Raw genomic sequence first — 57,671 nt, forward strand, 5'->3', positions numbered from 1 at the left:
TGGCCGAAGGCGCTCCGCCGAATTTTCATGGGGCGCCCGGTGCGTCGTTCTCTCGCTTTCTGGTGTCCAGACAGGGACGTCCGACTGAGGGAGCGCACATGGGCGCGACCGCGGCGAGTCCGCGGTGGCCTAGAACCGGGGAGATCCCTGGCGCTGCGGTCGCGGGCAAGCCCGCTCCTTCAATCGCGCCTCGTTGCGAAGCCGATCGCGCTCTCCAGCGGTCACCCCGGCTTGGCCACCATCAGCCAGAAGATCGCCAGCACGCTGATGAAGGCCGGCCAGCCGAGCGCAAACCACCAGCGCATCAGACGGAAGTACTCCGCGGGAAGGGCGCCGCCGGTCTCGACGGCGTGACGGGCTAGACGGGCGGCGCGCCACTGCAGCCAGACCACGGGCAGCCAGCAGGCGCCGACCAGGACGAACAGGACCAGCGCGGCGCGGATCCAGTACGGGTCGAAGCCGATGCCGAGCCGGTGCATCAGCCACAGCCCGGTTCCGAACTGCACGAGCACCGCCGGGGCGGTGAACAGGGCATCGGCCACCACCACCTGTTTCGCCGTCGCGGCAATCACCCGGGCATCCCCGCCGCGGTGCGCCGTCCAGCAGAAGTAGGCGATGCCGAGCCCGGTGCCGAACAGCAGGGTCGAGCTCAGCACGTGGATCCACTTGACCAGCAGGTAGTCCATCAGCGCGCCCCCGACTGCACCCAGAGCACCGCCAGCGCCGGCAATACCAGAAGATTCTTGATCAGGCCGCCCAGCGGATCCAGCCAGAGCGCGGGCAGCAGCAGGCCGAAGCCCAGCGTGTAGCCCAGCACGCTGACGATCATCAGGGCGATGGCCGCGCGTGGTCGCCAGCCGCTGGCCAGCCACAGGGCCAGCAGCAGGTCGAGCAGGCCCGTGGCGCGGGCCAGGGCCACCGGCATCAGCGCGGCCAGGGGAGTGCCCGCCACCAGGCTCTCGATCTGTGCGGCCGGGGTCAGCAGGCCGGCCGCCGCCGAAACGGCCCATAGCAGTATCGTGGCCCAGCGCAGCGGCGTCGCCAGCAGGACAAGGCCGGCGTGCCAGCGGTCCTGGGTCTGCGCCGGCTGATCGGCCAGCCGCTCGGACAGGGCCCATGGGCGGTGGACAAAGGCCGCCTCCGTGCGCGAGGCAGCCTCGGGCGCCAGCGTGTTGCCGCGCTCCAGCATGCGCCAGATCGTCGCGTTCATCGGTCCGCTGCCCCAGCGCTCGGACAGGGTCACCGCTGGCGCCACCAGCCAGCGCGGCACCGACAGGCAGTGCGCCTCGCGGCGTCCCAGCAGCCAGCCGCGCCAGGCGAGCAGGTAGTCGCGAAAGCGCAGCACCTCGGGCCCGCCGCAGTCGAACACGCCGCGCTGGCTGCCGGCCAGGGCCTCGCAGACCAGCTCGGCCAGATCCTCGGCGGCCATCGGCTGCAGCTGCTGCCCACCGCCGGCCGGAAGCAGCAGGCCGCCCGGCAGGGCGGCCAGCGCACGCAGCAGGGAGGTGCCACCGTGGCTGCCGCGGGTGCTGTAGACCACCGACGGCCGCAGCACGGCCACCGACAGCGGCAGGTCGAGCAGGGCGGCGTCACCGCGATGCTTGGAGGCGATGAACTCGCCGTCGGCAGGATCGCCCAGCGCCGAGATCTGAACAAGCCGTTTCACCCCCACCTCGACGCAGGCCTCGCCCAGCGCTTGCACCGCATGCTCGTGGACGATGTCGAAACGGTTGTCGCCACGCTCGCGGAGGATGCCGGCGGTGTTCACCACCGCATCAACGCCGCGCAGCAGGGGTAGCCAGTCGGCCGCTGTGCTCAGCCGGCGCAGGTCGACCTGCCGCTGCGCTTCGAGGGCCGGCGGCCCGCGCCGGCCCTCGATCACCCGCCAGCCGGCGCGGCGCAAACGCGCCGCCACCAGGGCCCCGATGAACCCGTTCGCGCCCAGCAGCAGCACGCTGCCCGGCGCCTCGGCAGCGGCGCGGTTCTCGTTCGACATGCGCCGATAATGCCTGCGCCACGGCCTTCGCCACAGCCCCCGGCGACCAGCGCGCCGAACTCCCGGGCCGCGACCGCGGCGCTGCGGTTCCGCCACCGACCGAGGTGAACGTGCATCCCGGCGGTCGCGGGTGAGACCGCTCCTGCAGAGGATCAGTGGTCGTGTGGATCGGGATGGAAGGCCTGCATCGGGCGCGAAGAAGACGTTCCGCGGATGCCGCATGTAGCCAGCTTGCTGGCGATAGGCGCCCCGGACGGGATGATCGCCAGCAACCTGGCTCCTACACGCAACGGCGCTGACAGGTCCGGTTCGCGCCCGTCTGGCGCGTTTGAACCCCGCCCTCTTCGCCCCCATTCCCGCCATTCAACGAGACCCGACTGTGGGCGCGTCCTTGGGCGCGACCGCAGCGCTACGGATTCACCACAGACTGGATCCAGCGCGGATCCCCGCGGTCGCGCCCAAGGGCACTCCCACAGAAGACGCGGGGGTTCGAGGTACCGAGGTGAAAGCGAACTCTGCGCCGCTGCTTGCCTTCGCGCCACCGATACGACACAGCCCCCGGAGCCACCTCCGGGGGCTGTGCGGTGACACGGTCGACGGGCGCCGCATCAGGTGCCGATGATGCCGCCGTCATCCTTGGTGACCACCACGGTCGCCGAGCGCGGGGGCGCGTTGCCGAAGTCCGGCCAGAACTCGTTGCCGCCGCCTTCGCCCGGGTGCTGGATGTTGACGAAGACGCTGCGCAGGTCCGGGGTCATGGTGATGCCGGTCACCTCGCAGCCCGAGGGGCCGACCAGGAAGCGGCGGATCTCGCCGCTGACCGGGTCCGCCGCCAGCATCTGGTTGTTGCCGAACGGGCCCTCGCGCAGCTGGCCGCCGCTCATGTCGGTCTGGATCCAGAGCAGGCCGCCGCGGTCGAACCACAGGCCGTCCGGGCTGGCGTGGATGCTGTCGGCGCCGAGCTTGCGGCTGCCCCCCTGGCCGGGCAGCACGGCGCTGTCGGTCTCGGTGCCGGAGAGCACGAAGATCTCCCAGCTGAATCCATCGGCGGCGTGATCGTCGTTCTCCGGGCGCCAGCGCAGGATGTGGCCAAAGGCGTTCGGGCCGCGCGGATTGGCCGCGTCCACCGCATTCGCGGCGCGGCGGCTGTTGTTGGTCAGGGTGAAGTAGACCTCACCCGAGACCGGATCCACCGCGCCCCACTCGGGGCGGTCCATCTTCGTCGCCTCGAGCAGGTCGGCGGCCAGGCGCGTGTTGAGGATCACGTCGCCCTGGTCGGCAAAGCTCACGCCGGCCGCGGCAGCGGCGGCCTGCAGGTCCGGGTTGGCGATATCGACCGCCATCCAGCGCCCGGTGCCATCGTCGTTGAACCGCGCGACATACAGGGTGCCGCTGTCCAGCAGGTCACGCGAGTTGCCCGACATCAGCGGCACGTAGGGCTGGCGCGAGACGAAGCGGTAGATGTACTCGTTCTGCGCATCATCGCCCGAGTAGCAGACCACCGGACGGCCGGTGCGCGGCGGGGCGAACCAGCAACCCTCGTGGCCGAAGCGGCCGAGCGCCGTGCGCTTCTTCGGCACCGAGTTCGGATCGAAGGGATCGACCTCGACGATGTAGCCGAAGGTGTTCGGCTCGTTGCGGAAGTCGCCGCTGGCGCTGCTGGCCTTGGCGCGGGCGTCGAAGCGCTCCTGCGCGGTGTCCCAGCCATAGCGGCTGTTGCCGCTGGGGACGCCATAGCGGCTGTGCTCGCGAGGGCGCGTCTCGTCGCGGTTGGAGAAGTAGCCGGCCCAGTTCTCCTCGCAGGTCAGGTAGGTGCCCCAGGGGGTGACGCCGTGGCCGCAGTTGTTCAGCGTGCCGCGGGTCCGGGTGCCGTCGCTGCTGAACTTGGTGCGCACCTTGGCGTGCCCGCGCACCGGTCCGGTCAGCTCCATCAGGGTCTCGCCGGTGATCCTCCGGTTGAAGGCGCTGTCGACCCGCTGCCAGCCGGATTCGCCGCGGGCCACTTCCAGCACCGAGATGCCGTGGGCGGCGATTTCCTTGGCGACCTCGGCCGCCGGACGCTTGCCGTCGACCACGCTGGGGCCGTTCGGGTGCAGGGCGTCATCGTCGATGTACTCATGGTTCATCACCAGCAGGCCGCGCTCGCTGCTGCTCTGGCCGCCGCGCAGGGGGAAGAAATGCATGCCGTCGTGGTGCATGCCGATCTGCTGCGCCTGCTCGGCCGCGCTGTTGCTGCGGTCGATCTTGAACGCCGGGCCGTTGGAGAACAGCGGCTCACCCCAGCGGCAGATCACCTGGGCGGTGTAGCCCGGCGGCACCGTGATGGTGTTGTCGCGGTTGACCGCGATGGCCGGGAACGCGGGGCGCAGCGCCAGCGACTTGATCTCTTCCGCGCTGAAGGCATGCCCACCGTCCAGCGCCGCCGCCACACCTGTCGCCAGCTTCGCGCTGACCGGCGCCGCCACGCCCACCGCGGCCGCCGCGGCCGTACCCTGCAGGAGCTTCCGACGGGTCTGGTTCACCCGCAGCACATCGCTGAAGTGGCGGTTGCGGGAGGGGTTGCAGTCCTCGATCTCGAAATCGGTGGAGGCGTTGTACGGGCTGTCCTGGCGCTCGGTCATGATCCGGTCCGCTGGCTGGGGAAGGGAATCTGCATGCTCGGCAGGATGCATGACCGTGGCATGGAGCACGGATGTCAGGACGGTGACAGCCCGCCCGCCTCCACACATCGATCCGCGCCAGCGCCAGTCACCTCATAGGGTGCGCCTCTGCGCACCGACGTCCGCCACAGAACCACCGACCCGCGGAACCGTTCCGCACGCAGCGATGCCCTGCCTGACCTCTCCCGGTGGCACGTCCGCGCCGCAGCCCCCGCCTGCCTCCTCCCCCTTGCGTGTCCGCAGGGCGCGGAGGGGGAGGCCGGGAGGCGGTTTCGCTCCAACCCCGCGTCCCACACATCATTTCGCCGCAGGGTTGAGGCTGCCGATCGGGAAGGTCTATGACGCACGCACATGCGCTTGGAGCGCCTTGACGACGCTGCTGACAAAGTCGGCTTCATCTTCCCAGACCCCGGCGCGCGCGGTGATGAAGTACAGGGATGCCGCGCCGGCGGGTGCCTGCAGCTCGGGATGTCGGCTGACCAGAGAATCCAGCGTCTGCTGATAGCGCTGACCGCCAAACGCCTCGATCCGCATCAGGTCTCCGCTGCTGGCTGAGCCTGCAGTGACGAAGCCGCCTCGCTGGTCGTACCAACAGCGGATGCCGGAAGCCTGCAGGGCAGCCAGGGCGTCGCGTTCATTCAGGTCGTGGCGACGGTCGAACAACACGAAGGCGCCGGGCAGACGAACCGCGTCGCCGATGGAGTTGATCTGAGAGGACATATCGCCGCCAGACGTTGTGAGAACGACACAAGTATCAGCCAACTGAGGTCCATCGCCGAGGGCGGGGGCGAACCTCCGCAGCGGAAACTGCACTCTGACCCCTGTTTCCGACCCCTGTTTCCCGAGGGTGTAGTATGAGGAAAGGACCGAGCAATGACGGATTCACACGCCGTCCGGCGATCCTCCCCGCGCTTCCTCAGCAGCGCGCTACAGGAAGGCGTCAGCAACATGCCGGATACCATCGAAACATTCATGGCCACAATCCAAGCCCTTCGCGCCGATAGCGTTCGCGTGTCGCGGCGTTTCGCCCTCATGCAGAACGAAATGAGCGACCTGCGGGAGGCCCTCACGCATATGGTGGAAGACCTCAAGCAGGAATCCGTCAATATCGAGGACATCGTGTGCGATTGCCGCTTCCTGCTGGCAAAGGCCAGGCAGGGGGCGGAGTCGTCGGGCGCAGTGGCCTGGGGGCAGTCGCTCCAGTGCGTCGAATCTCGTATCGATGAGATCAGCTATCGTTCGTCGATGATCTACGGATACCTCCTCAGCGTCGAGTCCAGGCTCGACTTCCCGCGCAAGGGCAACGCCCTTTCCCCCGAGAGGGGAGCCTGACGTGGAAGTAGTCAGCAAGCTGAGCCAGCGGCTGGAAGAGGTGGAGCGGGAAATCGGCACCCTCCGAGAAGCGTTCGCCAGCATCAATCGCCAGCACGGACAGGTGATCCACGCCCTGAGCGAGCTCTCCTCGCAGGCACTGGAGGCGGCGAGGCGGGCCAAGGCAGCCTCCATGCAGGCGCTCGAGGGTGCGCGCAGGGCGGCCACCGCGGCCCGGGAGGCCTCCGCGTCTTCCGCCCTCAGCGCGGTCGATGCAGCGGTTGAATCGGCCGAGTTCGCCGCCCTGGCGGCGTCTGAATCTGCCGCCGCAGCGGCTGCTGCTGCGGCGGCGGCTGCCACCGCCGCAGCGCAGAACGCGGAGGCCCGCTCGATGGACGCCTCGACGGAAGCCGCGACGGCGGCGCGACTCGCGAGCGAGGCCGCCGCGGAAGCCGTCGCGATGTCGAACCAAGCCCACCAGTTCAGGAAGCCTCGCCAGAACTAGCGCCGGACGCGAACCAGGGGTCAGATTGAAATAAACAGGGGTCAGAGTGCACTTCGCGCACAAGCGCTCGTCTTCTCCGCCGACCTGCAAAGTCTCCGCTCGCCCTGAGGTATCGAAGGGCGAACCCTCATCGTTGCGTAGGCCGTTCGTGCTTCGATACCTCAGCACGAACGGCCCTGCGGCGTTGCGGATGTCGGGGTTCAGAGCGCACTTCCCCCGCAGGTGCTGGTCCGCTCCGCCACCATGCAGACTGTCCGTTCGCCCTGAGGTATCGGTCGGAAACGGGGCCCAGAGTGCACTTTCCCCGCCGGAGATTGCCTGAAATAAACAGGGGGCAGAGTGCACTTCCCGCACAAGCGCTCGTCTTCTCCGCCGACCTGCAAAGTGTCCGTTCGCCCTGAGGAATCGAAGGGCGAACCCCCATCGTTGCGTAGGCCGTTCGTGCTTCGATACCTCAGCACGAACGGCCCTGCGGCGTTGCGGATGTCGGGGTTCAGAGCGCACTTCCCCCGCAGGTGCTTGTCCGCTCCGCCACCATGCAGACTGTCCGTTCGCCCTGAGGTATCGGTCGGAAACGGGGCCCAGAGTGCACTTTCCCCGCCGGAGATTGCCCGTTCCGCAGTCATGCAAAGCGTCCGTTCGCCCTGAGGTATCGAAGGGCGAACCCTCATCGTTGCGCAGGCCATTCGTGCTTCGATACCTCAGCACGAACGGCTTGGTGGCGTTTGGAGAACAGGGGTTGGAGAAAAGGGGACAGTGCAGTGGTTCGCCCCGGCCGCTAGACCTGGATCGAACCGCTACCCCTCGCCCGGCCGCAGCGTCAGCTGATGCTCCGGCTTCCCGGGCGAAAATCCGCTGGGCCTGCCGTGCACCCAGTCGTCATGCCCGGCGCCCCAGAACGGGGACAGGGGATGGCCGCTCTGTCCGCCCGGCATGTGGATGATGCCGTCGATCTCGCGGCCGGGCGCGACCACCATGCGCTGGCTGGCGCCGAAGCTCGGCGCGGCGACGCGTGGCATGTTGGTGTCGCCGTCCAGCGGCTCGGCCGGCATGCACAGCCAGCGGCGGGCCGGCGAGGGCAGGGCGCGGGCCAGGGGATGGCAGATGTTGGCCGTGTTGCGCTCGCCCCAGGTGCGCTCTGCAAGCGGTCCGCGCTCTGAGAGTTGGCGTTCGATATCGGTGGCCGCGTCAATCAGCAGCGCGTTCCAGCTATCGAAGCGTCGGGGCAGCAGGTGCGGCGGGCGCTGTTCGATGAGCTGCCAGGCCACGCCTTCCAGCTGCGGCAGGCTCGGCATGATGAAGTCATCTCCGAGCGCTGCCCGGGCCGGCGCGGTCAGGCCGTCGTTGATGCGGTCGATGACCGCGATGCGCCAGGCGCGAACGATGCGGTAGCTGACGGCCTCGGCGCTGGCGCGCTCGTCCCACTGACGGGTCGCCGCCTCCAGACGCCGCAGGGCCGGCGCCTCCGCGGATTCGACCAGGTTCCGGAAGGCCTTGTACCAGCGCTCAAGAAACAAGGTCCGGTCATCGAGCTGGATGGCCAGCAGATCCTGCTCGTCGAACCGGTCGCGGGCGAACAGCGCATCGCGAATCTGCCGCGCGCGGGCGCCCAGCGCATAGCCGCCGTCGCCGATCAGCGCCAAGGCCTCGCCATCGGCCACCCGAGCGTTGGCGGTCCACAGGCGACCCTCACCCAGATCCAGCAGGCCAGGATTCTCGCCGCCGTGCTTCCAGCCCGACCACTGGCAGGGCGACCCGTTGCGCACCGGCACCGCCGCATCGCAGCCGCCGGCGCGGTCGGGGATGCGGCCGACCAGCCGCCAGGCGATCGCGCCGGAGGAATCACCGATCAGCAGGTTCTGGTGCGGAATGCCCGCATCGCCGATGCGGGTGACGGCATCTTCCCAGTCGCGGGAACGGGCCAGTTCTGCCAGGCCAAGGTCGAGTGAGCCGGGTTGATGGGTGACCCAGCGCAGGGCCAGCGCCGGCTGCGCTCCATCGGCCTCGTGGACGATCGGCCCCCAGGCGGTCTCGCGCACGCTAATCGCGATCGATTCCGCCCCGGCGACCTCGATGGTTTCCTGATGGCTGGTGATCGGATCGTTGGCATCCACCTCGCGCCAGTCGGCCCAGTCGCCGTAGCTGTTGGTGAAGGCCCAGGCGATGTGGCCATTGCTGCCGACAATGATCGCCGGAATGCCGGGCAGCGAGAACCCGCCGACATCGACCCGTCCGTCCGGCGCATCGGGGTCGGCATAGCGCAGCTGTGCGCGAAACCATATGTTCGGTGCGCGCAGGCCCAGATGCATGTCGTCGGCGACGATGGCGCGGCCGTCCTTGCTCAGCCGGCCGTCGACGGCGAAGTTGTTGCTGCCCAGTACCGCCGGCGTCGCCGCCCCCTCGATGTTGCCCTCCGGCATCGGCAGCTGGCGCAGATCCAGCGTGGCCGCGTCCGGCAGCGGCACGTTGCCGCGTGCCTCGCCTAGCAGCGGCGCGTCCCACTCGGTGCCATCGAAGCTCAGCAGCGCATACAGCGCGGGCGGCACCACCTCGCGGATCCGCCACAGGGCCAGCTCGCGCTGGTTCAGCTCGTCCTGCAGGTCGAAGAACATCGCGTAACCGACCAGCATCGAATCGGACATCTGCCAGGGCTGCGGCGACTGCCGCAGCAGCAGGTAGGGCCAGGGACGCACCGAGAGCGCCTCGAGCCCCGCGTTGACGCCCTCGGTGTAGCTGCGCAGCACCTCCGCCTTGGCACCCAGCAGCGCCGGCAGCTGCTGTTCGACGCGGCTGCGCAGTCGATGGATGCGAAGCCTGCGGTCGGCCTCGATCGCCGCCGGGCCGAACAGCGCCGACAGCTCACCCGCCGCCGAGCGGCGCAGCAGATCCATCTCGAAGAAGCGCTCCTGCGCATGCACATAGCCCAGAGCCCGCGCCATATCGGCCTCGTTCGCGGCCTCGACCGTCACCACGCCCAGCCGGTCGCGATACACGCGGGCCTCAGCCGACAGCCCGGGCAGGGCCAGCTCGCCATCAAGCCGCGCCAGCGACCCGCGCAGGGAAAGCATCGCCACCAACGCGGCAAGCACCAGCGCCAACAAGGCGAACAACACAATCCGGATCGTCCAGCGGCGCAGCATAGGGTCTACCTCGGTAAGCAGCCGCCAGCCTAGCCGATGCAGCCCATAGGGTGCGCCTAGGCGCACCGCGCCCCCACAACCCCACCGCACCGCCCCAGCCGTGGCCGCTACAACGCCTCCCCTTGCACGCCCGCAGGGCGCGGAGGGACAGGCCAGGAGGGTGGTGCGGCAACCCCTAGCCCCCTCGCATCAACCCGCTTCAGCGAAATGCATCCCGATGAGTGCCCGTCGGCAACCCGACTTCCTGCGCAGAACCGACGCGCAGCGGCATTCCCTCGCACGCGGCCACACTCCGCTTGAGCGCTCCCAGGTGCAAGACCGTGCTCTTCTGTCTCGCCTTCTGCGCTACTTGGCGCACCACACGCCGCCCGCAGATCAAGAGCAGCCTCCTCCCGAGCTCCCCCTTCGCCGCCATGCGGCGCAAGGGGAGGAGCCACGCCTGGGCTGCGGTCCGTGCGCACCGAACCGAAGCTCGGGCTGTAGGGCCAAGCTGGCTGATCCGGCGACAGGGGCGTTGAGGGCCTCCGCGACGGATATCGCACTCTGCCCCCTGTTTTCTCCTACCGGTCGCTTCCTTCGAAGCTGCCGTAGAACACGCCGGACGTCGTCAGAGCCGGATTCAGTTCGACATTGTTAGGAGCGGTGAGGATGACGGTGCCCGGTGCCAGATTCTGCGGCGGGGTAAGGGTGTAACGGGTGGTGAGGAACGGCGAGCTGTCGTAGCTGCCGGAGTAGACGATCACGGCGCTCTCGCCGGCATCGACATTGATCAGCGCGTCGACCGCTCCGCTGCCCGAAGCCGGCGTACAGCCGCCCGAGGGTGCACTGCAGGTCCAGGTGGGAGAATTGATGCCGCGCGGCGCGCTCAACTGCAGGCGCGCGCCCTCCACAAGGAAGCTGCCGCGATTGGTGAGTTCGAACGCCAGCACCGGCGGGGCCGCAGAACCCTTGCTGTCAACAAGATTGAAAAGGGGGTTGGGGCCCTGGCCCAACAGCAACGCGAAGATCTGTTCTTCCTTCTCGACAATCGACAACCGGTAGGACCGGCAGGAGCCGTGTTCAACACTCTCATTCGTATCCAGATTGGGACAGTTCGGATTTCCGCCACCGTCGTCGCGCAGCTGAATATCAACCAAGCAGAGACCGAAGTTTCCGGCGCCCGGACTCTCCCAATACAGGTCGCCCGTCACCATATCGATGGTTGGCAGGGAAGTATTGCAAGCCACAGGTACTACTGAGACCGATACCGATTGCCCCGCCTCGTCCGCAGGCCCGGGCGAGACCGATGCCAGGAATCCGGGAACGCTCAGGGGCATCGAGGCCTGCTCCGGCGTGAGGGAGAAATGCGTGATGCCGGATCCCAACCCGTCTGCACCAGGACGATGGAACGTCGCGGTGGGAGCATCGTTGACCGGGGTAACCGTGATGGGCACCTCAACGCTGTGCGTGCCGCCTGCGTTGCGCGCCGTGAAGGTCAGCGTTGCCTGGCCATTGGCGTCCCCCTTCGCAAAATAGCGGAACTCGTATCGTGTGCCGGAGGAACCGGTGGTCTCCAACTCGATGTCCTCCGCACCCACCAGCGACTCGTTGGTGCTGGAGGTGAATTCCACCGCCTCCGTGTTGGCGGATGCCTGGAAAACCAGCGTGCCCGTAGCTCTGAGGTATTCGATCACCACGAACGACGGGAGACCGCGGATGGACGCCGGAAGCCTCTCGTCCTCAATCAGCGTTGTCACGGACCCCGACGCCACCAGCGCCAGGGTCGGCGGCGTCGGAACCGCCGTGATGGGCGCCAGGTTGACCGAGGTCAGGCCGGGGGCGGAGGCCTGGACCTGCAAGTTGCTGGTCTGGGCATTCACGCTGCATCCGGAGAACGTGGCCACGCCCCCCACGGCAGCCACCGGGTTGGAGGAGCAGGAAAGTGTGCCTGTGCCGCTGAGGTAGGTGAGGGTGACGCTTTGGGTTGCGGAGGTGACGGTCGCCCCGGAGGCGTCCTGAATCGCAATCCGTGGCTGGGACGAGCAGGCCGATCCCAGCACGCACCCGGAGACCTCCTGAATGACACCGAGCTTCGTTGCTCTCGGCCCAGGGAGGATCACGATGTCTGCAGTCGAAGAGACCGGAATCGTGTCCTTGGAGGTGGCCACCGTGAGGCCTGCCTTCGCGAGCGTGCCGGCCGCCGGGTTGGTCGCCGAAATACCGAGGGTGGCAGCGCTGCCCGCGACCGTGCCGCCGGCGCCCACCGTCACCACCACCGTGTCCGTCGCCCCCGCCGCAACCGTGCCGGACAGGCTGGTCCCCGGGGCGAGGCCGGCCCCGGCTGTGACATTCGTTGTGCCAACCGGAAAGCTGTAACCGGTCAGCTTCACGGTGATCGTGTCGCCCGCCGAGAGCGCCCGCGTCGAAGTAAAGGTCACCCCGACCGTGGCGGCCTGGCCCGCGGTCTGCGGGCTGGTCGAAATCGTGACGTTGCTGACCGCCGTGGCCGTGGCCGTCGAGTAAGCATTGGCGAGGATGGTCGCACCGTAATCGGTGGCAACGAGCAGGTCGTAGGAGCCCTCCGCGAGCGCGGGCGCGGTGACCAAAATTTCGGTGTCGGTCTTTGAACCGATGGTGGCAGCGTTCGAGGGGTTGCAGAGCGGCCCGAACAGCTCGTCCACCGTACAGGTGCCGAACTCAACCGAATAGGCGGTCGCGAGGTTGCTGCCCTGGATGGTCAGCGTCTCACCCCCCGCTGGTGAACCGATGGCGGGAGAGACCCCGCTCAGGGCAGGCGGATCGACATAGGTGAATGCGGCGGTCTTGGTGGCGACGCCCCCGGTGAGGGTGACGACCACGTCTACCGTGCCCGCCGGGTGCGCCGGCGTCACGACCCCGATCTGGGTGCCGGGCTCGGCGATGGTCAGCAGCTCGAATGACTGGACCTCCACCCCGCCGAACGTGACGCTGAGGATGTCACTCTGCTGCGGTCCGAACTCGGAACCGTTGATCGTGACGAAGTTGCCTCCCACGGTCGAGCCGCTGGCAGGGTCAAGGAAGTCGATGGACGGCGCAGCCACGCTGGTCTGCATGCTGGCAAGCAACAGCAGTGCGCAGGATGCGATCACCGCCAAGGCGCGACGCCACGCAGGCATCGCACGACGCGAGGGAGGCAGCGAGGTGCCGGGAAGCGGTTGAACGGAATATCGCGACCAGAAGCTGTGGCAATCCGCGCTTGTCTGCATGTCCCGCTTCCCTCGATTCGTTGTCCGTAAAGGCGACCATCCGCGGCTGCCAGGTGCGTGGGAGCGTAGCATCCAGAAGCGGACCGGAACTGACGAGTCGGTAGGGGATTCCACCCTGGCGGGCTGCGAGGGAGGGGGCCAAGGTTGGACGCGTTCTTCCCCTGTTTCGAGGGGTGGATTCCCGCCATCCCGTCAAGCGCTCAAGACGTATGCATGGGGCCCGTCCCGGATGCGCCGACCCGATGCCTCACAGCCCAGTCGGCACAACGAACGCGGGTCGCGCGTTCCCTGGTTCGCGATTCGACCGGTCAAGTGGCGCCGGAGGGCAGGCGGGTGCCGCCGGGGGACGCCGGGAGGGGCGCAGCCACCCAAGCCCCCTCACATCCATCCGCTTCAGCGAAATGCCCCATAGGGTGCGCCTAGGCGCACCGACGCCCCCCACACCCCCACCGAGCCGCCTCAACCCTCCCAGCTTCCAACTCCTCCCCTTGCGCGCCCGCAGGGCGCGGAGGGGGAGGCCGGGAGGGGGTGGCCCCCGCACACCTCAGTCCCTCAACGCTCCCCGACGCCCCCTCAGGGGATTCCCCATCCCCCACCCAGCGTGTAGATTCCCAACAAATCAGGCTACTAAGTCCGTTCTAGCCGACCATGCCCCAAGCGATGCTCCTCCCATCGCCAGCCCGTCGCCCCGCCCCGCCGCGTCGGTCGACGGCGCTGTTTGAAGGCTGCGCATGGCCACCCTGATCCCCTCCCGAAACCAGTGCCTGCCGCGGATGACCTCCGGCGAGCGGCGCACCGCGCTGCGGCTGGAGGAGCAGCTGGATGAGGACTACCTCGCCTGGTTCGACGTGCCCATCGGCCCCAAGCAGCGCCAGCCGGACTTCGTCGTCCTGCATCCCAACCGCGGCCTGCTGGTGCTCGAGGTCAAGGACTGGAAGCTCGACACCGTCGTCTCCATCGACAAGACCCGCGCCGTGCTGCGCACCGGGCGCGGCGACGTCACCGTGGTCAACCCGCTGCTGCAGGCCCGCGCCTACGCGCTGGAACTCAACACCGTGCTTCAGCGCGACCCGGCCCTGGTCTTTCCTGCCGGCCACCTCCTGCAGGGCAAGTCCATGGTGCCCTGGGGGCACGGCGTGGTGCTGGCCAATGTCACCCGCGCCCAGTTCGAGGCCCACGAACTGGGCCATGTGCTGCCCGAGCATCTGGTCCTGCTGCGCGATGACCTCGCCGAGAGCGTCGACCGCGAGGCCTTCGAGCAGCGCCTGTGGGACCTGTTCAATGCCCACACCGGTCACCCGCTCAGCCTGCCGCAGATCGACCGCATCCGCTGGCACCTGTTTCCCGAAGTACGCGTCGTTTCACCGATGCAGCCCGACCTGTGGGCCGACGACCAGAGCCAGAACGATACCGCCGCCATCGAGCAGACCCTGCCCGACCTGATCCGCGTGATGGACCTGCAGCAGGAGCAGCTGGCCCGCTCGCTGGGCGAGGGCCACCGCGTCATCCACGGCGTGGCCGGCTCCGGCAAGACGATGATCCTCGGCTACCGCTGCCTGCATCTGGCCCGCAGCCTGAGCCGGCCGATCCTCGTGCTCTGCTACAACGTCACCCTGGCCGCGCGGCTGGAACAGCTGATCGCCGCGCGTGGCCTGCAGGCCCAGGTCAGCATCCGCAACTTCCACGGCTGGTGCCACGACATGCTGCGCACCTACCGCCTGCCCAAGCCGGAGCAAGGGCGCGACAAGTCGGCCTTCTTCGAGGCCATGGTCGAGGCGGTGATCGCCGGCGTCGAAGGCAATGCGATTCCCCGCGGCCAGTACGGCGCCGTGCTGATCGACGAAGGCCACGACTTCGAACCGCGCTGGCTGCAGCTGATCACCCAGATGGTCGACCCCAGCACCAACTCCCTGCTGCTGCTCTACGACGATGCCCAAGCGATCTACGGCGGGCCCAAACGCCGGCGCTTCAGCTTCAAGAGCGTCGGCATCCAGGCCCAGGGCCGCACCACCATCCTGCGCCTCAACTACCGCAACACCTACGAGATCCTCGCCCTGGCCAAGGCCTTCGCCGGCGACCTGCTCGATGGCGACGACGGCGACGACGACACGCCCCACGTCATCGCCCCGGAAAGCGCCGGCCGCCACGGCCCCGCGCCCCAGGTGATCGACTGCGACAGCCCGCAACACGAAGCCGAGCTGATCGCCAGCCAGGTCGCCGACCTCATCGCCAACGGCCACGACCCCAACCAGATCGGCGTCATCTGGCGCGACTACGCCCACGCCACCCGCATCGAAAAGGCCCTGCGCCGGGCAGGCGTGCCTTTGCGCTGCGCCACCACCAGCCGCGACAAGAAGTCCCTGTTCCAGGGCCCACCCAGCGTCAAGCTGGTCAGCGCCCACTCCAGCAAGGGGCTGGAGTTCGAAAGCGTGTTTGTCTCCGGGCTCGGAAGGCAGACCAAGGCCGAAGAGGATCCGGTAACCGAGGCGCGGTTGATGTATGTGGCGATGACGCGGGCGATGACGCGGCTTTGGGTGCTGCGGGTGGGGGGAGGGGAGGGTGTTCGATCCGCCGCTGCGGAAAGTGCACTCTGACCCCTGTTTCGGCACTGTTCCGCAGACCCCTGTTCCGCAGTTGTGGTTTGTCACAATCGGACCTTTCCTCTGTCTACAGTCCAACTGGCAACATGCCCGCATAGGGATATGATGCAAGTTGTCGTTTGGAGAGTTCGGACGGATGATACTGGTGCGTTCGGGCGGATGGTTTGGGTGTGATGAGCCGCCTACTTATGAGGATTTTGACCAAGAACGCTTGGCGCTGCGATGTCGGGATCAAATCATGTCCAGAAAGCGAAACAACAAATCGAGAAGACGAAGCGCGTCTCACGTCCTTGTAGCAGCAACAGATTCAGTGAATACGAAAGAGCGAAAGAATCCCTTTGATCGATGGCATCTTATTCTTGCCGTTGCCGCCCTTGCAGTGGGAATTCCTTCAGGGTTTCCCGTCCTTAGAGAATTGTTCCCAACCCCTTGGGAGTCACACCGTGAGAGCGCACAAGAAGTCAACTCCCGCCTTTTCGAAACGAGCGTAGAAGCGCTGATCTTGATTGAACCGAGCAACGCGACTTACTTCTCGCGAGGTACCTTCGAGGCTTTCAGACGAGTCGCGGACGTCCAACTAGTTCCGATGGGACTGCTCCGAGTTCATTCAGCAGAGGAAGTGGAGGAAGCGCGGAAGTCATTTCCTGGGTTTGGCCGCGCCGGCTCAGCGACCGAGAGCGCAGCAATAGAAGGATTGGTATTCGGCGGAGTCTCGCTGACAGAAAAGGGCAGAGCTGTGCGCGAGTACGTTCTGGCCAACCGACCTCTCAAGCCAGGAAGGCTCGTTCTCTCAGAGAACGGTCTCCGTCGCGAACAAGGGCCAGACCAGTGAGCGTTGTGAGTTTGCATCACGAGCGTGGCTAAGTGGTAAGTGCACTCTGACCCGAATGGCACTGACCTAGGGGCTAAGTGATTGAATAAACTGAAGCGTCTACCTCCTACGTAGGCCGCTTGACCCAGCATTCGCCATGGCAGGCGACGAAGGTTTCAGCCATTCCTCGCCTCGAATGGCGAGGGATCGCTACGGTCGCGACGAAGTGGACGGAATGCAAGGTGTTGAAGTTCAAAGGAACTGGTCGCTAAGTCAGTGCCATTCCACACTGACCCCTGTTTCCAACCAGGCAGCCTTCCCGCAGCCTCGCACGCAGAAGCCCGGGCTCGGCTTTCCGCAGTGTCGCCTCCTTGCCCTGATGTGCCTGTCGAGCGGCGCCGTGCTTGATACTGCCACGGGCGCTACCCAAGGAAATGGCAGCGACGAAAACAGCCTGCTGAGATCTCTGCTCGACCACTTGGAGGCCGGCGACATTCTGCTTGGCGATGCATTCTTCTCGACGTGCTTCCTACTCGCCGACCTCAAGGGTCGCGGCATCGCCGGAGTTTTCGAGCAGTTTGGTGCACGGCGACGGAGCACAGACTTCCGCCGAGGCCGACGACTGGGTGAGCGAGACCATGTGATCGAACTGCGAAAGCCACCCAAACGCCCTGACTGGATGACCCAGTCACAGTAAGACGCTGCCCCGGATATGCTCCTGGTTCGCGAACTTCGCACTGGTGGCAAGCTTCCCGTCACCACCATGCTGTGTCCGCGCCAAGCGCCCAAGCACGATCTCAAGGCGCTGTATCGCCAGCGTTGGCAAGCGGAACTGGACCTTCGCTGCATCAAGACCACCTTGGGCATGGAGACGCTGAGCTGTCGCACGCCGGAGATGGCGATGAAAGAGCTGCGCGTCTACCTGATTGCCTACAACCTCGTCCGAGGCCTCATGCTGCGTGCTGCGCTCCACGCTGAGATCGCGCCGAGAAGCTTGAGCTTCAAGCACACCGTTCAACTCTGGCTCGCCTGGCGAGGTACTCATCGCCGAATGATCAGCAACGAGGTCGAGCTGTTGGCGCTGGTGGCGCAGCGACGCGTGGGTCGAAGACCCGGGAGAACTGAACCTCGAGCGGTCAAGCGGCGACCCAAAGCCTACCGCCTAATGACGCAGCCCCGCGCTGCAGCGCGCGAACAGGTGCGCAGATACGGGCACCCTCAGTGGGTTAAGTAAGTTCCATTCCACTCTGACCCCTGTTTCGGACCCCTGTTTCGTGCCATTCCACTATGACACCTGTTTCGCTGGAAGAGTGGCCATCCAGAGCAGTCATGTGTGCAAAGTCCACTCCGTCCCCAGCTTCTCCTAACCCCTTCTTCTCCCAGCTACTCTCCTGCTCATCTATGTCCCTTGCCCAAGTTCAAGAGCCGACAACACCCACTGGCGTTCGAAAGGGGTCAGCTCGGCTGATCGGCTGCGCGCAAGTTCGGCAAGTTTGGCCGTCAGCTCAATCTTCGTCTCGCCACCATGAAATCGCTCCGAAACCTGAATAGGTATCCCTTCTTCGTCAAGATCCTTCAACGCCTCGGCCTTGAACCAGCGGCTCATCTCAACGATGAACAAGCTGTAGTCGGCGTGCCCACCAGAGCCCCGTACAAACGCTTGTACCAATGCGAACCATTGGGGTAACCCGTACTCGCACGCGCGAAGGAAGCGAAAGACGTGGTCGTATGCATCCGCCGTACCTCGGTAGGTGGCGTCATACTTCGTAAGAAATGCCTGCATGCTGGGCGCTTGGCGCAGGGCATTGATCTGATATGTCAGCATCTTGTCGGTGAAGGCACCGAACTCACTTGCCCGCCGAACCCCGCATATCAAACTGACAACCGCGGCGATCTGTTCATAGCGGGGGAATCCTGTCCATTGAAGTGAGGCAGACTGGGACTTTTCTACGGCGCTCTTGAGAATGGCTGCATTCTCAAGGCCCACAGACGCTGCCAAACGCACATCCTCACCCTCCAGGCCAAGCGTTGCCTTGATCGCCGTTACGCGTGTGTCGGGCGACCTGCGCGTCGGCTGGTCGTCGAGTTGCACTACGTAGTCCAGCGGCGCAGTGTCTTCGTCGGCAAACAGTGTTGGTGCAACCTCCATCTCTTCCTGATCGGGCGCTTCATTGAAGAGGTAGACGCGGCCAACATGGTGTTGACCCAAACGGCCAGCGCGACCCTTGATGTTGGAGTACGTGAAGAAATCGTAGGGCGCCTTGTTGATGTCCTTGTCGTAGATGAAGACTGTCTTCGCGGCGGTGTTGACGCCTTCAATCAGGGTCGATGTGCAGAAGAGTACGGGCAAGGTTCCTTCGTTAAACAGTCTAACCATGTGTGAGGCGATGGCGCGAGGTAGTCGCCCATGATGCACGCCGAAACCGTATCGAACTGAGTTCACCACCGACCACTTTTCTCCAACGTTTGCCCTCAGCCATTCAGCGAACGGCGAGGCCGTATCGGAGACGGCCATCTCTTCAGCAGCTCGCGACGCCATGCGGTTCGCTCGATCGGGTGACGATAGGAACACCAAGGCGGGCCAATTGGCTTCTTCACCGACCTCTTCAAGCAGTCTGGCTTCCTTCTCTGCAACCTTGCGCAAGTCGTAGGTGTCGACGGCAACGGTCGAGAACCGCGTACGCAAGAACTCAAACTTCCAGCGGCCGCCCTGGTCAAAGCGAACGCCGTCAATGTTGGGTCCAAGAAAGAAAAACTGTTTAGAACGGTTCAGAAGTTTGTAGACGGCCGCATTCAGCGTGACGCTTCTTTCATCCTTGCGTGTCGGATCGAGCTTGTAGAACTCATCGACCACCGTGAGGTCAAGCGTTCCAAGGTCCGTTCGGTGAATCAGGCGCTCTTGGGTGCCCAAGAAGATCGTCGGTGTGTCCTCATCGGCCGAATCCGACGGGTGCATGACAACGGCAAATCGATCTGGAAAGCGACGACGCAGGCGGCGGCGAAACTCATCGAGCAGGGCGATAGTTGGAAGTACTATCGCAACGCGGCGGTACTTGCTCGACGCCAATAGCGCATCGATAAGCAAACTCTTGCCGAAGCTTGTGGGGGCGCTCAGGATCAAATTCCGGCCGGCAAGCAAGTCGTTGAGAGCCTCGACCTGCTCGCGATGCAGTGTTACTCCGTCTAATTCGGGGAGCGTGACGGATTCCGCCAATAGCACATCAGCTTCTGTCGCAGCCTCCTTGTCGATGTAGTTCCAAAGTCCAGACAATCTGGCCAGTGCGCTTAGTGGTTCTCTATACGAGGCAAGCTCAGGTCGCTTTGGAACAATTTCGGCGAGCCGCGGAATGACTTCAAGCGTCTCGGGCGTATTGAAGGCATCAGTATGGAAAGCGTGAGAAGCTTCTTGGAGCAGCTCGAAGATGCGCGCCTTTAGCGCTGGGCCGCTCAGTTCAGCAATCTGCGTCCATTCATCGCGCGTGATGTTCATTTCTTAGCCCTGTATCACCAGACCTTTCAGACGTTTGTCGAAGGCTGCAGCCAGAGAATCCTTTGATCCGAGAGGGATATAAACGAGCAGCATTCTGATCTGGTTCGGGAGGCCAGACTCACTGAGTCTGTCCCGGTAGCTGACCAGTTCCTTGAGAACTGCTGACAGGTACTCCTCCGTATGGGCTTTGTGGGTTCCGATCGCACCGCTGTCGCATGCAATGCAGACTGGAAAGACCGCGTTGCTGAACAGCGCATCGAGCGAAGTCTGGCTGGCGAGCAATTTGCGTATCGCATCGGCGTGCGGTAGGTGCTTCGATACCTGAGGCCCGAGAAGCAGCTTTTCATGGCGCAGGAATCCTGCGTCGATGTGCTGCTTGACAGACTGAATGGCGGAGGCGACTGCCTCCAGGCCGCTCTTGTAGAACTTAGATTCGCCCAGCCAGATTTCGAACTGATCCTTTTGCAGGTACCGAACATGAACCATATCAAACGACTTCACGACGTCGTTCGATGACGTCTTGTAGAAGACGCGTGGGGCGAGCGGGATGGTGTCAAAGAAGGAGCGGCAGATCGCATGAAGCACGATCTCTCCGAACTCTCCACGCTTCGCATATTTGTCGGTCGAGTACACGCGGACCGCAGCCTCTTTCAGGCGGACATACATGTTCCCATGGTTGATGTCGAGTTCGTCTTCGCGTAGTGCGTAGTCCGCGATCCACTCGATCATGTGATCGGCGAAGGCAGCGCATCGCCATTGCTCAACTTCAAATCCTGCGCAGTAGCTCTCGTGCGACCAGGGCTTGTCTGTGGAGCTCAGGCGCACGAGCAGCGGCTCGGGAAGACGTGCGGCCGGAGAAGGGTGCAGAGAGTGTCTGCTCATGGCGCCCCACACCCCTCCACCGTCATCGAATACGGCACATACAGCAGCAGCTCCAACGGCCCCACCCGCTCCCATTCAATCCGGCTGTTCAGCCCCTCCAGCGCCACCTCGCAGCCTTCGCCCATGGTCTTGCGCAGGCGCTGGGAGTCGGCGGCGATGGCGTCGATCAGTTCGTAGCGGTAGCGCTCGGGGCGGCGCATGCCGAGGGCGGTGTCGGGTTCGAGCTCGATCTCGGTTCGGCCGACCATCGGGGTCTCGCGCAGGAAGTCGCGCAGGCGTTCGATCTGGGCCGTCTCGTCGCCGTCGATATCGACGCGCACGCGCAGCTGGACGCGGCCGGTGTCGGGGCGCTTGGGGTCTTCGACCAGGTTCAGGGCCGGGGAGTCGGGCTTGAGGGTCTGGGCGTAGCCGTCGTCATGGATCACGGCATAGCGCTTGCCGGCGCGGGTGATCAGCTTGCGCACGGTGGCGTCGACCTCGCTGCGCCGGCCTGCCTCGCTGCGGGTGTCGTTGACCAGGGTGAAACCCTGTGAGAGGTAGTCGCCGCGCTTGGTGATGGCAACGGCCGGCACGTCGAGCAGGTCGCGGTAGCTGATCCGGCTGCCGGTGACCTCGATGCGATCAAGCGAGAAGCCTTCGTCCTCGGCCTGCGCCGGCCCGAAAGCTAGCCATGCCGCGCACACCAGGCACCACAGGGCGTTGCGCGGCATCGGGCGGGGTCCTTAAGTGGCGATTGGGCGGAGGATTGCCGTGGTTGCGATCAGATGTCAACGGTTTGGGAATTTGGGGTGGGGTGCTAAGGGGTTTGGCTGTGGCCTTGGGGGGGGCTACCCCCTCCCGGCCTCCCCCTGCGCGCCCTGCGGGCGCGGAAGGGGAGGAGTTGGGGGGTGGGCTTGAAGGGGGACTGAGGTGAGGTGGGATCCTGCGGTCGCGGGCGAGCCCGCTCCTACAGGGAAGCGGTGTCGAAGGCTTGGGTGAAGTGGTCGACGACAAGTTGGCTGAAGCGGTCGGGGAATTCCTCGTGGACGAAGAGTTTGCCGCCTTCGATTTCGATCAGCTCGGTGGGGCCGGCAAACTGGGTGACCATGCGTTGGGCGGCGTCGAGCTTGAACCAGGGATCCTTCGTGCCCCAGATCAGCCGGACCGGGGCGCTGATCTTCTGGTGGGCTTCGTAGCAGCCGTCGAAGTCTTCTGCGCGCAGCTTGTCGGCGAGGACGAAGATGCCGGCGAAGCGTCGGCCGTCGCGGGCCAGCGGGCGCAGGAAGAGATCTGCGAGTTCCCTTCGGAGGGCTGGATCGGTGGCGCTGCTCAGCCAGGCCTTCTCGCGGACGGAGGCGAACTGCAGGCCGAGGCGCATGATCGTCCTCGCGCCGAACTGGCGGCCCTTGCGCAGCGCGGCGTGGAACAGGCGGGAGTAGTCCTTCGGCGTTTCGGTGTTGCCCAGGGCGAGGCCGGCGATGCGCTGGGGCATCTCGGCGGCGACCTTGCGCGCAAAGCCGCCGCCGCTGTCAAAGGCGACGAAGCCGAAGCGCTCGGCGAGGTCCATCCTCTGCAGCGCCTGCCTGAGGCAGGTCGTCAGGCCATCGCAGCCGCGTGGGGTGTCCTCGCTCCACGTGCTGCGCCCGGAGCCGGGCAGGTCGATGACATGGCAGGTGAAGTGTTGGGCGAGCACCGGCACGATGCGCCGCCAGGTGCGGCCATCCACCGGCCATCCGTGCACCAGCACCAGATCGGGCCCGCGGCCGATGACCCAGTAGGGCAGGCGGCTGTGGCCCAGGTCGATCCAGCGCCCGGGCTCGGCCATCAGCTGATGGGCGATGTCCATGCCCGCCACCCGCTCGGTGAAGCTGTTCATGGGCGCTCCTGGGTCGACCGTTGCGGCACGTTACCGGACGGGGCGGGTGGGGCGAGGGCGGGGGCGCGTTCTAAACGCGCGCTGCGCGGCGCCGGGTGCCGGGATGCGGGGATGACTCAGCCTGGCGCCGGGCGCTGCATCAGGAACTCGTGGTCGTCCTCGCCAACGGTCTCGAATCCAAGTTTGGCGTAGAGAAACCGTGCCGGGTTGGCCTTGAGCACCTTGAGGGTCAGCGCGACCCCTTGAGATTCGGCCTCGGCGATCAGCTGCTGCAGGAGACGGCTGCCCGCGCCCTGGCCCTGCATGCGGGGGCCAAGCTGCAGCTGGATGATCTCCCAGCTGTCGGTGCCGCGCGCCAGCTTGAGCAGGCCGATCGGTTCGCCCCCATCGCACAGCACTTCCGCGCAGTCGAAGCGATGCATCACCCGGGCGAGGTTGTCCTCCGCGGTGCAGCGGATGCCGCTGGCTTCCAGATGCGCATCCATCGTCGCGCTGCGCAGTGCAAGCAGGAAGGGGATGTCCGCTTCAGCGGCTGGGCGTCGTGTCAGTGGGGAGGCAGGTGGCATGGGGTGGTTGGGGGTGTCGGTGGGGCGCATATTGGACGCGAGCGCAGGGTGTCGTCATGCCATAGAGCGAGGTGAATCCGAAGCCCTGCGGTCGCGGGCGAGCCCACTCCCACAGACAAGCCGAAGTGCCCCGCGCCACCGTAGCGCCGCGGCCCTGCGAATGTAGGAGCGCACATGGGCGCGACCGCAGGGTGCCGTCGTGCCACAAACCGGAGCAGATCCGGAGCGCCGCGGTCGCGGCCGTGTCCGCTCTTACAAAGAAGCCCGGCTCGCCGAACGGCCAGGAGTGCCGCTGCTCTGTGGGAGTGCCCTTGGGCGCGACCGCGGGGTGTCGTCATGCCACAGACCGGGGTGGATCCGCAGCGTCGCGGTCGCGGCCGTGTCCGCTCCTACAACAGAGCCCGGTCCGCCGAACGGCCAGGCGCGCCGCTGCTCTGTGGGAGTGCCCTTGGGCGCGACCGCGGGGTGTCGCTGTGCCACAGACCGAAGCAAATCCGCAGCCTCGCGGTCGCGGGCAAGCCCGCTCCTACAGGGAAGCGGAAAGGCTTGGGCCCAGGGAGGAGTGGAGGCGCGTTTGGGATGCGGCCTACTTGGCGCGGTGCCAGATCATGCGGGCTTCGAGCTTGCCGGCCCAGTCGGGCTTGCTGCCGTCGGGGTAGGTTTCGTCGTGGAGGGTCAGGGTCAGCACGTCGCCGTCGAGGTGCAGGCGAAAGAACTGCTGGCCGCCTTCGAAGCCCGGCACCTTGGCGATCCGGGCTCGGGTGCTGAGGGTGGTGGCGTCGCGGGTGTAGGTGCCGGCGTTGAAGGCGATCGAGCGGAAGGCCGACAGCGCCTCGGCGTCGCTGGGCCCCGCCAGCACCTTGAACGGCTCGCGCGGGGTCGCGGCGGTGATCCAGCTGATCGAGTAGTGCGCCTCGCCCAGCAGCAGAAATCCGCCCGGCGCCGGGGCCAGCTTGTGGGTCTTCCCGTTTTGCTGCCAATGCAGCTCGCGCAGTTCCCAGCCGCCGAGCAGCGGGTTTGTCTTAACGGGTGGTTGCGTGGATGCGGCGGCGGAGGAGGCGATGGCCATACCGAGCAGGCAGAGCGTCAGCAGGCGGATAAGGTTCATGGGCGGGGCTCGAAGCGGATGGGAGGGCGCAAGGCTGCCCGTTGATCCGCTTGTCGATCAATCGATGGGTGGGCGGTTCGTCGGCGCGAGGGCTCAGCTGGGCGCAGGGGTTGGGAAGTCGCCAGAGTCGGCACAGTGTCGCGCCCATCCGGAACAAGCCGCCGATGCACGCGAGGCGCCCGGGGGGCAGCGCGTCACGACGGCGGGCGCTCGCAATGTGTGTGGCGTTGACTCGGGCTGGCGTTGTGGCTGGATGGAAATGTACAAGGCTGGGCAGCAGGACGGATTCGCGCGAGACGGCGCGCTCGATGCCATGTGGCCAGGGGCTCAACGTCCGAGCCCGCTACGCGTAGGGTGGAATCGCCCTGCGCCCCCGGGCATTCAGGACGCGCGCAATGGGCCCGGGTTTACGTATCCTTGAACAGGAGCATGGGTCCGAAACCAGGGTGGAACGGCATGAGGTCATCGCAGTCGGCCTGCGCGCAAGCTGTCTTCATCGTGGTGCTGGCGCTGTGCGCGCTTCATCCGAGCTGCGGGCATGCGCAGGTCAGCTATTACGTCGACCCGGTCAACGGCGATGATGCGCAGTCGGGCTCGCTGGCAGCGCCCTGGAGATCCTTCCGCAATATCATCTCCTACTACCATCCCAGCTTCCGCCCCCCACAATGGGTGCGCGTTCAACCGGGGGATACGCTGTTCCTCATGGAGGGCGTGCACGACACCATCCTCCATCCCGGTGGTGATGGCGGCGCAGCGGACGGCGGTGCGTACCTGATCTACTTCCGCGGTGAGCAAGGGAGCCCGGACCGGCCGATCCGGATCAGTGCGTTCGCCAACGCCCGCCCGATCCTCGACCCGGGTGGGGCTGGACACGGAGTCCACATTCAGCAGGGCAGCCATTTCGACATCTCGGGAATCTCGGTTCGCAATGCCTATTCGCCAGGCGAGGGCGGGGGCATCACCCTGGCGGATGTCTCAGGCGTGCGGGTGCATGGTGTCGAGGTCCACTCCACCGACGGCGTCGACAACAACAATGTGTCGGGCCTGCACTGCAATGGGTGCCGTGACATCGAGATCTTCGGAAGTCGCTTCTACGACAACTACGACCGCACCAATGCGGACACCGGCGGGCAGAGCACGCCGAATAGCTCCAACATGGTGTTCTTCCGCGGCGAAAACGTGAGCGTCCACGACAACGAGTTCTTCAATTCGGTGCCGATCACGGCGTCAAGATCGGGTATGTGCCTGAAGTACAAACACGCGAGCGGCAACCCCGCTGGATACTTCCGTGTCTATAACAATGTCTTCAGAAACTGCAAGCACGCCGCCCTGCAGACCGGAACCGCAAATACCCACTTCCACGATAACGTTGTCATCGACTCGGGGCCGGTGCAGTCGATGGATCTTGGAGGGCCCACGCATCAGACCAACCAGCTGTTCGAGTTCAACACGATCTATCGATCGGGCGGCATCCAGGTCGATCCGACAGTCGATTGGCGGGATGCGGATTTCCCGGATGACCCCAGCAATATCGTCATCCGCCACAACATCGTGTACGACACGGCGCCTGCCTACCATCAGGAGAACGGACTGATCAATATCGGGACGTATATGAGCGATGCGCTCTATGCCGAGATCGAGCCGGAGTTGACGCTGGAAGCAAACTGCTACTTCAATCCGGGTCGTGCGGTGCAGTTGAACATCGGTGCGGCCAATGGGGGTGGCTTTGGCATTCTCGGCGGCCAGTACACGCTAGCCGAATGGCAGCAGGGGCTGGGGTTCGATCTCGACTCCCGGGAAGCTGACCCCCTGTTCGCGGACGCGGATACCGGCGACTTCCGGCCCGCCCCGTCCGGTCCCTGTGCCGGCATGGGGGTGTTTGCCCGCGACACAGGCCGCATCTTCGCAGACGGTTTCGAGCTGCCGGGCTAGTGAGACGCGGAGACGCGGGGGTCAGAGTGCACTTTCCGGGGCAGGGTTCGGCGCACTGTTCGGACGCATGACCCGGTTTTCGCAGCCGTGGTTGCCCCACGCGTTGAGATCTCTCCGTGCAGGCGTGGGAGCAAAGCTGGCTGCCGCATTGAGGAATGCCGTGCGCCGACAGGAGTCTGCCGTCGCCGGAGGCGGTGTTGATCCAGGTGCCGACTCTGACGAATTTGCGGCTGGCGGCTACCGTCAGAGCAGAAGAAGCGCATCTAAGCATGTGACTTCACGGTCAGCGCCCGGCCTTTCCGCAAGTGCCCGCGGAGACACTGGCATCCGCCCCACGCACACCTGGTGCAAGAGCTGCCCTGTGCGATCTCGCGACGGGGAACTGCGCCTTGCTCCCCGCCTTCTTACACCTGCTTCCCGCTCGCTGCTGTAAAGCCCATCAGTACAGTCGCACAGCCTCTGATCGCCAGCCCCACAACAGGCGTGCCATCGTCGGAGAGATGTCGTGGTGACTGAATTCGTCGACAACCAGCCCGAACTGTCCGCCGAGCATGAATGCTCGCCTTTCCACGAAGGGGCGGTAGGTGTGGGCGAGGTCCCCAGAGAAGCAGCACGGGTCATGTCGTATCAGCACTTGAAACTGCTCCCGCCCTTCTGACGCGGCCATCAGATAAAGCTCGATGTAGCCGACACTCAATCCGGGCAGGGACTGCTCGTAGTCCCACATGGAGTTCGGCACCACGCGCGTCAGGTAGTCCGGCAGCGATCCTGCTATCGGGTAGCTCCGCGCGATGCGCGTGTCCATGGCAGCGTACAGAACAGTCGCCCAGCCCCCACCCGATAGCCCGGTCATGATGATCTCGTCGTACTCCTTCAGGCTGGTGGCATAGTTCAGGCCAAGCGCCACCGGCTCAAGAAACGGCCGCAACGGGTACTTCTCTTCGGCGAAGCGGGAGTGGTCGCCGCCCGGCATGTTGACCGCGAGTACGTCAAAGCCTACGTCTCGTAGCGCCGTGACACCGAAGGCCTTCTCTGCGACCTCGTCATGTCCGCCGTGGTAGATCGCGAGCGAACGCGTAGGTTTGGCGGCACTGAGCATGGTCGCGCGTACCAGCTTTCGCTCCTGTGGAAGCGGGCCGCCGAAGACGTCCTGAATCAACCCCGCCCGTAGCCTTTGCACATCATCAACCGTGCGAACCTTTGTCTTGAGCTCAAAATTCGGTACCACCAGTGGCGCTGGCACGAAAGGTTCCGGTTGCGAACAGGTCCAGTAGGGTTGTAGCTGTCGGAAGTTCCACCCCCATGCAGCAAGCGCGACCACCACGAGGATCGCGACGATGACTTTGTCTCTCCGCACAGCGTTCTCCGAACGGCGTCGATTGACTACTGCAGGCAGGTTTCAGGTCTGCGTCCACGTTTGCCTGCTGTCCTGCAGCCTGCCATGGTCATCAAGTACAGCACATACAGCAACAGTTTCGACGGCCTCGCTCTCTCAAAGCCGTGCCGCCCGTTTGCCTGCTTTGGCGCTGCCTCGCAGCCCCCACTGAAGCGCCGCGCGCCGTAGCTGTTTGTCAGGCTCTTGCGGGGCGGCGGCTGGCGAGGACGGCGAGGAGTTCGTGGGCGACGCTGGCGGCGGCCAGCGCGGTGATGTCGGACTGGTCGTAGGCGGGGGCGACCTCGACGACGTCCATGCCGGTGACGTTGAGGCCGGTCAGGCCGCGGATCAGGGTCAGGGCGTCGTGGGTGGAGAAACCGCCGCAGACCGGGGTGCCGGTGCCGGGGGCGAAGGCGGGGTCGAGGAAGTCGACGTCGAAGGTCACATAACAGGGATGTTCGACGACGCGGGCGCGGATCAGCTCGATGGCATGGACCAGTCCGTGGCGGTGGATCCAGTCGGCGCTGAGCACCTGGAAGCCGTGGTCCTCGGCGTTGTGGGTGCGCATGCCGAGCTGGATCGAGCGCGCCGGATCGACGTAGCCCAGGCGCGCCGCGTGGAAGAACATGGTTCCGTGGTCGATGCGACCGTCTTCGTCGCGCCAGGTGTCGCTATGGGCGTCGAAATGGATCAGCGAGAGCGGGCCGTGGCGCTCGTGCAGGGCGCGCAGCACGGGGAAGCTGATGAAGTGGTCGCCGCCCAGGGCCAGCGGCACAACATCGGCGGCGACCAGCTCGCGGACCTGCTCGTAGAGCCGCTCGGGCGCCTCGTCCGGCCGGCCCGGGTCGAAGTACAGGTCGCCGTAGTCGAGCAGGTTGAGCCGGTCGAGCGGGTCGAAGTCCCAGAGATACGGTTTGCACCAGGCCAGCGAGGCTGAGGCCGCGCGGATCGCCCGCGGGCCGAGGCGGGCGCCTGGGCGGTTGGTGGTGGCCAGATCAAACGGGGCGCCGAAGACCGCCACGTCAACGCCGTTCAGATCCTTGCCGTAGCGCCGGCGCAGGAAGCTGGTGATGCCGGAATAGGTCGGTTCGGCCTGGGTGCCGTAGGGCGAGGCGCGGGTGATCGCGGTGTCGGTGGAACGCGGAGTGGCGGGGCTGGGGGGCTGCTTGTTGCTGCTCATGGCGGACGTCTCGATGGATTGAGTCGTCGTTTCGCCAGCGGCGCCGGGACGAGGGGACCGGGGGATGATTCCGTGATTGGCGATTCAGGAGCCGTGATTGGTGATTCGTGATTCGTGATTCGTGATTCGTGATTCGTGATTCGTGATTCGTCAGGAGCAGTAGCCGGCAGGGTGAGGGGCGGGCTGGGTCGGGCCGAAGAGTGAACTGCTGGGCGCGTGTCGCGGGCAAGCCCGCTCCTACAGAAGAGCGGCGTTCTTCGCGCTCTTGCGAATCACCCATCACGAATCACGAATCACGTCTCTTACCCCATCGTTGGCATCACGAACTCGGCACGCACCTCCTCGGGCCAGCGGGCGGTGATGGTCTTCATCCGCGTGTAGAAGCGGACGCCGTCCGGGCCGTGCATGTGCAGGGGGCCGAACAGGGAGCGCTTCCAGCCGCCGAAGCTGTGGAAGGCCATGGGCACCGGGATCGGGACATTGATGCCGACCATGCCGCACTGCACGCGGTGGGCGAATTCGCGGGCGGCGCCGCCGTCGCGGGTGAACAGGGCGCAGCCGTTGCCGTATTCGTGCGCGTCGATCAGGGCCGTCGCGGCGGCGAGGTCGGGCACGCGGACGATGCACAGCACCGGACCGAAGATCTCCTCGCGGTAGATGCGCATGTCGGGCGTCACGCGGTCGAACAGGCAGCCGCCGAGATAGAAGCCCTCGGGATGCGCCTCGACGCGGTGGCCGCGGCCGTCGACGACCAGTTCGGCACCTTCCTCGATGCCGAGGTCGACATAGCCGCGCACCCTGTCGAGATGGGCGCGGGTGACCAGCGGGCCCATGTCCGGGTTGTTCTCTGCGCCGTGGCCGATGCGCAGGGCGCGCACCTTCGGCGCCAGGGTGGCGACCAGGCGGTCGGCCAGCTCGTCGCCGACGCAGGCCGCGACCGAGATCGCCATGCAGCGTTCGCCGGCCGAGCCGTAGGCGGCGCCGAGAAGGGCTTCGGCGACCTGGTCGACATCGGCATCGGGCAGGGCGACCAGATGGTTCTTGGCCCCGCCGAGCGCCTGCACGCGCTTGCCGCTGCGTGCGCCGCGCTCGTAGAGGTACTCGGCGATCGGCGTCGAGCCGACAAAGCTCACCGCCTGCACGCGCGGATCATCGAGCAGGGTGTCGACGGCTTCCTTGTCGCCGTGGACGACGTTGAACACGCCGTCGGGCAGGCCGGCCTCCTTGAGCAGGCTGGCCAGCAGGTTCGGCGCGGACGGGTCGCGCTCGCTGGGCTTGAGGATGAAGGTGTTGCCGCAGGCAATCGCGATGGGAAACATCCACATCGGGACCATGGCCGGAAAGTTGAACGGGGTGATTCCGGCGACCACGCCGAGCGGCGCCTTCTCGCTCCAGCTGTCGACATCGCGGCCGACATTGATCGACTTCTCGCCCTTGAGCAGGTGCGGGATGCCGCAGGCGAACTCGACCACCTCCAGCCCGCGGGTCAGCTCGCCGCGCGCATCGCTGAGCACCTTGCCGTGCTCGGCGCTGATGGTGCGGGCGATCAGGTCGGCGTTGGCTTCCAGCAGCGCCTTGAACCTGAACATCACCCGCGCCCGGTTCAGCGGCGTGGTGGCCGCCCAGGCGGGGAAGGCGGCCTCCGCCGCGGCGATGGCGGACTCGACCTCGGCCTTTGAGGCCAGCGGCACGCGGGCGCTGACCGCGCCCGTGGCCGGGTTGTACACATCGCTCCAGCGGCCGCTGGTTCCGCTGACCTCCTTGCCTGCGATCAGGTGGGGGAGGTCGGGGACGTTCTGCGGCTTGGGCTGGGCGTTCATGCAGGGTAATCCTCGTTGGAACCCCCCGCGCACTCAGGCGCGAGGGGCGCTCGGCTCAGCCGAGGGCTTTCGCCGCCGGCACATAGGTGTAGCCGAGGTCGCGCGCGACGGCTTCATAGGTGATCTGCCCGGCGTGCACGTTGAGGCCGTTGAGCAGGTGGATGTCCTCGAACATCGCGCGCTTGGCGCCCTTGTTGGCCAGCTGCACGGCAAACGGCAGGGTGGCGTTGGTCAGGGCGAAGGTCGAGGTGCGGGCGACGCCACCCGGCATGTTGGCCACGCAGTAGTGGACGATGCCGTCGACGTCATAGGTCGGGTGCTGGTGGGTGGTGGCCTTGGAGGTCTCGAAGCAGCCGCCCTGGTCGATGGCGACGTCGACCAGCACCGAGCCGGGCTTCATCAGGCCGAGCTGCGCGCGGGTCACCAGCTTGGGCGCGGCGGCACCCGGGATCAGCACGGCGCCGATCACGAGGTCGGCATAGCGCAGGCATTCCTCGATAGCGTCGGCGGTGGAATAGAGCGTGGTGATGCGGTCGCCGTACAGCTCGTCGAGGTACTTCAGGCGCTCAAGCGATCGGTCGAGGATGGTCACGCGGGCGTTCAGGCCCATGGCCATGCGCGCGGCATTGATGCCGACCACGCCGCCGCCGATGACCAGCACGTTGGCCGGCTTCACGCCCGGCACGCCGCCCAGCAGCACGCCCGAGCCACCCTGGGCCTTCTCCAGCGCATGCGCGCCGGCCTGGATCGACATGCGGCCGGCGACTTCGCTCATCGGGGCCAGCAGCGGCAGGCCGCCTCGCTTGTCGGTGACGGTCTCGTAGGCGATGGCGGTGCAGCCGGACTCGACCAGGCCCCTGGTCTGCTCCGGATCCGGGGCCAGGTGAAGGTAGGTGTAGAGTACCTGGCCTTCGCGCAGCATCTTGCACTCGACGGGCTGCGGCTCCTTGACCTTGATGATCATATCGGCCTTGGCAAAGATCTCCTCGGCAGTGTCGATGATCTGCGCCCCGGCCCGCTCGTACAGCTCGTCGGTCAGACCGATGGCGGTGCCGCCGTCCTTCTGCACGATGACCTGGTGGCCGTGGTCGATCAGCTCACGCGCCCCGGCCGGCGTCAGGCCGATGCGGTATTCGTGGTTCTTGATTTCCTTGGGTACGCCGATAAGCATTGCTTTCCCTCCCGGGGAGCTTGATGTTTTTGGTTTCTTAGAGGCTAGAGACTAGGGGCCAGGGCTCAGAGAAGCGGGTTGACGCAGGCTTGCAGGCCTGATGCTCTTTCCTGAGCCCTGAGCCCTGAGCCCTGAGCCCTGAGCCCTGAGCCCTGAGCCCTGAGCCCTGAGCCCTGAGCCCTGAGCCCTGAGCCCTAAGCCCTAAGCCGCCGCGCGTATGGTATCGGCCAGCGTGCTGAAAATCCTTTCTATCTGCGCCGGTTCGATGATCAGGGGCGGTGACAGGGCGATGACGTCGCCGGTGACCCGGATCAGCAGGTCGCGCTCGTGGAAGCAGCGGCGGAAGACCTCGTAGGCCCGGGCGCCGGGGGATCCCTCGCGTGGGGCCAGCTCGATGGCGGCAATCAGGCCGTGGTTGCGGATGTCGATCACGTTGGGCAGGCCGCGCAGGGCGTGGGCGGCGTCCTCCCAAGCCTGGCCCAGCTCGAAGGCGCGGTTGAACAGGCCCTCTTCCTCATAGGTGTCTAGGGTGGCCAGGGCCGCCGCCGCGGCCACCGGGTGGCCGGAGTAGGTGTAGCCGTGGAACAGCTCGATGGCGTTCTCCGGGCCGTGCATGAAGGCGTCATGCACCTGGCGCGAGGCCAGCACCGCGCCCATCGGCACGGCGCCGTTGCTGAGGCCCTTGGCGCAGGTGATGAGATCCGGGGTGACGCCGAAGCGCTCGGCGCCGAAGGCCCCGCCGATGCGGCCGAAGCCGGTGATCACCTCGTCGAAGATCAGCAGGATCCCGTGCCGGTCGCAGATCGCCCGCAGGCGCTCCAGATAACCTCTCGGCGGCAGGACCACGCCGGCGCTGCCGGAGATCGGCTCGACGATGACCGCGGCGATGGTTGAGGCGTCGTGCAGCTGGACCAGGCGCTCGAGGTCGTCGGCCAGCTCGGCGCCGTGCTCGGGCAGGCCGCGGGAGAAGGCGTTGCGCGACAGGTCCAGGGTGTGGCGCAGGTGGTCGACGCCGGGCAGCATCGCGCCGAAGAACTTGCGGTTGTTGACCATGCCACCGACCGAAATGCCGCCGAAGCCGACCCCGTGGTAGCCCTTCTCGCGCCCGATCAGCCGGGTGCGCTGGCCTTCGCCGCGGACGCGGTGATAGGCGAGGGCGATCTTCAGTGCGGTGTCGACCGCCTCCGAGCCCGAGCAGGTAAAGAACACGTGCCGGAGGGGATCAGGCGCGAGGTCGGCCAGACGCTCGGCCAGCACGAAAGGCAGCGGATGACCCATCTGGAAGGTCGGCGCGTAGTCGAGGGTGGCGATCTGCCTCGACACCGCCTCGACGATCTTCGGTCGCGCATGGCCGGCATTGCAGCACCACAGGCCGGCGGTGGCATCGAGGATCTGCCGGCCGTCCACCGAGCGGTAGTACATGCCCTCAGCCGAGGCCAGCAGGCGCGGTTCGGCCTTGAACTGACGGTTGGCGGTGAAGGGCATCCAGAACGCCGAAGTCTCGCTCGGCGCGGCGGTGGGATCGAAGCGCATGGAGGGGCTCCGGGGGTGTTGCGCGCACGCTAACAGTGTTGAAAAAACTTTACAATTGAGGGGGCGCTGGGGAGCGGAAGCAGGCTGGGGCGGACAGCATGGGGTTATCGCCAGCAAGCTGGCTCCTACAGTTAAATCAATGTCTTGTAGGAGCCAGCTTGCTGGCGATCAGGGTACTCAACGTCCTCGCCGCCACCCTGCCAGCCCCTGTCCCCTGTCAAGTTTATTGACCCACCCTGGGCGGGCTGCTACACGTTGCGCCTGTCCCGCCTTTGACCGGAGATCGCCCCATGGATATCGGCGCCCGCCTGCAGGCGGTCCGCAAGGCCAAGCAGCTCAGCCAGCGCGAACTGGCCAAGCGCGTCGGGGTCACCAACAGCACGATCTCGCTGATCGAACAGAACAAGGTCAGCCCCTCGGTCAGCTCGCTGAAGAAGGTGCTGGACGGCATCCCGATCTCGCTGGCCGACTTCTTCACCCATGACTTCGACGACGGCGCGATGGACAGCCCTTTCTACCGCGCGGCCGAGCTGCCGGATGTGGGCAACAACGAGATCCACTATTTCCTGATCGGCCAGCACCGTCCCGGCCGTCAGATGTGCCTGCTGCGCGAGGTCATGCCGCCCGGCAGTGACACCGGCGATACCATGCTCCAGCACGAAGGCGAGGAGGGCGGCGTGGTGATCGCGGGCCAGGTCGAGGTCACGGTGGGCGAGCAGGTGCGCGTGCTGGGCCCGGGCGACGGCTATTACTTCGAAAGCCGCATCCCGCACCGCTTCCGCAATGTCGGTGAGGGCGAGGCGGTGATCGTCAGCGCGAATACCCCGGCGACGTTCTGATGGCCGTGCTGGCATTGCCGCGATCTCACCCGCCGCGGGCCGCGTTTCGGAGCCGTCGTAGAGCGCAGCTTGCTGTGCTGCGAGCTACCACGCACCCCTGTAGGAGCGGGCTTGCCCGCGACCGCAGGGTTTCGTCGTGGCCGCGCGGCGAGGAAGGACGAGGCGCCGCGGTCGCGCCCAAGGGCACTCCCACAGTGGGCGTTTCGAAGCGCCTCGGCGGGGCCGCAGCTTTCCCGCTCTTCTGTAGGAGCGGGCTTGCCCGCGACCGAAGGGTTTCGTCTTTCCCGCGCCGTGAGGAAGGTCCCAGCGCCGCGGTCGCGCCCATGTGCGCTCCTACAACCGCAGGGGCGCAGCGTTTCTGCAGGGCTGGGGTTTCCGCGCTCTTCTGTAGGAGCGGACACGGCCGCGACCGGGGCGTGTGGGCTCATCCACGCGGCGAAGAAGATCGCGGCGCCGCGGTCGCGCCCATGTGCGCTCCTACAACCGCAGGGGCGCAGCGTTTCTGCAGGGCTGGGGTTTCCGCGCTCTTCTGTAGGAGCGGACACGGCCGCGACCGGGGCGTGTCGTCTCACCCGCGCGGCGAGGAAGAACGAGGCGCCGCGGTCGCGCCCATGTGCGCTCCCACAATTGCGGGGGCGCGGCGTCGAACACAACGCTTCACCCATACGCACCCATGATCCAAGGAATCCACCAATGAGCCGACCCGATACCCAGGAGGCCTGGCAGGCCCGTGCCGAGGCGCTGAGCCTGCGCGGCCAGGCCTTTGTCGACGGTCGCTTCGTCGACGCCGCCAGCGGCAAGACCTTCGACAACCTGTCGCCGATCGACGGCCGCCGGCTCTGCGCCGTGGCCGAGTGCGAGGCCGAAGACGTCGAGCGTGCAGTAACGGCGGCGCGGCGCAGCTTCGAGGCTGGGCGCTGGTCGGCGAGCGCGCCGCGGCATCGCAAGAAGGTGCTGCTCAAACTGGCCTCGCTGGTCGAGCAGCACGCCCCTGAGCTGGCCCTGCTGGAAACCCTCGACATGGGCAAGCCGGTGAGCGACGCGCTGAACGTCGACGTGGCAGCCAGCGTGCGCTGCCTGTCCTGGACCGCCGAGGCCATCGACAAGGTCTACGACGAGATCGCGCCGACCGGACAGGACGAACTGGGCCTGGTCACCCGCGAGCCGCTGGGCGTGGTCGGCGCCATCGTGCCCTGGAACTTCCCGCTGTTGATGGCGACCTGGAAGCTGGCCCCGGCGCTGGCCATGGGCAACTCGGTGGTGCTCAAGCCGAGCGAGAAGTCGCCGCTGTCCGCCCTGCGCCTGGCCGAGCTGGCGATGGAGGCCGGCCTGCCCGAGGGTGTGCTCAATGTTCTGCCCGGCTTCGGCCGCGGCGCCGGCGAGCCGCTGGCCCTGCATATGGACGTCGACGGTCTGGTGTTCACCGGCTCGACCGCGGTCGGCAAGCACCTGCTGCAGTGCGCCGGGCGCTCGAACATGAAGCGCGCCTACATGGAGTGCGGCGGCAAGAGCCCGAACCTGGTCTTTGCCGACGCGCCCGACCTGCGCGCCGCGGCCAAGGCGGCGGCCTCGGGCATCTTCTACAACCAGGGCGAGGTCTGCACCGCGGCCTCGCGCCTGCTGGTGGAGCGCTCGATCAAGGACGAGTTCGTGTCGCTCGTCGCCGAGTACGGCGCGCGCATGCAGCCGCGTCATCCGCTCGACCCCGGCGCGCCGATGGGCGCCCTGGTCGACGAGGCGCAGACCCAGCGGGTGATGGACTACATCGCCAAGGGCGAGGAGGGCGGCGCGCGTCGCGTGCTTGGCGGCTCGCGCATCGAGCCGGTAGCCGGTGGCTGCTATGTCGAACCGACCATCTTCGACGACGTGCCGCACACCGCCACCATCGCCCGCGAGGAGATCTTCGGCCCGGTGCTGGCGGTGACCGCCTTCGAGGACGAGGCCGGGGCCCTGCGCATCGCCAACGACACGCCCTATGGCCTGGCCGCCGGCCTCTGGACCCGCGACCTCTCCCGCGCCCACCGCGTTGCCCGCGCGCTGCGTGCCGGAAGCGTCTGGGTCAACTACTGGGACGGCGGCGACATGACCGCCCCCTTCGGCGGCTACAAGCAGAGCGGCAACGGCCGCGACAAGTCGCTGCACGCCTTCGACAAGTACACCGAGCTGAAGGCGACCTGGATCAATTTGGGGTGAGGGGTGGGGCTCAGGGGCTAGGATCAGGGCTCAGGGCTCAGGGTTCGGCCGCTTCGCGGCCGGCGGCACGCCGCCTGCGCCTTCGCTTCGCTCGGTCGGGGCTCGGGAGCGTTCCTTGCTCCTCCCCTTGCGGCGCGCAGCGCGGGAGTGGGTGAGGATGCATGCTTGCGAGCCGAGGGGGCGCGCGCCGTGGAACGCCCGTCGGCTGTGCCGAAGGGCTGGGCGGTTGGGAGGGGTTGGATCCGCTCCGGTCCGTCGGTTGATCGACATGTGGTGATAGCATGCCGCGTCGTTCATAGGCAGGCGGATTCGGCATGTTCAGGAGAGTTTCGCGGACCGTTTGGGCCCTGGCCTTGCTCTGCGCGGGGTGGCTGCCGGCGCGGGCGGAGCTGCTGCAGGCGGTGCCGGATTCGGCCCTGCTCGACGACCGCATCGGGGTGCCGATCATTGCGCCGCGCGGAGCCGACGCCCGGTTCGCCTTTGTCACCGGGGTCCAGCCAGTCCTGCGTCAGGTGGCGGTGGCCGTGCCGCCGGGCCCTGACAACGGCCAGCATGGGGTTTTCGAGCACGAGCTGGTCTACGCCCTGGCACCCGACAACGGTCCGACCGGCACCGAGCCTCCGTTCTTCGTGCGGCTTGTCGATGTCGGGCCGATGCCGCGAGGCACCCATCACATCCGCCTGATCGGTCAGGTCGACGGGGTCACCGTGGTCGAACGGCAGGTGCTGGGCTTCAGCGTGACCGAGCGCAGCGTCGGGCGAGAGGACCTGTCGGGCTGGTGGTACGCGCCCGAACAGGACGGCCGCGGCCTGTTCGTCAGCACCCATGAGCTGGTCGGCGATGCGTCTGGCCAGCCCGGCTATGCGTTTCTCTGGGCCACCCACGACGGAGACGGCGAGGCAGCCTGGGTGCTGATGGTCGCCGATGAAGTCGCGGCCAGCGCGGCGGGCACTGTATTCAGCGGCGAGGCCTTCTTCACCCGCGGCGCGCCGCCGGCGTCGGGAGCCGCGCAGCTGGCCGAGCAGCGCTGGGGCCGCCTCCGATTCACCTACGCGGCCTGCGGCCGGGCGACCCTGGCCTGGGAGGCCGAGGACCCGCGCATCGTCGACGGCGAGATCGAGATGGGCCAGCTGGTCATGACCCGCGGCGCACGCTCCTGCGCGCCCCGTGGCGAAGTCGTCGCCGGGCGGCGCGAGTAGCAAGACGCGCATGCGTGGGCCCGCGCATTCCGTGCAGGCGTTCCTGAACCGACGGTTTGGGCGAGAAGAAGACATTCATAGGGTGCGGCTGGCCGCACCGGGCATACCGTCCGAACGCCCGTATCGGTGCGTCCAAGACGCACCCTATGGGGTCGCTGACGCCCAACGAAGCCCGACTGTGGGAGCGTCCTTGGGCGCGACCGCGGAGATCCTCTCTGGCCGCGGTCTGAGGTGAATCCTCCGCGCCGCGGTCGTGCCCAAGGGCACTCCCACAATCTGACTGCGGCAAGGCCTGCTTGGCGGCGCAAAGCGGACCTTGCAGCACCGTTCCATGTAGGAGCCAGCTTGCTGGCGATCGTCCCGTCCGGGGCGCCTATCGCCAGCAAGCTGGCTCCTACTTTCGGGTTTTCGGAAGGTCTTCTTCGCGCCCATTCCGGGCGTCGTCCTCCCCTCGCCGACGGCGCCCGGCCGCTTGGTCAGGAACACGCAAACGCGAAGCGCGCGGTCTCCATGCCGTCCTTGAACAGGGCATCGCGGATCGACCAGATCGTGGTCGTGCCGCTGATCTCGTTGGCCACCGCGATCGCCGGGCGTCCGTCCGGGCTGTCCTCGGCGGGAATGAAGACGATCCCTTCGGGCCCGAAGTCACCGGCGCCGGCAAAGCTGGCCGGATCGGCAATATCCACCGGCGCGCTGAAGTCGCGGTTGTTCTCGTAGGCCACGGCGAAGGCGTTGGCCGGGTCGGTCACGTCGTAGACCGCCACGCCGCCGATGCGCTCAAGGCCAACGAACACATAGGTGCGCTGTTCCAGCGAGGTACCGGCGGCTATCGCTTCGGGCTCGGGGCCCTTGTTGTCCGAGCGCGAGTCGGCGCTGCCGTTTTCCTCATTGTCGCTGTTGAAGTCTCCCGGCAGCAGGGAGCCGGTCATGCATTCCAGCTCATCGCCGCTGTCGAACACCTGGTTGCCGCTGGCATCGAAGAGGCTGAAGGAGCGGGTGCCCAGCACCTGCAGGCGGTCGAGATCGCCGTCGCCATCAAGGTCGCCATCGATGTGCGAGGCATTGAGCCGGCCCAGCGCCGCATTGGCCTTGAGCGCGGCGGCGTTCGGGAAGGCGATCGGATCCAGCACGATGCTGCTGCTGCCGATGCGCGACACCTCGCCGCGGTCGTCGCCCTCGCCGGCGCTGGCGAAGAAGGCCATGCCCGCGGAGGCCCCGGTGGCCGGCGAGAAGGCGGCGATGGAGTCCGGCATGTGCATGCCGAACACCGGCCAGTTGTCGAGACGGAAGGCGGGGCCGCCGCCCGTGCCATCGCGATCGGAGGGGTCGAGACGGTTGCCGTGGGCGGCGTGGTTCTTCAGCGGGATCGGGATGATCGGGTTCGATGCGCTCAGCGCGCGGGTATTGAGATCGATCACCGCGAAGGCGTTGGCCTCCTGCAGGGTCACGAAGGCCACGCTCTTGTCGGGGGCAATGGCGATGTACTCGGGCTCGAGGTCGCGACTCGCCGGGCGCGGCGGATTGCCGGGGCCTACCGGCTCGGTGAGTGTCTCGCCCATGATGCGCACACCCTGCGCGCGCAGGGCCAACTCCTGGCCGTCCAGCGACTCGAAGCCGATCTGGGTGGTGGTCGCCAACGCGAGGCCCTGGCTGAGATCGATGAGAGTGACCGAGCCCGGCGGATCATCGGCCACATCGAGGTCGCCGACCTCGCCTTCGTTGGCCGCCATCAGCAGGGTGCCGTCGCTGCTGAACACCACGTTGTCAGGCAGGACGCCAGCAGGAAAGACGCGCCGGAACGCGCCGGTGGCGGCATCGAACACCACCACGGAGCCGGGCGTCACCGCATCGAAGCCGGCCACCGCGACGGCGAGCAGGCCGTTGGCCACCGCCACGCTCTGCAGGCTCGGGCCATAGGGCGTGATATCGATGCTGCGCACCAGGATCGGTGTGTCGAGGTCGCTCACATCCAGCACATCGACGCGGTTCTGCGCGCCATGGGTGACGAACAGCTGCTGGCTGCCGGCGTCATAGGCGACGATTTCCGCCGCGGCCTCGCCGCCGCCGGAGAAGCTCCCACGCTGCACCAGATCGAACGAGCCACCGGGGCGCGACTGGGTCACCTGCGGCGTGCTGGCCTGTCCGGTGGTGACGGCCAGCGTGGCCAGGGCGGAGAGCAGGGCGGCGGTGAGCAGGCGGGTGCGCGGCATCGTGGGGCTCCGTTTCGTGAAGCCCGCAGTTAAACGGCTGGATATGGCAGGCAGGTGACAGCGCCATGGACCGCAGTGTCTCCGTGACATCTGGTCTGCGGTTCCAAGTCTGTCTGCGACGCGCAAGGGGCGTGGACCATCCCGCATCATCGCCTACACTGCGGCTGGCGAGCCGCATCCGGCTCGAGGGGGAAGTTCATGCTTCGATGCCGGTCCGCCGCGCTTGGCCTGTTGGCCCTTGTACTGACACTCGCTGCCGGCAATGCCTGGTCGCAGTGGATCCATCGCTACGCCAAGCTGTCGGACTTCGGGCATCACATCTATCTCGAGCAGCACGAGCTGCCCTTCGTTGCCCACGGTCCGATCGATCCGGCGGCCTCGCCCCTGGGCGGTGAACTGGCCCTCGCGGCCCAGGGCTGGATCTGGATCCTGGATCTCGAATCGGGAGTGGCGCGACGGATCACGTCGGGCGCCGCGGTGGACAGCCGCCCTCGCTGGTCGCCCGATGGCCAGCGTCTCGCCTTCATCCGGGACGATGGCGCCGATACGGCGATCGTGGTGAGGGATCTCGCCAGCGGCAGCGAGTCGGTGGTCAATACGCCGGCGATCGAGCTCGACCCCGAGTTCTCCGCCGACGGCGTGCATCTCTACTACAGCTCCGGGCGTGGCGAGGTGCTCAGCCTGTGGCGCCGGCACCTTGCCGCGGGCACAGACGAGCGCCTGACCGACCTGCCGCAGGTCGAGCGCAATGCGCGGCGGCTGCCCGATGGCAGCGGCCTGCTGTATCTGCACGGTGACGGTCCGACCCGCGCGCTGCGGCTGCGCGATTTCCTGACCGGCACCGACCTGCCCGTGCGGGTGAACAGCCTGACCTATCACCTGACCGCCGACGTGCATCCGTCCGAGCGGGTCATCGTGTTCAGCTCGCCGACCGACAACGACTATCACCTCTACACCATGGACCTCGACCGCCCCGGGCCGGCGGCGCGCCTCACCGACGGCACGGGCTATGCGCTGACCCCGGCGTTCAGCGCCGATGGCAGCCGGATCTACTACGTCGAGCCCGATGCCCGGCAGCAGTTCCAGCTGAAGCAGATCCCGACCTTCGGCGGCACGCCGCAGCCCGTGGAGATCCGCCGTTGGGACCATGGCGTCGAGCTGGGCACCCTGGTGGTCGAGACGCGCGACGTCGGGGGCGAGCTGCAGCCCGCACGCCTGGCCATCCGCGAGGCCGGCGGACATCCGGTTGCCACGTCGCACGGGCCCACCTTTTTCGACTCGCAGACCGGTCGGCACTATTTCTACAGCCCCGGAAGGGTTGAACTGCAGGTGCCGGTCGGCGGGTACGAGATCATCGCCGCCCGCGGCCCCATGACCCTGACGGCCAGCGCGCAGGCGCGCGTGTCGGTCAAGTCCCCGGCCCAGGCATCGCTGGTCCTGCGCACGCTGTGGTCGGCCACGGAGGCGGGCTATGTGTCGGTGGATCAGCATGTTCACCTCAATGGCGACGGCCAACACCGCGCGACGCACGAGGACATGCTGAGGCTGCTGGCAGGCGAGGATCTCGACCAGATCAATCCGATGTCCTGGAACCGCTGGGAGCGCGGCATCGACATCCCGCTGATCGGCAAGCAGTCGGAGCGCGATGGGCACGTGGTCGACCAGTCGCAGGAGGTGCGTTCGCACTTTCACGGCCATGTCGGGCTGGCGCGCACCGACGAGGTCTACCGGCCGTGGTTCTGGGGCCCGACCAATCCGCGCTTCGGCAGCGTGGACCAGAGCAATGGCAGCGCCATCGCCTTCGCCGAACGGCAAGGCGGCTTTGCGACCTATGTCCATCCGCTGACCGGTGACGGCGACCCGTTCATCGATCCGGCGACCAGCGGCATCCCGCTCGAACTCGTGGCCGATGGCGTGCTGACCGAGCGCCTGGGACTCGAGATTGTCTGCGCCTGGACCAGCCCGCTCGGCAACTCCGAGCTCTGGTATCGCTTCCTCAACATCGGGCGTCCGATGGCGGCGATGTCCGGGACGGATGCCTGGGCCGATTTCCACCGCACGCCGGCGATGGGCACCGCCCGCACCTACGTGCGCCGGCCGGCCGCGGGGGAGGGCTACGACGCCGTGCTGGACGCCTCCATCGCCGGCCGCAGTTTCGTCACCACGGGCCCGGCCCTCGAATTCGAACTGGGCGACGGCGCGCAGCCCGGCGACGTGGTGGCCGCCGGCGAGCAGCGCTGGCGGGCGAAGCTGGCCAGTGCGACGGCGGTCGACCGCTTCGAGATCGTGGTAAACGGCGAGGTCGTGCACACCGCGGCGGGCGTTGAAGCGGGCAAGACCCGCACGCTGGAAGGCAGCGTGCGTCTGCCGGCCGGGGGCTGGGTGGCGGCGCGCGTCTATGCCAGCGAGGTGGTCGATGACCCCTGGCCGTCGATGGCCAAGCGGCCCTTCGCACACAGTTCCCCCATCTGGATCGGCGAGGTCGGGAGCGTGGACCCCAGCGCACGCGCACGCGCCTCCGCCGACCTGCTGCGCGCCCTCGACGCCGCCGGGGCGCGCTACAAGGCGGCCTATGGCGATACGCCGATGCCGACCATGCAAACGCGGTTCGATGCGGCCCGGGCGAAGCTTGCCGAGCTGGCCACGGTCCCCGGGGCGGACCGCTAGGCCGACTCCCGGTCCGCGCGGAGGACCCCGTCCTCCGCGCCGGCGGGTCAGCGAGGCTCAGTAGACGTCGCAGGTCTCGATGTTCTGCGTGGGCTGGTAGGTCAGGCCGGGCTTGCTGAGGGCATCCACGCAGACCTTGAAGGCGGCGGTGCTGTTCTTGACGGTGGTGCTCAGGTGGGCGATCCCGCTGGCGTCGGTGGCGCCGCTGACGACCTCGTTATGGGATCCGCTGAAGCTGGCGGTGAGGCTGGCGCCGCTGACCGGCGCGCCCAGTTCGTCGCGCACCGTGATCGCCGCCACCGCCCGCTTGTTGGGTCCGCCGCCGCTGACCGAGGGGGTGATGGCGCTGATATGGGCACTGCTGCTGCCCCCGCCGCTGACTGCCGAGCCACCAAGCACGGTATGGCCGTTGTCGATCACCCGGATGTAGTCGATGCGGTACTCGGCGGGGAACGGGGCGGTGATCTCGTTTGCGCGATACAGGCCGGTGAAACTGCCGCCGACCGCCATGTTGAGCAGGAGGAAGTGCGGCTGGTGGAACTCCTCGCAGTCGGTACAGGCGCTCGGCCGGATGTCCATCGTCCAGATCCACTGGCCGTCGATGTAGGTGGACAGGCTGTCCGGCGTCCACTCGAGCCGGTAGACGTGGAACCCGCCATTCAGGTCGGTCGGCATGTCCCGATGCAGGCCATAGCCGGCGTAGCCGTTGTTGTGCTCCCAGTGGGCGGTGGACTGAACACGCCGGTTGGTGAGCCCGGCGGCGATGGCCGCGGCCGAGCCCATCTCCAGAACGTCGATCTCGCCGCAGTCCGGCCAGCCGACCTGGGAAAAGTTGTTGCCGAGCGTCCAGAAGGCCGGCCACAGGCCGTCCCGCAGGTTAGGGACCTGGATCCGCGCCTCGATCGTGGCGTACTTGAAGGTCAGTTTGTCCTGGGTCTTGATGCGCGCCGAGGTAAAGCTGCGCCGGCCGCCGCGGCTGACCGTCTCGCGGGCGGTGATGATCAGCTGCCCGCCCTCGACACGCGCGTTCTCGGGGGCGTCGGTATAGGTCTGCAGCTCGCTGTTGCCCCATCCGCCGGCGCCAAGATCGTGGGTCCAGATGACCGGGTCGGGTGCCGAGCCGGTGTTGAACTCCTCGCTCCACAGCACCTGGCCGAAGACGCTGCCGGACAGCATCGCCAGCGCCGGCCCCAGCGCTGTCGCGCGCCACCCCGCCGCGCGCCGCGGAGCGCCCGATCGATCAGTGTTCCCGTTCATGCATGCCCCTCCCAGAGCCTGGATGCGTCGACCCGGAGCCGGCCCCTCCGGACTCCGATGACAGCGCTGTCACCCTGCGATATGGCCGACCCGCTGTCAAGGCCGCATGGCGGGCTACGAGTCGGAGGGCGCTACGTCAAGACCATCGATTCACATCGCTCCATGCACATGGATCGACTCGGTCTCCACGATGTTGCATCGCTGGTCCTCTACGCAGTCCGTGTCGGTTTGGTCGACGCGCATGAGCTGGCAGGCCAGCATTGAGCAGCGCCGCCCCCCTCTGATGCCGCTTGGCGGCGCGGATTTCGCTCGGCCGGGAGCGCCGGTTCGCTTCGGGGTGCTGGCGAGGTTGATATCGAAACGACCTCGAACACTCGTGGATTGTCGGGGCATGCTGCGCCGGGCACGCTGATCCACTCGGCGCCGAATTCGGTGCAGCAGGAGGCTGCAATGCTGCAGTGGCTATCGGACTATCTTCATTAGTCGGGGTTTGTTCCCCACGGCGTCTGCCTGCTGTGGCGGCCAGAGTTGCTGTGGACGCACATGATTGCCGATGGAGTGATTGCGCTCGCCTATTTCCTGATTCCGGCTCGGCTGGCGACGCTGATGGCGAGACGTCCCGATTTCGGCTGTCGCGGCACCCTCTGGCTGTTCATCGCCTTCATATAGCTTTGCGGTGCCACCGATGTGGTCGGACTGGTTGCCGTGTGGGAGCCGGTCTACGGCATCGAGGCCGTGATCAAGACGCTTACCGCCGTGGTGTCGATCGCCACCGCCGTCTGGCTGATTCCTCTGGTTCCGCGTTTGATCGAATTGCCGAGTCCTGCGCAGCTGCGCGAGCGCAAGCAAGCATTGGCCAGCGCAGTGGCCGACTGCGATGCGCTGCTCGAGGAGTTGCGGGGCCACCGGGATTGGAGGGGGTAGCACAGTTCGAGTATGGCGAGTAGCTCAACCTTGGTAGAAGCCGGGGCCATTGCGCTTCTGCACAGGGTTATTCCGTCATGGCTTGGCGTTCGGCCCGCCAGTGAGCCGCCTGCCCGGCCTGGCGCGGCGTGGGTTGCAGCCGGTTCCACTCCGTGTAGAGCGCCTCGAGTGCGAGCAGGTTGTCGGCCGTCGAGCGCGGTGACTCCGCGGCCAGGGGCTCGAGAATCTGCCTGGCCTTGAGCAGGGCTGCCTCGGCAGCGCTGAAACGACCTGCAGCCAGGTCGGCGCGCGCGGTCTCGGTCAGCCATTGGCCGATGCGGGTAGCGTCGAGCTCGGCGAAGTGATCCCGGAGGGCGTCCTCCAAGGGGCCGAGCAGGGCTTGCGCTTCCGCGCTGCGCCCGGCGTCGTTCAGCGCACGGGAATAGTTCAATGCCGCGACCAGGGCGTCCGGGTCAGCGGCTCCGTGCAGCGCCCGGCGTCGCTCCCACGCTTCCTGCAGATACGCGATGGCTGGCCCCAGCTGGTCCAGCTCATGGTGCAGGCCGCCGACGTCGCCGATCAGGCTCAGGGTGCTCGGGTGCGCGTTGCCGTAGAGGCTGCGGCTGATCCGGAGTGCCTGCGCGGCCAGGGGCAGGGCAACCGCCGGCCGGCCACGGTCGTGTTCGATGATGGCCAGGTTGGACAAGGTGTTCAGCGTGGCAGGATGCTGGCTGCCGAGTATCCGCTTCTGGTTCTCCAGCGTGCTGGACAGCATGCGCACCGCCTCCTCGTCCTTGCCGCGCTCATGCAGCAGGATGGCCAGGTTGTTGAGCGAGGTCAGCGTGTCAGGATGCTGCTCGCCGAGCAGGCGGCGTTCGTTCTCGAGCTGTTTGCGGAACATCGTTTCGGCCTCATCCAACTGCCCCATGTCCTGCAAGACGCCGGCCAGATTGCCAAGCAGGGCCAGCACGTTGGGGTCCTCGTCGTCGAATCGCTCCCGGTAGTCTTGGAGCGCCTGACGCAAACGCTGCTCGGCCTCTTCCAGCTGTCCGTCGGCCTGCAGCAGGAGTGCCAGGTCGTTCAGGGACTGCAGGGTGTCTGGATCGCTGGGGCCCAGGTGCTCGTGGCGCAGGGCGTGGGCGCGGCGGATCAGCCGCTCGGCTTCCCCATGCTGGCCGCGCTCTTGGAGCACGCTGCCGAGGTCGGCGAGGACAGAGAGCGTTTCCCGGTCGTGCTCGCCAAGCAGGCGGCGGAATCCGGCCAGGACGCTGCGCAGCGTGCGCTCGGCAGTGGCCAGTCGACCGGTTTGGAATTGCAGGCGCCCAAGATCAGCGCGTGCGCTGAGGGTTTCGGAGTGGTCCTCGCCGAGGGCTTCGCGACGGGCGGTCAGCGCGTCGCGGACCAGCTCCAGCGAGGTTTCCTGTTGTCCAAAGGCGGCGTAGCGTTCGGCCAGGGTCAGCAGCAGGTCGGCCTTGAGCGCCGGGCGTCCGCCGAAGCGCTCCTCGCTGGCGGCCACGGCTGGCTGCAGGATGGTGCTGTCGATCAGCCGGCGTGCGCGGTCGGTGGCATTGATCGACTGCCAGGCCTCCTCGAAGGCCGCCAACGCGGCGGCACGCTGTTCCGGGCTGTGCGGCATGCTGTCCTGCAGCGTCTCGGCATAGGCGGTGAGCACGTCCTGGCTGAGCTGGCCGCCAGCCGAAGCGGGGTCGATGCGACTGAATATTTCCTGGTCGAAGGCGACCATCTCGGCAAGCTGAGCGGCGCGTTCGCCAGCAATCCGTGCCTGCCAGGCGATTCCGGCCACACCGCCCGTCAGGGCGAGCAGCAGCAACGCCGCCGCGCCGACTGCAATGGCGTGCCGACGCATGAACTTGCGCAGCCGGTAGCCCGCGCTCGGGGGGGCGGCCAGGACTGGTCGCCCCGCGAGAAAGCGGCGGATATCGGCGGCGAACTCGCTGGCGGTCTCGTAGCGGCGCGTACGGTCCTTGTCGATCGCCTTCATCACGATCCAGTCGAGCTCCCCGCGCAACAGGCGGCGCAGCTGATCCGGGGCCAGACGACCGTGGCCGGAGATCCCTGCAAGGGAGTCGTGGTCGCCGCTCAGCCGGTTACTCGGGCTCAGCGGCTCGACCTCGCTGATGATCCGCTGGATCTCGAAGACGTTTGCATCGCGCAGGGTTTCGACATCCAGGGGCGTGTTGTAGGTGAGGAGCTCATAGAGCATCACGCCGAGCGCGTAGATGTCGGAGCGGGTATCGATGTCGCGCGAGCCGGCAGCCTGCTCCGGACTCATGTAGGCCGGAGTGCCGATCAGCATCCCGATCGCGGTCTGCGCGCCATCGGCAGCGCTGCGCGCTCCCAGCGCCTTGGCGATGCCGAAGTCGATGACCTTGGCGAACGGCCGGCCGTCCTGCAGGCTCACCAGCACGTTGTTGGGCTTGAGGTCGCGATGGATGATGCCCTTGCCGTGGGCATGCTGGATCGCCTCGCAGACCTGCACGAACAGACTCAGGCGCGCATGCACGTCGAGCCGCTGCTGGTCGCAGAACTCGGTGATCGCGCTGCCTTCGACCAGCTCCATGACCAGGAACGGCCGGCCGTCCTCACTGCTGCCCGCGTCGAGCACGCGAGCAATGTGCGGATGATCCATCAGGGCGAGGGTCTGTCGCTCGGCCTCGAAGCGCTGCACGAACTCATGCGCGCCCATGCCGCGTTTGATCAGCTTGAGCGCCACGCGCCGCTGGATCGGCTTGCTCTGCTCGGCCTCGAAGACCACGCCAAAGCCCCCTTCGCCGAGGACGCTGAGCAGCAGGTAGCCGCCAACGCTGCTGCCGGGAAGGTCCTGGAAGCGTGACGGTTCCGGGATCTTGTCGCTGACCTGGGTGATGTCCTGCATGCGGTCTGGCCTAGGTGGACACGGCGCCTGCCCGAGGGAGCGGATCGACGCCGCCATGGATCGAGGGAGACTCTGAACAAGTCCAGCGCCTCGCGCCGGAGGTTGTGCAGCCGGCCAGCAAGGCCCGCGCCGCAGGGCGTGGTGGTGCCACGGCCAGGACACGCAACGCAGCTGGATGGCTGCACAATCCCGGCCCGAAGAGTTGCCACGGTGTGCGCCCGCAACTGCGTTGGCCGCCTTGAACGTGGCACCACCACGTCCTACGGCGTCCGCCCTGGTGCGAACCCACATCGTAGCAACGCGGGGCACTGGACGTGTTCAGAGGCTCCCTAGTGTCCTGTCCCGGGAATACATCGCAGAACTCGCTCGGTCTGCGCCGCCGATTCTGCGTTGTTCGGCCGCTGCGCAGCAGCGCGGGCTTTGCCCGCTACGCCTTCGCTGCGCTCGGTCGGCGTCGCCATAGCGCTGCTATGCCTCCTTCTCGCGCCTTGCCTCGACGACGCATCCGCGTCGCGACTTCAACAACGTACTTCCGGGACAGGACACTAGGCTAGCCCGGATGGCCAGCGGGCTGCACCAACCGATGAGCCTTCGGTGCGGGCGGCAGGCTGCGGACGCCATCAGTCCGCGGCGTAGCCGGTCAGCTCAAGATAGCCCTCGCCGCTGAGCGGTGCGCCGCGGGTCTGGCCGGTCGCCTCCACGCTGCCCTCCCAGTAGCGAACCTGTGTGTTCAGTTCCTGGTCGTCCATGCGGGCGCGCAGGCTGAGGTCGATGGCGTGGGCGGGCAGGGTGATGCGCCAGTCGAGGGGATAGCGGGCGCCGCTGTGCGGGCTGGTCCACCAGCGCTCGGGCTGCATGTCGGCGTCGCCGTCGCCGAGCTTGGTGAGCGTGCCGTCTGCCTCGATCAGGCTGCCGCGCACGCCGGCATTGCCGCCCTGGCCGTCGTGCAGGCGGAAGAGCATCAGGGCGCGGCCGTCGTCGAGCTGCAGGGAGAGCCAGTCCCAGCCGCGCTGGCCGCCCTTGAGCAGACCCGGGCTCCATTCGTGGTCGAACCAGCCGCGGCCCGCGACCGTGACCGGCGCCGCGCCGGGGTACCGCAGCGTGCCGCGCGCGGTGAGCCAGGGCTGGCTGTAGTAGAAGCTGGCATTGCCGGCGCCGGATTTCTCGCTGTAGCCGTCCATGCCGTGCAGCACGGGCGGGCCCTCGGCCACCACCTCCAGCTGCAGCGAGAGGCCGTCCAGGTCGCAGTCGATGCGTCGCTGCATGGGCGGCTCGGGGCGGGTGGCCTCGAGCCGGCAGGTTTCCACCCACACCGCCAGCGGTGAATCCCGCACGCCGGCCAGCCCGACGACGGGACGGGACAGGCGTTCGCGGTAGGCAAAGCGTCCACCGCCGAGGTCGCTGATGGCGACATGGGCCATGAACAGATGCCGCGCGTCCCAGCCTTCGAGATCCGGCGCATGGGGCTCCAGGGCCAGTCGGAACAGGGCCAGCTGGGCGCCCCACCGATGTCCGTCGGCGTCGCGCAGGTTGAAGGTGGCGTACCACCACTCCACGCGCTGCTCGGGGTGGGCGCCGAAGTCGCGCGGGAACTGCGGTACGTAGTCGGGATCAAGCGGCGGAAAGGCGCTGCCCTCGGCGCCCAGCCACTGCGCCAGCGGCGCTTCCGGCGGCGGGCCCGGATCGCAGCCAGCCAGCAACAGGCACAGCAGGGTGGCGATCAGTCGGAGCATCAGCCTGGCCCACGCAGCAGGTTGGGCAGGGGCACGCGGGCGATGCGCCGCGCAGGCCACCACGCCGCGAGCAGGGCGCAGGCAGCGGCCAGCGCCGCGGTGCCCAGCAGCGGCCCCGGGCCGATGCGCAGCCGCATGCTCCAGCCGAAGGCGCGCTGCTGGATGACTTCGGTCAGCAGGGCCGCCAGGAGCGCGCCGAGCGGCAGGGCGAAGAGCGCTGCGAGCAGGCCCAGCAGCAGGCCCTGTCCCAGCTGCAGGCGGGTCAGGGCCGATGGCGGATAGCCGAGGCAGCGCAGCAGGGCCAGCTCGCGCTGGCGCTCCAGCTGCAGGGCGGACAATGCGCCGAATACCGCCACCGCGGCGATCAGGCCGGCCAGCGCGCGCAGCACGTCGGTGACGGCGAAGGTGCGCGCGAAGACCTCGAGGCTGCGCTCGCGGATCTCGCTGGCGCGGCTCGCCCGCACGCCCGGTGTCCGCGCCAGCAGGCCGGGCAGGGCGGCGTCGAGAGCGGGCAGCGCCTCCGGCTCGGCGAAGAGCGCTGCGCCACTGATCGAGGGGTCGTCGAACAGCGCGGCGTAGTGCGTCCGGTGGATGGCCAGCGTGCCCTGCGGCGAGGCGTAGTCGCGGTAGACCGCCGCCACCGGCAGGTCGTGTGGCCCATTGCCGGTGGGCAGGCGCAGCACATCCCCGGGCGCGAGGTCGAGGCGGCGCGCCAGCGGCTCGCTGATCAGCGCCTCGCCGCGCTGGAACCGTGGGTAAAGGTCGTCGCTGTCGCCCGCAAGGAATTCGAATCCGGCAAAGCCGCGCGGAGGCAGGTCATAGGCCACCAGCCAGACCGGGCCACTGTCGAGGGTCAGCTGGCGACGCAGGGTGGTGGCCACCGCGGCCACGCCGTCGACGCGGGCGAGGCGCTCCGGGAGGCCCTGGGGCAGCCGCTCGCCCTCGGCCGGGCTGAGGTAGACGTCGGCGGTGAGGCTATGGTCGATCCAGCGCATCACGCTGCCGCGAAAGCTGTCGATCATCGCGCTCATGCCGACCAGGGTGGCCATGGCGAGGGTCAGTGCCGCAAGCGCCGTGCCGGTGCGCGACAGGCCACCCTGCACGCTGGCCAGCAGCAGTTCCACGCGCACCGGCGCATGCTGCCCGAGCAGGCGGCGCAGGGCGGCGACGAGGGCGGCGGCGAGCGGAGGCAGGAGGCCCAGCAGGGCGATCAGCAGGCCGAACAGCGCGGCGAAGGCCACCAGAAGATGTTCGGGTCCGAGGGCGAGCAGGGCCAGCGAGCCTGCGGCCAGGACCAGGGCGGGCCAGCGCCGGGCACGCTGCGTGTCGGCGGCCCTCGCCTCCAACGTGGCGTCCCGCATCCCTTCCAGCGGCTCCACCGACAGCGCCTCACGCAGCGGTCGCCAGGCGGCGGCCAGGGCGCCGCCCAGGCCAAGCAGCAGGGCCTTGCCCGCGGTCAGCGCGTCAAGCCGCGCGGCCACCGATCCGACGTCGAAGAACAGGGCGTCATAGCTGCGCGCGATGCCCTGCTGCAGAGGCAGGGCCAGCAGCATTCCGAGCAGCAGGCCGATCAGCGCGGCGGCGAGGCCGATCAGCGCAGCCTCGACCAGCAGCCAGCGGGCGAGCGCGGGTCGCGCCACGCCCAGCGCGCGCAGCCGGGCGATCAGCGGCCGCCGGCGCAGGCCGAGGAATCCCAGCGACTGGAACACCAGAAAGACGCCGACCAGCAGGGCAAGCAGGGACAGGGCCTGCAGGTTGATCTCGAAGGCGCGGCTCATGCCGAGCACCTTGCCGTCGGCCTCGGCGCTGGCCACCAGCGCCGTGCCGGGCGGCAGTCGCGTGATCAGTGGATCGACCTGTTCGGGGTCGAGGCGCAGGTCGATGCGGCTGAGCAGGCCCTCGGCATCGAGCAGCGTCTGCGCCAGTCCGATATCCGCGAGCGCGGTCTCCGGACTGCCGGCATCGCCCAGCACGGCGACCACCTCGAGCGGCGGCTGCGTTGCCGGCAGGTCCAGACTCTGGCCTGCGTCGAGTCCGAGGCGTCGGGCCAGCGGCAGGCTGAGCGCAATGCCGCGCGGCGCGAGCAGGTTGGGGGCGTCGCTGCTGCCCTGCTGGCGGAGCAGGTCGGGACGCAGCTGCCACTCGGCCAGCGGGTCGATGCCGAGCACGGCCAGCGGCCCCGCCGCGGTCCTCACCCGACCTTCGAGCACCGGCGCGGCGCGCAGGCCGTCCAGCCGCAGTTCGGCGTAAAGCCTTTGGTCCAGCCTTCCGCTCACGGCCACGACCCGGTGCGAGACGTCGCCGGACAGGCTTCGCCGGGCCTCGCTGAAAGCCTCGCGCGCGCTGCCGATGGAGATGTCGATGGCCACCACCACGGCAATCGACAGGGCGAGGCCGCCCAGCATCAGCAGCGCCTGCAGGGGCTGCTGGCGATGGATGCCGGCCAGGGCGCGGAGCAGCAGCATCAGGCGTCAACCAGCTGGCCGCGTTCAAGGCGCAGCAGACGGTCCGCGCGGCCCATCACCTCCTGGGCATGCGTGGCCATCACCAGGCTCGCGCCGCGCTCGCGGCAGGCGCGCTGCAGCAGGTCGAGCACGCCCTGTGCGTTGTCGGCATCAAGCGCCGCCGTGGGCTCGTCGGCCAGGACCAGGGCCGGCTCGTGGACCAGGGCCCGGCCGATCGCCACGCGCTGCTGTTCGCCTCCCGACAGGGCGGAGACTTCGCGGGCGGACAGCGCTGCAAGGCCCAGGGCGTCGAGCATGGCCTGCGCCCGGCGACGCGACTCGGCGGCGGCCACCCCATTGAGTTCCAGCGGCAGTCGCAGGTTGTCCAGCACGCCCAGCGTCGGCACCAGATTGCCGGACTGGAACACCAGGCCGATGTGCTTCCGGCGCAGGGCGCAGCGCGCGTTCTCGTCGAGCGTGGCGATGTCGACGCCATCCAGAATGATCCTTCCGGCGTCAGGGCGGTCGATGCCGGCCAGGAGGTGGAGCAGGGTGGATTTCCCGCTGCCCGAGCGGCCGACCACGGCGACAAACTCGCCGGGTCCGACGCCGAAGCTGAGGTCGACCAGGACCGCCTGCCCGCCCCAGCCCTTGTGCAGTGATTCGACTTCCAGTCCCACGCCGCGCCGCTCCCGAGTATCGTCGTGCATCGATACCACGCCGGGCGTGAAACGGGGGCTGGGAGCGGCCGCCGCCAGTGTCTGCCATGGCGCTGTCATCTTGCCCCTGCAGCATCCGCCGGATGCGCCTGCTCATGCTGTCCGACGTGTACTTTCCGCGGGTCAACGGGGTGTCGACCTCGATCCGCACCTTTGCCGACTGGCTTGTTCGGCGCGGGCACGAAGTGGCGCTGGTGGCGCCCGACTACGGGCCCGGCAGCGGACAGGAGGTAGTGGACGCCGCGGCCGGCTTCCGCATCATCAGGGTGCCCGCACGGGTCATTCCATTCGATCCGGAGGATCGCTTCATGCGACGCCGCCCGGTCGACCGGCTGGTGGCCGAGCTGGGCACCGAGGGCTGGGATGCGGTGCACTGCCACACGCCCTTCCGCGCCCATCGTCTGGCGGTCGGCCTGCGCCGACGGCATCGGCTGCGCGTGGTCGAGAGCTACCACACCTATTTCGAGGAGTACGTCGCCCACTACCTGCCGTTAGCGCCGGCAGGCCTGCTGCGCTGGTTTGCCCGCTACGCCTCAAGGCGCCTGTGCGCCGAGGTCGACCATCTGATCGTGCCGAGCCGGCAGATGGTTTCGGTCCTTCGCCGCTACGGCATCGACATGCCGCACAGCGTACTGCCCACCGGCATCGAGCTGTCCGAGTTCCGCAGCGGCGATGGAGCGGCCTTCCGGGCCCGGCACGGCATCCCGGCGGACGCTCCGGTCATGGTCACGGTCAGCCGGCTCGCGGTGGAGAAGAACATCGGCTTTCTGCTCGAGGTGGCGCGCCGGGTGCGCGAGCGTTTTCCCGATCTGCGCTTCCTGATCGCCGGCGAGGGGCCGGACGGACCTCGCCTGAGGCGGCGGGCCAGCGAGCTCGGTCTCGACGGCTGCGTGCATTTCTTCGGGAATCTCGAGCGGCGCACGAGCCTGCTTGACGCCTATCGGGCCGGCGATGCCTTCGTCTTCGCCTCGCCTACCGAAACCCAGGGGCTGGTGCTGATCGAGGCCATGGCGCTGGGCGTTCCGATTGTCTCCACCGCGGTGATGGGCACCGCGACGGTACTGGAGGGTGCCGGCAGTGCACTCGTGGCGGAGGCCAACGTCGATGATTTCAGCGCCAAGCTGGCTACGCTTCTGGCAGATCCGGCCCTGCGCGGCCGGCTGTCCGCGGCGGGCGCGGCGGACGCCGAGCGCTGGGGCAGCGACCGGCTGATGGGTGAGGCCGAGGCCCTGTACCGCGAGCTGGTTGCGCGCGGACCGTACCCGCTTCAGGTGGCACGGGTGTAGCCTGCCGGCACGCCGCGTTCACTGCGGCCGACGTATCCCTTGCATCCTTCTGTTTGCGCGAGGAGCCCGTGGCGCGACTCGACCGCCTGCTTGCCGTGCTGATCACCCTGGTCCCGACCGTGGCCCTGGCGTCGGGGGAGTGGTGGCGATTCGAGATCGACGGTGAATCGCGCCGGGCGCTGGTACATCCGCCGCGCAGCCTGGCGGAGGAGCCGCCCACCCTGGTCGTGGTCTATCACGGCCGCGGCGACGACGCGGCGGCGTTTGCCCGCGCCGTGGCGCTGCACGAGGACTGGCCCGAAGCACTGGTCATCTATCCCCGGGGCGAGGTGCACGCAGGCAGGCCGGTGCGTGGCTGGCAGTACCGCGCCGGACAGTACGCCGACCGCGACCTGAAGCTCACCGATGCATTGCTGGCCCGTGCCGCGGAGCGCTATGGCAGCAGGTCGGAGGACAGCCTGGCCGCGGGATTCTCCAACGGCGGGCACTTCGTCTTCCTGCTGATGGCGGAACGGCCCGAGGCCTTCGCGGCGCATGCGGTGATCGGCTCCGTGCGCCCCGAGTTCGCGCTTGAGCGGGCGCCGCGGCCGCTGCTTTATCTGTTCGGTCGTAGCGAGCCGCGCCGCTATCAGGACGACTGGCGGGCCACGGTCGAGGCGCTCTCCCGCCACCAGCGGGGCGCGGGCGGCCTGTTCGACTGGTCCGGCTGCTGCAAGCGACAGGCGCCGGCGGCCGGGGGCGCCGAGTTCATCTTCGGGCTGTATCCGGCCGGCCATATCTGGCCCGAAGAGGGAAACGCCTGGCTCAGGGCATTCGCCGGCCGGGTGCTGGCGCCGGCGGCCGCGACCGGCTCAGGCGAGGCTGTCCAGCAGCATGGCGAAGGCCAGCATTGAGATCGCGGTCACCCAGACCAGGCGCGCGCCGCGCTTCGGGATCGGAAAGCCGGAAGCGGTCCGCTGCCCTGCACGGGCTGCTCGTTCCAGGGTGCGGGCAAGCCGCGTTTCCTCGCGGTGCTCGCTTTCGATGTCGGCGCGGGCCTGTCCGGTGATGCGCTGGTAGTCCTCCGCCGGGAGCTCCATCGCCCGTCGCAGCGCGGCGGCCAGCGCTTCGACATCGCCGGCTGGCACGACCATCGCGTTCTCGCCGTCGCGCAGGTAGAGGCGGGTCGACACCGAGTCGGTGGCGACCACCAGCGTGCCCAGCGAAAGGGCGTTGAGCAGGGTCTGGTCGGCCGAACAGCGGTTCAGCCCCGGGGTCAGGGCCATGGCGAAGACCCGCGCATCGGCAACGGCCTGCCAGTAACCCTGCATGCTCCAGTCTTCGACGATGCGGATGCCCGGGTAGTCTGCCGCGAGCTGCCGGGCGGACTCGCTCTGCGGGCTGCGCGGCAGTCCCACGTCGAGCGTCAGGCCAGCGCGGCGCACGGCTTCGAACAGCGTCGCGTAGTCGCGGTAGGAGAAGCCCCCCGAGACCACGTCCCGACCGCCCTTGCGGCCGATTTCCAGGCGGTAGCCGGTCAGCGAGGTCGACCAGGGAACGGGGTGCACCTTGTCGCGGGGGATGCCGAACTCGCGGTGGTAGACCTCGATCTCCTCCGCCGAGTGCGGCTGCACCTCGTGCAGCACCGGCTCACCCAGTTCGAGAAGCCAGCGCTGCAGCCGGCCGCGCCAGCCGCCATGGGCCTGCCAGTGCGCGTCGACCACGATATGCGGGGCGCGGATCCAGGGCGCCAGCCCGGCCAGGGCGAGGTAGACCAGGTCCACGCGCTCGCCCCCATTGAGCAGGACCACATCGGCACGCCGCGCATGCCAGAGCAGGCGGGGAACCAGGACCGGGTCGGTGATGCCGGTCCAGCGCCAGAGGAACGACAACACCCGGCGCTTCGCCGGCAGCGTGCGGACTGCGGCGTTCCAGTCGGTAGAGCGGTGGAAGGGCAGGGTGGATAGGATCGCAAGGCCGGCGCAGCGGCGTCGGGCCTGCTGGAGTTCGGGGCTGGCCGGCTGGCCGGGCTCAGCGCGGTCGGCGGTCTCGGTCACTTCCTGAAATCCGTAGGGCGAGCGTGAAGGGCCGCTCATGTTTCCCAAACCAACGTGAAGACCAGGTCGGCCCGGCCCGGCCCGGCTCCCGCTCAGGGCCGCGGGCTCATCCGGTGCTCGCCGCCCTGTCGCTCGACCCGGTACACGACCTCGCTGCCGTCCTTGCGGGTGACCGTGCAATCGAGGTGCCCGCCGTCGCGGGCGACGCGGCCGGGGCACTGCACGGTGCTCTCGGGTCGGCCCGACTGCACCTCGTGGCGGGCGACCATCCAGGGCACGTCGAGGATGCTGAAGCGGTAGTCCAGCGGTTCATAGTCGAAGGCCGTGCCGACCCGGGTGACCAGGACGGCGATGCGCTGGCCGTCGCCATACTCGGCGGCCGCGACCTCGGCGTCCCCGGCTCGCTGCAGGCGTTCGAGGTCGACGTTCAGGGCATTGATCGGCGCGCCGATCAGTGGGGTAAGGGCCTCGGTCGCCTGCTCCTGCAGCATGGCGGCGGCCAGCCGGGTGCCATCCTCGGGGACGATCAGGTAACCACTGACCCCGGTGTTGCCACCCTCACGGCGCAGCTGGATGCGTGCCAGCAGGGGGCCCCGTTCGCTGTCGAGCCGGTACTCGAGGGCATAGGTGCCGGGCCCGGGCTGGGAGAACAGCATGGCGCGGCGGGCCTCGATCCGGCCGCTGCCCTCGCGCAGCGCGCCGAGCGCTGCGGCCAGGTCAGCCTCGCTCTGGCTTTCGGCCAGCCGCGGATGACGCGCCGCGGCGGTGGCCGGCCAGTCGGCCGTAGCGAAGCCTTCGAGGAATCGGTCAGCCGCCTCGGTGAGCGGGGCCAGCACCGTGGGCGGTACCTGCTCCAGCGGCTGCCACTGGCTGACCATGCTCTCGCCGCTGTCCTGGTCGCGCCACAGGCGGTAGGTGAAACGGTCACCCTCCTCGTCCGTGGCATGGCAGCTGAACTCGACAAGACCAGGCTGCTCGATGTCCTGCGGCAGGTCGCAGTCGAACCGGCTGAAGGCGAGGCCGGTCTGCTCGCGGAACGGGGTCTCCAGCGCCTCGCGCACCGTGTCGACCGCCGGGTTGCCGGGCGGCGCGGCCTGGGCGATTGCAGCGGAGGTGGAGAGCGTGCAGAGGGCGGCGAATAGCAGGCGCATCGTGGCTGACCGTGTGGCTCAGGGGCGAGTATAGGCAGCCCGCGCGCAGCCGGTGCCTTCGGCCGGCAGGCGGGACAGCCAGCCGATCAGCGGCGAGCGCGCGGCAAGTTCGGGTTCGCGGCGCGCGGCATCCGAGCGCTGCCCCAAGGCCGCCGCAGCCAGAACCTCCAGTTCCATCGCCTGGCTGCGCAGCAGCGGCGAGATCAGATTGGGATCGGCTTCCAGCAGCTCACCCGCCCACCGGCGCAGGGCGGGCGGATCGCGGCGAGCGGCGGCATCGAGCATGGACAGGGCCAGCGCGGCCTCGGCCGGGCGCAGATCGGCATCGTCAGGGTCGAGCCAGTCCGGGCCGATCAGGGCGCCCTGCAGGGTCGATGGGGGCAGCGGTCCGAGCGCGGCGCCGGCTACCACCGCCAGCTCGTAGGTCCATAGCGGCAGGCTGGCGCGGTCCAGGCGTCGGCTCAGCGCCAGCAGCGACTCAAGCGAGGCGGCATAGGCCGGCAGCTCGCGCAGCAGGGCGGGGGAGGCGGCGCCGCCGCGCAGGCCCGCGGCCAGCTCGGCAGCCAGCCAGTGGCGCTGACGCTGGGCGCTGCCGAGCCCGTCCCATCGCCATGCCGGTAGCGCCTGCGGCGGCCGGCAGCCGAGCAGGTCGAGTACCGGAAGGCCGTGGCCGATCAGGCTCTGCAGCAGCTCCGAGCTGCGCCCGGCAAAGCGGGCGCGGGGTGCTTCAAGCGCCACCCGCGGCAGGAAGTCGCTGTGCGCTGGCTGCGCCTGCCAGGCGACGAAGGCGCGCAGCAGTCGCGCGTCGCCGATGCGGTGGAACAGTAGGTTTCGGGGCGTATCGAGCCCGACGCGCGACAGTTGGGCGACCAGGGCCGGCTCGCCCCAGGCCGCGGGCAGGACCGCGGGCAGCGGGCCGGTCGGCGCCAGCAGGATCAGGTCACCGTCGCCGGCGGCGTAGGCCTCGACCTCGGAGAAG

Annotated in this window: 38 protein-coding genes and 1 pseudogene (1 of these 39 running past the window's edge); 13 read left to right on the forward strand and 26 right to left on the reverse strand. The window is 67.8% G+C overall.

Annotated features, from left to right (window positions below; all coding sequences use genetic code 11):
- Positions 1–221 precede the first annotated feature (221 nt).
- From M0G41_RS08445 to M0G41_RS08460, 4 genes are all read right to left on the reverse strand, one after another.
- A complete protein-coding gene (locus tag M0G41_RS08445; protein ID WP_343226471.1) occupies positions 222–686 on the reverse strand; it encodes a DUF2269 family protein in 465 nt (154 codons plus the stop codon).
- Positions 686–1,996 carry an SDR family oxidoreductase gene (locus M0G41_RS08450; RefSeq protein WP_248207787.1) on the reverse strand — a complete coding sequence of 437 codons (1,311 nt, stop codon included), beginning with the start codon at positions 1,994–1,996 and terminating at the stop codon, positions 686–688. Before M0G41_RS08450 ends, M0G41_RS08445 begins: the two co-directional genes overlap by 1 nt.
- A gap of 608 nt (positions 1,997–2,604) precedes the next feature.
- Positions 2,605–4,617: a PhoX family protein gene (locus tag M0G41_RS08455; protein WP_248207789.1), complete on the reverse strand. Its 2,013-nt coding sequence runs from the start codon at positions 4,615–4,617 to the stop codon at positions 2,605–2,607.
- Positions 4,618–4,992: 375 nt separating this feature from the next.
- A complete protein-coding gene (locus M0G41_RS08460) occupies positions 4,993–5,469 on the reverse strand; it encodes a hypothetical protein (protein ID WP_248207794.1) in 477 nt (158 codons plus the stop codon).
- Between the two features lie 60 nt (positions 5,470–5,529).
- Between M0G41_RS08460 and M0G41_RS08465 the strand changes: the two genes are divergently transcribed.
- Positions 5,530–5,988 carry a hypothetical protein gene (locus M0G41_RS08465; RefSeq protein ID WP_248207797.1) on the forward strand — a complete coding sequence of 153 codons (459 nt, stop codon included), beginning with the start codon at positions 5,530–5,532 and terminating at the stop codon, positions 5,986–5,988.
- Between the two features lies 1 nt (position 5,989).
- Complete coding sequence (locus M0G41_RS08470) at positions 5,990–6,472, forward strand: hypothetical protein (protein ID WP_248207800.1); 483 nt, start codon at positions 5,990–5,992, stop codon at positions 6,470–6,472.
- Between the two features lie 797 nt (positions 6,473–7,269).
- Here the strand turns inward: M0G41_RS08470 and M0G41_RS08475 are convergent.
- The gene (locus M0G41_RS08475; RefSeq protein WP_248207804.1) at positions 7,270–9,612 is read right to left on the reverse strand and encodes a penicillin acylase family protein; all 2,343 of its coding nucleotides are present in this window, start codon (positions 9,610–9,612) and stop codon (positions 7,270–7,272) included.
- Between the two features lie 560 nt (positions 9,613–10,172).
- Positions 10,173–12,719 (reverse strand): IPT/TIG domain-containing protein, encoded by a 2,547-nt coding sequence (locus M0G41_RS08480; protein ID WP_248208254.1) that lies wholly within the window; start codon positions 12,717–12,719, stop codon positions 10,173–10,175.
- Positions 12,720–13,567: 848 nt separating this feature from the next.
- On the opposite strand from M0G41_RS08480, the gene M0G41_RS08485 reads away from it, so the two are divergent.
- The 3 genes from M0G41_RS08485 (at position 13,568) to M0G41_RS08495 (ending at position 17,481) form a co-directional block, all read left to right on the forward strand.
- On the forward strand, positions 13,568–15,430 hold the full coding sequence (locus M0G41_RS08485) for a DEAD/DEAH box helicase (protein WP_248207806.1): 1,863 nt from the start codon (positions 13,568–13,570) through the stop codon (positions 15,428–15,430).
- Between the two features lie 974 nt (positions 15,431–16,404).
- Positions 16,405–16,944, forward strand: a complete 540-nt coding sequence (locus M0G41_RS08490) for a hypothetical protein (RefSeq protein WP_248207816.1) — start codon at positions 16,405–16,407, stop codon at positions 16,942–16,944.
- Positions 16,945–16,959: 15 nt separating this feature from the next.
- A complete protein-coding gene (locus M0G41_RS08495) occupies positions 16,960–17,481 on the forward strand; it encodes a transposase (RefSeq protein ID WP_248207824.1) in 522 nt (173 codons plus the stop codon).
- A gap of 165 nt (positions 17,482–17,646) precedes the next feature.
- Here the strand turns inward: M0G41_RS08495 and M0G41_RS08500 are convergent, their stop codons facing one another.
- The 6 genes from M0G41_RS08500 to M0G41_RS08525 form a co-directional block, all read right to left on the reverse strand.
- The gene (locus tag M0G41_RS08500) at positions 17,647–19,737 is read right to left on the reverse strand and encodes a DEAD/DEAH box helicase (RefSeq protein WP_248207825.1); all 2,091 of its coding nucleotides are present in this window, start codon (positions 19,735–19,737) and stop codon (positions 17,647–17,649) included.
- Between the two features lie 3 nt (positions 19,738–19,740).
- Positions 19,741–20,619, reverse strand: a complete 879-nt coding sequence (locus tag M0G41_RS08505) for a HamA C-terminal domain-containing protein (RefSeq protein WP_248207829.1) — start codon at positions 20,617–20,619, stop codon at positions 19,741–19,743.
- Complete coding sequence (locus tag M0G41_RS08510) at positions 20,616–21,329, reverse strand: hypothetical protein (RefSeq protein ID WP_248207833.1); 714 nt, start codon at positions 21,327–21,329, stop codon at positions 20,616–20,618. The genes M0G41_RS08505 and M0G41_RS08510 overlap by 4 nt, the downstream gene beginning before the upstream one ends.
- Before the next feature lie 236 nt (positions 21,330–21,565).
- A complete protein-coding gene (locus M0G41_RS08515; RefSeq protein ID WP_248207834.1) occupies positions 21,566–22,474 on the reverse strand; it encodes an alpha/beta fold hydrolase in 909 nt (302 codons plus the stop codon).
- A gap of 116 nt (positions 22,475–22,590) precedes the next feature.
- Entirely contained in the window at positions 22,591–22,959 is a 369-nt protein-coding gene (locus M0G41_RS08520) for a GNAT family N-acetyltransferase (RefSeq protein ID WP_248207838.1), read from the reverse strand.
- A gap of 667 nt (positions 22,960–23,626) precedes the next feature.
- Positions 23,627–24,148 (reverse strand): lipocalin-like domain-containing protein, encoded by a 522-nt coding sequence (locus M0G41_RS08525; protein WP_248207841.1) that lies wholly within the window; start codon positions 24,146–24,148, stop codon positions 23,627–23,629.
- Between the two features lie 456 nt (positions 24,149–24,604).
- On the opposite strand from M0G41_RS08525, the gene M0G41_RS08530 reads away from it, so the two are divergent.
- Complete coding sequence (locus M0G41_RS08530) at positions 24,605–26,080, forward strand: right-handed parallel beta-helix repeat-containing protein (RefSeq protein WP_248207843.1); 1,476 nt, start codon at positions 24,605–24,607, stop codon at positions 26,078–26,080.
- Positions 26,081–26,519: 439 nt separating this feature from the next.
- Here the strand turns inward: M0G41_RS08530 and M0G41_RS08535 are convergent, their stop codons facing one another.
- The 5 genes from M0G41_RS08535 to aptA form a co-directional block, all read right to left on the reverse strand.
- Positions 26,520–27,323 (reverse strand): hypothetical protein, encoded by an 804-nt coding sequence (locus tag M0G41_RS08535; RefSeq protein WP_248207852.1) that lies wholly within the window; start codon positions 27,321–27,323, stop codon positions 26,520–26,522.
- Between the two features lie 328 nt (positions 27,324–27,651).
- Entirely contained in the window at positions 27,652–28,635 is a 984-nt protein-coding gene (gene speB, locus M0G41_RS08540) for an agmatinase (RefSeq protein ID WP_248207854.1), read from the reverse strand.
- Positions 28,636–28,937: 302 nt separating this feature from the next.
- Entirely contained in the window at positions 28,938–30,455 is a 1,518-nt protein-coding gene (locus tag M0G41_RS08545) for a CoA-acylating methylmalonate-semialdehyde dehydrogenase (RefSeq protein ID WP_248207856.1), read from the reverse strand.
- Between the two features lie 55 nt (positions 30,456–30,510).
- Positions 30,511–31,626 carry an alanine dehydrogenase gene (ald, locus tag M0G41_RS08550; protein ID WP_248207859.1) on the reverse strand — a complete coding sequence of 372 codons (1,116 nt, stop codon included), beginning with the start codon at positions 31,624–31,626 and terminating at the stop codon, positions 30,511–30,513.
- A gap of 201 nt (positions 31,627–31,827) precedes the next feature.
- Positions 31,828–33,159: an omega-aminotransferase AptA gene (gene aptA, locus M0G41_RS08555; RefSeq protein WP_248207862.1), complete on the reverse strand. Its 1,332-nt coding sequence runs from the start codon at positions 33,157–33,159 to the stop codon at positions 31,828–31,830.
- A gap of 290 nt (positions 33,160–33,449) precedes the next feature.
- Between aptA and M0G41_RS08560 the strand changes: the two genes are divergently transcribed.
- The 3 genes from M0G41_RS08560 to M0G41_RS08570 all read left to right on the forward strand — a co-directional run bounded on the left by M0G41_RS08560 (position 33,450) and on the right by M0G41_RS08570 (position 37,390).
- Positions 33,450–33,998 carry a cupin domain-containing protein gene (locus M0G41_RS08560; RefSeq protein WP_248207864.1) on the forward strand — a complete coding sequence of 183 codons (549 nt, stop codon included), beginning with the start codon at positions 33,450–33,452 and terminating at the stop codon, positions 33,996–33,998.
- A gap of 693 nt (positions 33,999–34,691) precedes the next feature.
- A complete protein-coding gene (locus tag M0G41_RS08565) occupies positions 34,692–36,191 on the forward strand; it encodes an aldehyde dehydrogenase (RefSeq protein WP_248207867.1) in 1,500 nt (499 codons plus the stop codon).
- A 314-nt stretch (positions 36,192–36,505) separates the two neighbouring features.
- Entirely contained in the window at positions 36,506–37,390 is an 885-nt protein-coding gene (locus tag M0G41_RS08570; RefSeq protein ID WP_248207869.1) for a hypothetical protein, read from the forward strand.
- 476 nt (positions 37,391–37,866) lie between these two features.
- On the opposite strand, the gene M0G41_RS08575 is transcribed toward M0G41_RS08570, so the two are convergent.
- Complete coding sequence (locus M0G41_RS08575; protein ID WP_248207871.1) at positions 37,867–39,600, reverse strand: choice-of-anchor I family protein; 1,734 nt, start codon at positions 39,598–39,600, stop codon at positions 37,867–37,869.
- 231 nt (positions 39,601–39,831) lie between these two features.
- Between M0G41_RS08575 and M0G41_RS08580 the strand changes: the two genes are divergently transcribed.
- The gene (locus M0G41_RS08580; protein WP_248207886.1) at positions 39,832–42,267 is read left to right on the forward strand and encodes a CehA/McbA family metallohydrolase; all 2,436 of its coding nucleotides are present in this window, start codon (positions 39,832–39,834) and stop codon (positions 42,265–42,267) included.
- Between the two features lie 57 nt (positions 42,268–42,324).
- Here M0G41_RS08580 and M0G41_RS08585 read toward each other — a convergent pair whose 3' ends face one another.
- Entirely contained in the window at positions 42,325–43,524 is a 1,200-nt protein-coding gene (locus tag M0G41_RS08585; RefSeq protein ID WP_248207888.1) for a family 16 glycosylhydrolase, read from the reverse strand.
- 528 nt (positions 43,525–44,052) lie between these two features.
- Here M0G41_RS08585 and M0G41_RS18970 point away from each other — a divergent pair.
- Positions 44,053–44,448, forward strand: a pseudogene (locus tag M0G41_RS18970) (hypothetical protein).
- 67 nt (positions 44,449–44,515) lie between these two features.
- Here the strand turns inward: M0G41_RS18970 and M0G41_RS08595 are convergent.
- The 4 genes from M0G41_RS08595 to M0G41_RS08610 all read right to left on the reverse strand — a co-directional run bounded on the left by M0G41_RS08595 (position 44,516) and on the right by M0G41_RS08610 (position 52,210).
- Positions 44,516–47,323 (reverse strand): serine/threonine-protein kinase, encoded by a 2,808-nt coding sequence (locus M0G41_RS08595; protein ID WP_248207909.1) that lies wholly within the window; start codon positions 47,321–47,323, stop codon positions 44,516–44,518.
- 620 nt (positions 47,324–47,943) lie between these two features.
- Positions 47,944–49,056 (reverse strand): lipocalin-like domain-containing protein, encoded by a 1,113-nt coding sequence (locus M0G41_RS08600; protein ID WP_248207912.1) that lies wholly within the window; start codon positions 49,054–49,056, stop codon positions 47,944–47,946.
- On the reverse strand, positions 49,056–51,521 hold the full coding sequence (locus M0G41_RS08605) for an ABC transporter permease (RefSeq protein ID WP_248207914.1): 2,466 nt from the start codon (positions 51,519–51,521) through the stop codon (positions 49,056–49,058). Before M0G41_RS08605 ends, M0G41_RS08600 begins: the two co-directional genes overlap by 1 nt.
- Complete coding sequence (locus M0G41_RS08610) at positions 51,521–52,210, reverse strand: ABC transporter ATP-binding protein (RefSeq protein ID WP_248207917.1); 690 nt, start codon at positions 52,208–52,210, stop codon at positions 51,521–51,523. Before M0G41_RS08610 ends, M0G41_RS08605 begins: the two co-directional genes overlap by 1 nt.
- Before the next feature lie 92 nt (positions 52,211–52,302).
- Between M0G41_RS08610 and M0G41_RS08615 the strand changes: the two genes are divergently transcribed.
- Both M0G41_RS08615 and M0G41_RS08620 read left to right on the forward strand, forming a co-directional pair.
- Positions 52,303–53,505 (forward strand): glycosyltransferase, encoded by a 1,203-nt coding sequence (locus tag M0G41_RS08615; RefSeq protein ID WP_248207919.1) that lies wholly within the window; start codon positions 52,303–52,305, stop codon positions 53,503–53,505.
- A gap of 68 nt (positions 53,506–53,573) precedes the next feature.
- Complete coding sequence (locus tag M0G41_RS08620) at positions 53,574–54,398, forward strand: alpha/beta hydrolase-fold protein (RefSeq protein ID WP_248207925.1); 825 nt, start codon at positions 53,574–53,576, stop codon at positions 54,396–54,398.
- Here the strand turns inward: M0G41_RS08620 and M0G41_RS08625 are convergent.
- The 3 genes in view from M0G41_RS08625 to M0G41_RS08635 are tightly spaced (at most 53 nt apart) and all read right to left on the reverse strand, a layout consistent with a single transcriptional unit that may run on beyond the window.
- On the reverse strand, positions 54,357–55,580 hold the full coding sequence (locus M0G41_RS08625; protein ID WP_248207927.1) for a glycosyltransferase: 1,224 nt from the start codon (positions 55,578–55,580) through the stop codon (positions 54,357–54,359). The genes M0G41_RS08620 and M0G41_RS08625 overlap by 42 nt on opposite strands.
- Before the next feature lie 53 nt (positions 55,581–55,633).
- Positions 55,634–56,692: a hypothetical protein gene (locus M0G41_RS08630; RefSeq protein ID WP_248207929.1), complete on the reverse strand. Its 1,059-nt coding sequence runs from the start codon at positions 56,690–56,692 to the stop codon at positions 55,634–55,636.
- 18 nt (positions 56,693–56,710) lie between these two features.
- On the reverse strand, positions 56,711–57,671 hold the end of the coding sequence (locus M0G41_RS08635; RefSeq protein ID WP_248207932.1) for a fused MFS/spermidine synthase. It continues 1,976 nt past the right edge of the window; only the last 961 of its 2,937 coding nucleotides appear in the window; its start codon lies off the right edge, out of view; the stop codon is at positions 56,711–56,713.

This window comes from Pseudomarimonas salicorniae (assembly GCF_023156535.1).
In the GTDB taxonomy this organism is placed as follows: Bacteria; Pseudomonadota; Gammaproteobacteria; order Xanthomonadales; family Xanthomonadaceae; genus Pseudomarimonas; species Pseudomarimonas salicorniae.

What these genes read in the sequence shown, in the direction of transcription:
- M0G41_RS08445 (WP_343226471.1), bottom strand. Translation starts at nt 686, where the DNA reads ATGGACTACCTGCTGGTCAAGTGGATCCACGTGCTGAGCTCGACCCTG.
- M0G41_RS08450 (WP_248207787.1), bottom strand. Translation starts at nt 1,996, where the DNA reads ATGTCGAACGAGAACCGCGCCGCTGCCGAGGCGCCGGGCAGCGTGCTG.
- M0G41_RS08455 (WP_248207789.1), bottom strand. Translation starts at nt 4,617, where the DNA reads ATGACCGAGCGCCAGGACAGCCCGTACAACGCCTCCACCGATTTCGAG.
- M0G41_RS08465 (WP_248207797.1), top strand. Translation starts at nt 5,530, where the DNA reads ATGACGGATTCACACGCCGTCCGGCGATCCTCCCCGCGCTTCCTCAGC.
- M0G41_RS08475 (WP_248207804.1), bottom strand. Translation starts at nt 9,612, where the DNA reads ATGCTGCGCCGCTGGACGATCCGGATTGTGTTGTTCGCCTTGTTGGCG.
- M0G41_RS08485 (WP_248207806.1), top strand. Translation starts at nt 13,568, where the DNA reads ATGGCCACCCTGATCCCCTCCCGAAACCAGTGCCTGCCGCGGATGACC.
- M0G41_RS08490 (WP_248207816.1), top strand. Translation starts at nt 16,405, where the DNA reads ATGGCAGGCGACGAAGGTTTCAGCCATTCCTCGCCTCGAATGGCGAGG.
- M0G41_RS08495 (WP_248207824.1), top strand. Translation starts at nt 16,960, where the DNA reads ATGCTCCTGGTTCGCGAACTTCGCACTGGTGGCAAGCTTCCCGTCACC.
- M0G41_RS08500 (WP_248207825.1), bottom strand. Translation starts at nt 19,737, where the DNA reads ATGAACATCACGCGCGATGAATGGACGCAGATTGCTGAACTGAGCGGC.
- M0G41_RS08505 (WP_248207829.1), bottom strand. Translation starts at nt 20,619, where the DNA reads ATGAGCAGACACTCTCTGCACCCTTCTCCGGCCGCACGTCTTCCCGAG.
- M0G41_RS08510 (WP_248207833.1), bottom strand. Translation starts at nt 21,329, where the DNA reads ATGCCGCGCAACGCCCTGTGGTGCCTGGTGTGCGCGGCATGGCTAGCT.
- M0G41_RS08515 (WP_248207834.1), bottom strand. Translation starts at nt 22,474, where the DNA reads ATGAACAGCTTCACCGAGCGGGTGGCGGGCATGGACATCGCCCATCAG.
- M0G41_RS08520 (WP_248207838.1), bottom strand. Translation starts at nt 22,959, where the DNA reads ATGGATGCGCATCTGGAAGCCAGCGGCATCCGCTGCACCGCGGAGGAC.
- M0G41_RS08525 (WP_248207841.1), bottom strand. Translation starts at nt 24,148, where the DNA reads ATGAACCTTATCCGCCTGCTGACGCTCTGCCTGCTCGGTATGGCCATC.
- M0G41_RS08530 (WP_248207843.1), top strand. Translation starts at nt 24,605, where the DNA reads ATGAGGTCATCGCAGTCGGCCTGCGCGCAAGCTGTCTTCATCGTGGTG.
- speB (WP_248207854.1), bottom strand. Translation starts at nt 28,635, where the DNA reads ATGAGCAGCAACAAGCAGCCCCCCAGCCCCGCCACTCCGCGTTCCACC.
- M0G41_RS08545 (WP_248207856.1), bottom strand. Translation starts at nt 30,455, where the DNA reads ATGAACGCCCAGCCCAAGCCGCAGAACGTCCCCGACCTCCCCCACCTG.
- ald (WP_248207859.1), bottom strand. Translation starts at nt 31,626, where the DNA reads ATGCTTATCGGCGTACCCAAGGAAATCAAGAACCACGAATACCGCATC.
- aptA (WP_248207862.1), bottom strand. Translation starts at nt 33,159, where the DNA reads ATGCGCTTCGATCCCACCGCCGCGCCGAGCGAGACTTCGGCGTTCTGG.
- M0G41_RS08560 (WP_248207864.1), top strand. Translation starts at nt 33,450, where the DNA reads ATGGATATCGGCGCCCGCCTGCAGGCGGTCCGCAAGGCCAAGCAGCTC.
- M0G41_RS08565 (WP_248207867.1), top strand. Translation starts at nt 34,692, where the DNA reads ATGAGCCGACCCGATACCCAGGAGGCCTGGCAGGCCCGTGCCGAGGCG.
- M0G41_RS08570 (WP_248207869.1), top strand. Translation starts at nt 36,506, where the DNA reads ATGTTCAGGAGAGTTTCGCGGACCGTTTGGGCCCTGGCCTTGCTCTGC.
- M0G41_RS08575 (WP_248207871.1), bottom strand. Translation starts at nt 39,600, where the DNA reads ATGCCGCGCACCCGCCTGCTCACCGCCGCCCTGCTCTCCGCCCTGGCC.
- M0G41_RS08585 (WP_248207888.1), bottom strand. Translation starts at nt 43,524, where the DNA reads ATGAACGGGAACACTGATCGATCGGGCGCTCCGCGGCGCGCGGCGGGG.
- M0G41_RS08595 (WP_248207909.1), bottom strand. Translation starts at nt 47,323, where the DNA reads ATGCAGGACATCACCCAGGTCAGCGACAAGATCCCGGAACCGTCACGC.
- M0G41_RS08600 (WP_248207912.1), bottom strand. Translation starts at nt 49,056, where the DNA reads ATGCTCCGACTGATCGCCACCCTGCTGTGCCTGTTGCTGGCTGGCTGC.
- M0G41_RS08605 (WP_248207914.1), bottom strand. Translation starts at nt 51,521, where the DNA reads ATGCTGCTGCTCCGCGCCCTGGCCGGCATCCATCGCCAGCAGCCCCTG.
- M0G41_RS08610 (WP_248207917.1), bottom strand. Translation starts at nt 52,210, where the DNA reads ATGCACGACGATACTCGGGAGCGGCGCGGCGTGGGACTGGAAGTCGAA.
- M0G41_RS08615 (WP_248207919.1), top strand. Translation starts at nt 52,303, where the DNA reads ATGCGCCTGCTCATGCTGTCCGACGTGTACTTTCCGCGGGTCAACGGG.
- M0G41_RS08625 (WP_248207927.1), bottom strand. Translation starts at nt 55,580, where the DNA reads ATGAGCGGCCCTTCACGCTCGCCCTACGGATTTCAGGAAGTGACCGAG.
- M0G41_RS08630 (WP_248207929.1), bottom strand. Translation starts at nt 56,692, where the DNA reads ATGCGCCTGCTATTCGCCGCCCTCTGCACGCTCTCCACCTCCGCTGCA.